The sequence below is a fragment of the Nostoc sp. genome, assembly GCF_036917675.1.
In the GTDB taxonomy this organism is placed as follows: Bacteria; Cyanobacteriota; Cyanobacteriia; order Cyanobacteriales; family Nostocaceae; genus Nostoc.
The window spans coordinates 1-57,671 of record NZ_JBALCT010000064.1; the positions used below are offsets into that span (position 1 = coordinate 1).

46 protein-coding genes and 3 pseudogenes (1 of these 49 running past the window's edge) are annotated in these 57,671 nt (G+C 41.6%); 22 read left to right on the plus strand and 27 right to left on the minus strand.

Features of this window, described 5'->3' with window-relative positions:
- A pseudogene (locus V7K31_RS23915) lies at window positions 1-341 on the minus strand (RNA-guided endonuclease TnpB family protein); the annotation flags it as partial.
- Window positions 342-1,450: 1,109 nt separating this feature from the next.
- Between V7K31_RS23915 and V7K31_RS23920 the strand changes: the two are divergent.
- Complete coding sequence (locus V7K31_RS23920; RefSeq protein WP_335097319.1) at window positions 1,451-2,692, plus strand: aminoglycoside phosphotransferase family protein; 1,242 nt, start codon at window positions 1,451-1,453, stop codon at window positions 2,690-2,692.
- Window positions 2,693-2,735: 43 nt separating this feature from the next.
- Window positions 2,736-3,839 (plus strand): T3SS effector HopA1 family protein, encoded by a 1,104-nt coding sequence (locus V7K31_RS23925; protein ID WP_335097758.1) that lies wholly within the window; start codon window positions 2,736-2,738, stop codon window positions 3,837-3,839.
- Here V7K31_RS23925 and V7K31_RS23930 read toward each other — a convergent pair.
- The 5 genes and pseudogenes from V7K31_RS23930 to V7K31_RS23950 all read right to left on the minus strand — a co-directional run bounded on the left by V7K31_RS23930 (window position 3,827) and on the right by V7K31_RS23950 (window position 10,080).
- A pseudogene (locus V7K31_RS23930) lies at window positions 3,827-5,061 on the minus strand (RNA-guided endonuclease InsQ/TnpB family protein). The gene V7K31_RS23925 and the pseudogene V7K31_RS23930 overlap by 13 nt on opposite strands.
- 589 nt (window positions 5,062-5,650) lie before the next feature.
- Window positions 5,651-6,466 (minus strand): DUF1838 domain-containing protein, encoded by an 816-nt coding sequence (locus V7K31_RS23935; RefSeq protein ID WP_335097321.1) that lies wholly within the window; start codon window positions 6,464-6,466, stop codon window positions 5,651-5,653.
- 175 nt (window positions 6,467-6,641) lie between these two features.
- The gene (locus V7K31_RS23940; RefSeq protein ID WP_335097322.1) at window positions 6,642-7,826 is read right to left on the minus strand and encodes an AbrB family transcriptional regulator; all 1,185 of its coding nucleotides are present in this window, start codon (window positions 7,824-7,826) and stop codon (window positions 6,642-6,644) included.
- Window positions 7,827-8,188: 362 nt separating this feature from the next.
- A complete protein-coding gene (locus tag V7K31_RS23945; protein ID WP_335097323.1) occupies window positions 8,189-8,527 on the minus strand; it encodes a hypothetical protein in 339 nt (112 codons plus the stop codon).
- Window positions 8,528-8,721: 194 nt separating this feature from the next.
- The gene (locus V7K31_RS23950) at window positions 8,722-10,080 is read right to left on the minus strand and encodes an aromatic ring-hydroxylating dioxygenase subunit alpha (RefSeq protein ID WP_335097324.1); all 1,359 of its coding nucleotides are present in this window, start codon (window positions 10,078-10,080) and stop codon (window positions 8,722-8,724) included.
- Window positions 10,081-10,732: 652 nt separating this feature from the next.
- On the opposite strand from V7K31_RS23950, the gene V7K31_RS23955 reads away from it, so the two are divergent.
- Entirely contained in the window at window positions 10,733-11,398 is a 666-nt protein-coding gene (locus tag V7K31_RS23955; RefSeq protein ID WP_335097325.1) for a GUN4 domain-containing protein, read from the plus strand.
- Here V7K31_RS23955 and V7K31_RS23960 read toward each other — a convergent pair.
- Entirely contained in the window at window positions 11,395-12,198 is an 804-nt protein-coding gene (locus tag V7K31_RS23960; protein ID WP_335097326.1) for an SAM hydrolase/SAM-dependent halogenase family protein, read from the minus strand. The two genes, V7K31_RS23955 and V7K31_RS23960, sit on opposite strands and share 4 nt — an antisense overlap.
- 115 nt (window positions 12,199-12,313) lie before the next feature.
- Between V7K31_RS23960 and pirA the strand changes: the two genes are divergently transcribed.
- Window positions 12,314-12,469, plus strand: a complete 156-nt coding sequence (gene pirA, locus V7K31_RS23965; protein ID WP_334830263.1) for an arginine synthesis PII-interacting regulator PirA — start codon at window positions 12,314-12,316, stop codon at window positions 12,467-12,469.
- Window positions 12,470-12,612: 143 nt separating this feature from the next.
- Here the strand turns inward: pirA and V7K31_RS23970 are convergent, their stop codons facing one another.
- Both V7K31_RS23970 and V7K31_RS23975 read right to left on the minus strand, forming a co-directional pair.
- Entirely contained in the window at window positions 12,613-13,341 is a 729-nt protein-coding gene (locus V7K31_RS23970; protein WP_335097327.1) for a Uma2 family endonuclease, read from the minus strand.
- 362 nt (window positions 13,342-13,703) lie between these two features.
- Entirely contained in the window at window positions 13,704-14,159 is a 456-nt protein-coding gene (locus tag V7K31_RS23975) for a pentapeptide repeat-containing protein (protein ID WP_335097328.1), read from the minus strand.
- Between the two features lie 702 nt (window positions 14,160-14,861).
- On the opposite strand from V7K31_RS23975, the gene V7K31_RS23980 reads away from it, so the two are divergent.
- Window positions 14,862-16,511 (plus strand): metallophosphoesterase family protein, encoded by a 1,650-nt coding sequence (locus tag V7K31_RS23980; RefSeq protein ID WP_335097330.1) that lies wholly within the window; start codon window positions 14,862-14,864, stop codon window positions 16,509-16,511.
- 127 nt (window positions 16,512-16,638) lie between these two features.
- A complete protein-coding gene (locus V7K31_RS23985; RefSeq protein ID WP_335097761.1) occupies window positions 16,639-17,580 on the plus strand; it encodes a glycosyltransferase family 2 protein in 942 nt (313 codons plus the stop codon).
- Window positions 17,581-17,912: 332 nt separating this feature from the next.
- On the opposite strand, the gene V7K31_RS23990 is transcribed toward V7K31_RS23985, so the two are convergent.
- The 6 genes from V7K31_RS23990 to rpsB form a co-directional block, all read right to left on the minus strand.
- Window positions 17,913-18,278 carry a beta/gamma crystallin-related protein gene (locus V7K31_RS23990; RefSeq protein WP_335097331.1) on the minus strand — a complete coding sequence of 122 codons (366 nt, stop codon included), beginning with the start codon at window positions 18,276-18,278 and terminating at the stop codon, window positions 17,913-17,915.
- Between the two features lie 506 nt (window positions 18,279-18,784).
- The gene (locus V7K31_RS23995) at window positions 18,785-18,919 is read right to left on the minus strand and encodes a hypothetical protein (RefSeq protein ID WP_335097332.1); all 135 of its coding nucleotides are present in this window, start codon (window positions 18,917-18,919) and stop codon (window positions 18,785-18,787) included.
- Between the two features lie 112 nt (window positions 18,920-19,031).
- The gene (gene recG / locus V7K31_RS24000) at window positions 19,032-21,497 is read right to left on the minus strand and encodes an ATP-dependent DNA helicase RecG (RefSeq protein ID WP_335097333.1); all 2,466 of its coding nucleotides are present in this window, start codon (window positions 21,495-21,497) and stop codon (window positions 19,032-19,034) included.
- Window positions 21,498-21,556: 59 nt separating this feature from the next.
- Window positions 21,557-22,393, minus strand: a complete 837-nt coding sequence (locus tag V7K31_RS24005; protein WP_335097334.1) for a hypothetical protein — start codon at window positions 22,391-22,393, stop codon at window positions 21,557-21,559.
- 274 nt (window positions 22,394-22,667) lie between these two features.
- Window positions 22,668-23,612 (minus strand): translation elongation factor Ts, encoded by a 945-nt coding sequence (gene tsf, locus V7K31_RS24010; RefSeq protein ID WP_335097335.1) that lies wholly within the window; start codon window positions 23,610-23,612, stop codon window positions 22,668-22,670.
- Between the two features lie 217 nt (window positions 23,613-23,829).
- Window positions 23,830-24,624 (minus strand): 30S ribosomal protein S2, encoded by a 795-nt coding sequence (rpsB, locus tag V7K31_RS24015; RefSeq protein ID WP_335097336.1) that lies wholly within the window; start codon window positions 24,622-24,624, stop codon window positions 23,830-23,832.
- 564 nt (window positions 24,625-25,188) lie between these two features.
- Between rpsB and V7K31_RS24020 the strand changes: the two genes are divergently transcribed.
- The 3 genes from V7K31_RS24020 (at window position 25,189) to V7K31_RS24030 (ending at window position 28,357) form a co-directional block, all read left to right on the plus strand.
- The gene (locus tag V7K31_RS24020) at window positions 25,189-26,676 is read left to right on the plus strand and encodes a sensor histidine kinase (protein WP_335097337.1); all 1,488 of its coding nucleotides are present in this window, start codon (window positions 25,189-25,191) and stop codon (window positions 26,674-26,676) included.
- Window positions 26,677-26,885: 209 nt separating this feature from the next.
- Complete coding sequence (locus V7K31_RS24025) at window positions 26,886-27,374, plus strand: DUF2267 domain-containing protein (protein ID WP_335097338.1); 489 nt, start codon at window positions 26,886-26,888, stop codon at window positions 27,372-27,374.
- A 299-nt stretch (window positions 27,375-27,673) separates the two neighbouring features.
- Window positions 27,674-28,357, plus strand: coding sequence for a hypothetical protein (locus tag V7K31_RS24030; protein WP_335097339.1), 684 nt, complete (start codon window positions 27,674-27,676; stop codon window positions 28,355-28,357).
- A gap of 148 nt (window positions 28,358-28,505) precedes the next feature.
- Here the strand turns inward: V7K31_RS24030 and V7K31_RS24035 are convergent, their stop codons facing one another.
- Entirely contained in the window at window positions 28,506-32,042 is a 3,537-nt protein-coding gene (locus V7K31_RS24035) for a non-ribosomal peptide synthetase (RefSeq protein WP_335097340.1), read from the minus strand.
- 447 nt (window positions 32,043-32,489) lie between these two features.
- Between V7K31_RS24035 and V7K31_RS24040 the strand changes: the two genes are divergently transcribed.
- Window positions 32,490-32,669 (plus strand): hypothetical protein, encoded by a 180-nt coding sequence (locus V7K31_RS24040; protein ID WP_335097342.1) that lies wholly within the window; start codon window positions 32,490-32,492, stop codon window positions 32,667-32,669.
- A 259-nt stretch (window positions 32,670-32,928) separates the two neighbouring features.
- On the opposite strand, the gene V7K31_RS24050 is transcribed toward V7K31_RS24040, so the two are convergent.
- Window positions 32,929-34,056, minus strand: coding sequence for a tetratricopeptide repeat protein (locus V7K31_RS24050; RefSeq protein ID WP_335097343.1), 1,128 nt, complete (start codon window positions 34,054-34,056; stop codon window positions 32,929-32,931).
- 98 nt (window positions 34,057-34,154) lie between these two features.
- Window positions 34,155-34,784 (minus strand): sigma-70 family RNA polymerase sigma factor, encoded by a 630-nt coding sequence (locus V7K31_RS24055; protein WP_335097345.1) that lies wholly within the window; start codon window positions 34,782-34,784, stop codon window positions 34,155-34,157.
- Window positions 34,785-34,980: 196 nt separating this feature from the next.
- Here V7K31_RS24055 and V7K31_RS24060 point away from each other — a divergent pair, with 196 nt between their 5' ends.
- Window positions 34,981-35,577, plus strand: coding sequence for a glyoxalase-like domain protein (locus tag V7K31_RS24060; protein WP_335097346.1), 597 nt, complete (start codon window positions 34,981-34,983; stop codon window positions 35,575-35,577).
- Window positions 35,578-36,261: 684 nt separating this feature from the next.
- On the opposite strand, the gene V7K31_RS24065 is transcribed toward V7K31_RS24060, so the two are convergent.
- The 5 genes from V7K31_RS24065 to V7K31_RS24085 form a co-directional block, all read right to left on the minus strand.
- Entirely contained in the window at window positions 36,262-37,890 is a 1,629-nt protein-coding gene (locus V7K31_RS24065) for an iron uptake porin (protein ID WP_335097348.1), read from the minus strand.
- Window positions 37,891-38,022: 132 nt separating this feature from the next.
- Complete coding sequence (locus tag V7K31_RS24070; protein ID WP_335097350.1) at window positions 38,023-38,646, minus strand: Crp/Fnr family transcriptional regulator; 624 nt, start codon at window positions 38,644-38,646, stop codon at window positions 38,023-38,025.
- Window positions 38,647-39,235: 589 nt separating this feature from the next.
- The gene (gene phoU / locus V7K31_RS24075; protein WP_335097352.1) at window positions 39,236-39,904 is read right to left on the minus strand and encodes a phosphate signaling complex protein PhoU; all 669 of its coding nucleotides are present in this window, start codon (window positions 39,902-39,904) and stop codon (window positions 39,236-39,238) included.
- A 28-nt stretch (window positions 39,905-39,932) separates the two neighbouring features.
- Window positions 39,933-41,252, minus strand: a complete 1,320-nt coding sequence (locus V7K31_RS24080) for a sensor histidine kinase (RefSeq protein WP_335097354.1) — start codon at window positions 41,250-41,252, stop codon at window positions 39,933-39,935.
- Window positions 41,253-41,305: 53 nt separating this feature from the next.
- Complete coding sequence (locus V7K31_RS24085; RefSeq protein WP_335097355.1) at window positions 41,306-42,058, minus strand: response regulator transcription factor; 753 nt, start codon at window positions 42,056-42,058, stop codon at window positions 41,306-41,308.
- 307 nt (window positions 42,059-42,365) lie between these two features.
- Between V7K31_RS24085 and V7K31_RS24090 the strand changes: the two genes are divergently transcribed.
- Together V7K31_RS24090 and V7K31_RS24095 are read left to right on the plus strand one after the other, a co-directional pair.
- The gene (locus V7K31_RS24090) at window positions 42,366-43,349 is read left to right on the plus strand and encodes a hypothetical protein (RefSeq protein ID WP_335097356.1); all 984 of its coding nucleotides are present in this window, start codon (window positions 42,366-42,368) and stop codon (window positions 43,347-43,349) included.
- 53 nt (window positions 43,350-43,402) lie between these two features.
- Window positions 43,403-44,508 (plus strand): annotated as a pseudogene (locus V7K31_RS24095) (hypothetical protein).
- A gap of 84 nt (window positions 44,509-44,592) precedes the next feature.
- Here V7K31_RS24095 and V7K31_RS24100 read toward each other — a convergent pair.
- Window positions 44,593-45,105: a hypothetical protein gene (locus tag V7K31_RS24100; protein WP_335097358.1), complete on the minus strand. Its 513-nt coding sequence runs from the start codon at window positions 45,103-45,105 to the stop codon at window positions 44,593-44,595.
- A 369-nt stretch (window positions 45,106-45,474) separates the two neighbouring features.
- Between V7K31_RS24100 and V7K31_RS24105 the strand changes: the two genes are divergently transcribed.
- On the plus strand, window positions 45,475-46,398 hold the full coding sequence (locus V7K31_RS24105) for an ion channel (protein WP_335097360.1): 924 nt from the start codon (window positions 45,475-45,477) through the stop codon (window positions 46,396-46,398).
- Between the two features lie 12 nt (window positions 46,399-46,410).
- On the opposite strand, the gene V7K31_RS24110 is transcribed toward V7K31_RS24105, so the two are convergent.
- The gene (locus V7K31_RS24110; protein WP_335097362.1) at window positions 46,411-46,611 is read right to left on the minus strand and encodes a hypothetical protein; all 201 of its coding nucleotides are present in this window, start codon (window positions 46,609-46,611) and stop codon (window positions 46,411-46,413) included.
- A 442-nt stretch (window positions 46,612-47,053) separates the two neighbouring features.
- On the opposite strand from V7K31_RS24110, the gene V7K31_RS24115 reads away from it, so the two are divergent.
- Window positions 47,054-48,748, plus strand: a complete 1,695-nt coding sequence (locus V7K31_RS24115) for an alpha/beta hydrolase (protein WP_335097363.1) — start codon at window positions 47,054-47,056, stop codon at window positions 48,746-48,748.
- 24 nt (window positions 48,749-48,772) lie between these two features.
- On the opposite strand, the gene V7K31_RS24120 is transcribed toward V7K31_RS24115, so the two are convergent.
- Complete coding sequence (locus V7K31_RS24120; protein WP_335097365.1) at window positions 48,773-49,222, minus strand: hypothetical protein; 450 nt, start codon at window positions 49,220-49,222, stop codon at window positions 48,773-48,775.
- A gap of 172 nt (window positions 49,223-49,394) precedes the next feature.
- Between V7K31_RS24120 and V7K31_RS24125 the strand changes: the two genes are divergently transcribed.
- Entirely contained in the window at window positions 49,395-50,228 is an 834-nt protein-coding gene (locus V7K31_RS24125) for a hypothetical protein (RefSeq protein WP_335097367.1), read from the plus strand.
- Here V7K31_RS24125 and V7K31_RS24130 read toward each other — a convergent pair.
- Window positions 50,225-51,559 (minus strand): HlyD family efflux transporter periplasmic adaptor subunit, encoded by a 1,335-nt coding sequence (locus V7K31_RS24130; protein WP_335097369.1) that lies wholly within the window; start codon window positions 51,557-51,559, stop codon window positions 50,225-50,227. The genes V7K31_RS24125 and V7K31_RS24130 overlap by 4 nt on opposite strands.
- A gap of 958 nt (window positions 51,560-52,517) precedes the next feature.
- Here V7K31_RS24130 and V7K31_RS24135 point away from each other — a divergent pair.
- The 6 genes from V7K31_RS24135 to V7K31_RS24160 form a co-directional block, all read left to right on the plus strand.
- Complete coding sequence (locus V7K31_RS24135) at window positions 52,518-52,799, plus strand: hypothetical protein (protein WP_335097371.1); 282 nt, start codon at window positions 52,518-52,520, stop codon at window positions 52,797-52,799.
- An 84-nt stretch (window positions 52,800-52,883) separates the two neighbouring features.
- The gene (locus V7K31_RS24140) at window positions 52,884-53,168 is read left to right on the plus strand and encodes a hypothetical protein (protein ID WP_335097373.1); all 285 of its coding nucleotides are present in this window, start codon (window positions 52,884-52,886) and stop codon (window positions 53,166-53,168) included.
- A 71-nt stretch (window positions 53,169-53,239) separates the two neighbouring features.
- A complete protein-coding gene (locus tag V7K31_RS24145; protein ID WP_335097375.1) occupies window positions 53,240-53,521 on the plus strand; it encodes a hypothetical protein in 282 nt (93 codons plus the stop codon).
- Window positions 53,522-53,983: 462 nt separating this feature from the next.
- Complete coding sequence (locus V7K31_RS24150; RefSeq protein ID WP_335097377.1) at window positions 53,984-54,250, plus strand: hypothetical protein; 267 nt, start codon at window positions 53,984-53,986, stop codon at window positions 54,248-54,250.
- Window positions 54,251-54,361: 111 nt separating this feature from the next.
- Entirely contained in the window at window positions 54,362-56,506 is a 2,145-nt protein-coding gene (locus V7K31_RS24155) for a peptidase domain-containing ABC transporter (RefSeq protein WP_335097379.1), read from the plus strand.
- A 1,049-nt stretch (window positions 56,507-57,555) separates the two neighbouring features.
- Window positions 57,556-57,671: the beginning of an SDR family NAD(P)-dependent oxidoreductase gene (locus V7K31_RS24160; protein ID WP_335097381.1), read on the plus strand. It continues 757 nt past the right edge of the window; the window shows 116 of its 873 coding nt (coding positions 1-116); the start codon lies at window positions 57,556-57,558; the stop codon falls past the right edge of the window.

Sequence of the window (57,671 nt, forward strand, 5' to 3'; positions counted from 1 at the left end):
TTATACTCTACCGAGGCGCGAGTCTGATGCTTTTTAAACTTGGGATATCCCTTTTTACCTGGGACTTGTTTTTTGCAGTTGTCGAAAAACCTAGCAATCGCAGACCAAGCCCGTTCAGCATGAGCTTGTCGCGCTTGAGAGTTGAGCTTTTTAGCCCAAGGGAAATCAGGGTTATCCGCTAATGTCTTGCAGTATTTGTACAAGTCGTTACGGCTGACTCCAATGTTATCCATCCAGTAGCGGAGGCAAGAATTGCGGATAAACTGAGCCGTTCGCAAAGCTTCATCCAAAGCCTTGAACTGCACATCCTTTCCTTTCAATTTTGCCTCAAGAACGATCATAATTACTCTAAACTTTCTGGCGTAACTTCTCTATTCTACAGATTGCTGCCGAAATTAAGAATCTTTCAATGCCGAATAAATTCGGCTATTCGCTTATATCCCCCAGTTGAAACACGGGGGCTTTACGCATCACGACTCGTAAGTCGGCGAGAAAAATTCAATGTATATGAATAAATATAAATTTGAAGTAGGGGAGCCACTGCGTTCATACGTGTCAACTTAAGCGCAAACCCTTTTAAAACCTCGTTTCCAGCCTCTAGCTGGAAATGCAAATCAATTGCGGCTCTGCCGCAAGTCTTGAGGCAGCAGCCCTCACATTAGGCATTCCCAGTCTCCGACTGGGAACGAGATAATCTATAAAAGCTGCTTCTAGACTGGCTTTCACGTTAAGTTGACACTAATGCACTGCGTTGCGCGGGTTTCTGGCGTTGAAGAACGATGTCAAAGTCTTTCTGTATATAGATTTGAGTCTATTTTTTTAGTGTTTTTTGTCTAAGTCCCAATATCTGAGTATCAGACAAACGTACTTGACAAAAGTGTAGTTCCATAAGATGCACTCATGTAGCCGTTGTCTACGATCGCCTTTAGTCATCTACAATTTTTAGGCGGCACAAATAACGTAATCACAAGGTTTCCAGACATCAATTCTGAAAATTAAAGAAAAAAATCATGACTAATTGCCTAAAAAGTCCGGTTTTTTTGGCCTTGTGATGATAAATAAAAATAATAGCGTTGAATATCATGCTTCCTGCCGCGAAGGATTACTGAAATTCTTCACTGCTTTCAGGATGATTACTGAACATTAAATTTTTGCTGGGGATGCTTCTCCACCACAAAAAAAGGAGATGGAGCTACATTAAAAGGCTCAACTACAAAACTTACTCTAGATGTATTTGTAAAGATGTCACGGTATCTGGGAGCAAATTTTAAAGCAATTGTAAAAGACTTGGTGCCATTTTGGCAGGTTTCTACCCAAAGTATGGGATATTAGTAGATTGTACAAATCTTTATTGTTATTTACACATCAGTTACTATCTACCGAAAGCTGCTAAGACCAAGCAAATTTGACACAGATAAGTTTAAGTAATTTATGAAGTAGGAAATAATACATGGTATTATCACTGTCTTCTCATAACGTTATCCAGTATCTGCAAGACGCGGGTCTGTGTAGCTCAGAAGATGGCGCATCAGATAAATCTGAGTTGCCAGGAAGTAGTAAGAATAATTTCGATTTACTTGTGACTCTAGCAGATAATCGAAAACTGCTCCTTAAACAAGAACGTAACGTTAACAATGATGACGCGCCGCCTCATGAATTGTTTCAGGAGTGGCTATTTCATCAGTTGCTCCAGCAGTTTCCAGTTCTCGGCAATATTTCAGCGATCGCACCATTGGTAGTGCATTTTGACGAAGAAAATTTTATCCTCGTTCGCAATTACCTGAGTGAATATCAAGAGCTTGGAATATTTTACCATAACAATGATATTTTTCCACAAGAAATTGCTTCTGCGATCGGCACTACTTTGGCACAACTGCATCGTGCAACCTACAACCGCCGAGAATATAAGGATTTTATGGCAACTGCTCCTCAAGGAGAGTTTCGCTATGGCTTTTACAATCCGGCGCAAGGAGTAGGCTCAATTGAGCCGGAGATTTTTGGGACTGTTCCCACGGATGCACTGAAATTCTATGTTCTCTATCAACAGTACGAGAGTTTGGAATCAGCGATCGCTGATTTGGCATCTAACTGGAATCCTTGCTGCTTGACTCACAATGATCTGAAATTGAACAATATTTTGCTTCATTCCAGGTGGGAAAAACTAGACAATTGCCTAATACGACTAATTGATTGGGAAGCTTGCTCATGGGGAGATCCAGCTTTTGATTTAGGAACTTTGTTAGCAAGCTATTTAGGAATTTGGCTCAAGAGTCTGGTTGTAGACCCCACCATTGAGTTAGAAGAATCTCTACATCTAGCGTTGACACCGTTAGAGATTTTACAACCTTCAATTATTGCCCTAATTAGGGCTTATATAAATGCTTTCCCCATGATTTTGGAATACAGCAATGACTTTATTTCGCGTGTTATCCAGTTTGCGGGACTAGCACTGATTCATGAAATACAGGAGATGATTACGTGCCACAAATACTTTAGTAATGCTGACATCTGTATGCTCCAAGTAGCTAAAAGGTTACTCACAATGCCGGAGCAAGCTGTACTGACTATTTTCGGGATATCAGAGTCAGAAATCCTGAATCCTGTAGCAAAAATCCATCAACTTCCTCAACCTCTAAAGGAGCCGCAGTTACTTCGTATTTATTACGAAAAAACTCGGCTTCGCGGTTGTTAATGGCAGGGAGCAGAACAATTTGAAGAAGAACACAGAATCCAAAATCCAGAATCCAGAATACACAATCAATCAACCGCTAACTTCTCTATTGGACATTGCTAAGAATATCCAGATTGAGTCAAATTTTTGTATTTACCACCCTAATTATCAACCCTTTGCTCTGCCGACTAAAATAGCCGACAGATTTCAGCACAATTCTGTAGATATACAACATAAGTATCTCACTCTATTGCTGCGAAACTTTCTCTATGGAATTTATTACAATGGCTCTCTGCAAAGTACTTTGGTAGTGAATACTGATAGTACTAATCGCCCGCCAAAGCATAATTTAGCAGATAATTCCATTTTGGAGATTGATTGGAACTTTTACGAGCAATTGCACGCCAGTAATCACGGTATAGGTTATTTTGACCCGCGATGGCAGGTGTTGCGGAAAGAACCTGATGGGACTATGGCGGTGACTAAAGGCGGTTTAACACTTTATGTTGAGCCAAACTGCCATCTAGAATCTAGTAAGAAATCTACGAAAGTGGGTGACATGGTAGCAATCTGGATGCCCAAAAATCGACTGCAAAATGGTTGTTACTTGGCAGTTAGTAATGTCGGACAGGAACGCCAGAGCAACCCTGATGCTGATTTGGGAGCAGGGCGAATTTACTTTAACTTTACGGCATCTGGTGCGATCGCTCTCATGGAAAGCCTGACACTGCAATTGAATGCAGCCTCGATTCCCTTTAGCTTTCAGGTTCTTCACAATCCTTCTGCATACGGACGCTATGATTCGGGGCTACTCTACTTTGAACTCCCCGACTATCCAGCAATCCGCACAATCCTTCAGGTTATTTATCCAGAAAATCAATCCCATTTCCAGCCTGAAATTCCCTTGTTTACCAAATTTTTAGCACCAGGGTTAGGTTTAGCCGAAGAACCAACCCAAAAATTTGCAGCACAAGAAAGTTTTGGGATGAACCGTTGCCAAATTGTCGCTAATGCTTTATTGGAAGCTTGGCAAAAAGGTAAGAATGGGATGGAGGAACGGATGAAAGTTATTGAGCAACATTTTACGCGACACCTGATAGATTTACAGCGTCCTTATCTTAATCCCAGTTCTGAGGATATATATAAGCCGGTGAACTACCCACACTGACTTGGAGCTTGCCTTGTACAGTGTCGGCTTCTGTAATCACCAGGGAGTGCCGCAACTTGGACTTTCGCCCTAGTTTTGGTCTTACCTCCCCTCCTACAGCAGAGACGGCCGAACCTTCCGCCTTTAGCATTCTGATACCTTCTGCTCTAATATTTATCGCTGCGTTTCCATCACGATCATGATGAGTATTACAATGAGGACAAGTCCACTCACGGACATCCAACGGCAACTCACTAATTTGATAAAAACAATTAGAGCAAAGTTTGGAACTGGGGAACCACCTATCAATCTCAACTAACTTTCCGCCTTTTCGGTCTAGCTTATAGGCTAAAAAGTTGGTGAATGTTCCCCAGCCACAATCAGATATTGATTTCGCCAATTTGTGATTACGAACCATGCCTAATACATGAAGATTCTCTACTATGACAGCTTGGCTATCGCTGACTAACTTATAACTAAGTTTATGTAGAAAATCCTGCCTTGAGTTACTAACTCGTTCGTACACTTTGGCAACAACTTTTCTATACCTATTCCTTGAATTACTCCCCTTTTGTTTACGAGCTAATTTCTTTTGCTTCCGTTTCAAGTTTTTCTCATGCCTGTCTTGGTGCTTAGGGTTATCGTATTTAGAAATCTTTTTGCCATCAGTTATAACGGCGAAATGTTTCAACCCTAAATCAATCCCATATATTTTACCTTCTGAAATAACTAGATTTTCGCCCTCCACCTCAGTCAAGATAGAGGCAAGGTATTTACCAGAAGGCGTTTTACTCACAGTAACAGTCTTTATTTTCCCCTCAATGGGTCTGTGTATTTTGGCTTTAACTGTCCCAACATTGCCTGGAAGTTTGATATCACGATTTACAATTTTGACATTCTGAGGATACTGGGCGGACTGTTTACCATGTTTCGATTTGAACTTAGGAAAACCAGCACGCTTATCAAAAAAGTTTTTGTAAGCTGTGGTCAGATTCAGTGTTGTCGCTTGTAAAACTTGGCTATAACAATCAGCTAGCCATACTGTATCAACAGATTTTTTGAGTGCGGGAAGAAGTGCGTTGAGCGCTGCACGAGTAAGTCCAAACCCTGTTTCTTTGTAAGTCTCAATTGACTTATTTAGGGCATAATTCCACCACCACCGAGCGCAACCAAAAGTTTGAGCTAATTGGATTTGCTGCTCAAGTGACGGATATAAACGAACTTGTACAACCTTGTGTAACACCGAATATCACCTCATTGATATATTCATCTTAGCATGATATGTATTTTCTGGTAACGCCGTAAAACAAAATAAAATAATTGTTGATTCGTCATACATCTAATCTTTGTCTTTGCTGTGCAAAAAATTAATATTAGATGCAATCCTTATCAACCACCTTATATCCCGCCACTGATTCCGGCTACAGAATTCAGTGGGGGACTTACGGCGTAATAGTTAAATTGATGGGGAGTGGAAGGACTTTTGCAAGACGTCTAATCTAAAATTTATTAGCGATCGCAAAACAACACTATATATCAATACCGTTCAGTTAAGCTCCAAATCCTTGGTAGAGACGCGTTAGCATAGCGGTACGAAGTCCAATTTCGCGTCTGTACAGTTCAAAAATCAGTACTAAAATCCTTAACCCAAGCGTATTCCCTGAAAAATATTTAAGTCCCGTTAAAATACAGCAGATTGCAACAAGCGCCTCTGTACAGATTATTCTCAGGGCACAACAATGTTCATAAGTGTCAACTTAAGTATAAAACCCCTCTAAATAGGAGAGGAAAAAATAACTAATGACTCTTGACAAATGACCAATGACTCGTTCTCATAATTCTTCTGCTTGGGGAAGTGGGAAGATTTCACCAGCCAAGTAAGCCTTAAAATGCTTTTGAAAGTACAACCAGGAAGTCATATCTTCCCCATCTATCAATGCTTTTGGGGCTTGCTTATATAAAGGAATACGGTTATTAATTTCGTCTTGCAGCAGTGGCGGCAGTTCTGTTAAACCATTGATTTTGCTGCCAATAGCACTGTAGATCAGTTGACCGGGGCGATCGCCCATTTTCATCCAGGGAAGCCATTGACCAATTCTATCCCAACTCAATTGGAGTTGAGAAACTGATTTAAGTGCTGTGTTGAATAAATCTGCGGTTGGCACTGTTAATTTAAACAATTCTGCTGCCTGATAAATTGGATTTGGGCTGTATTCGGCAAATTTGGGATCGTCTGCTAAAGGATTGGGGTAATAGGGAAATATATCAAAAACAAAGGTTGTGCTGTCACCATCTACTTGGGCGGGGAAATTTCCCTCAAACTTACCCTGCACAGGATTATTGGCAACGTGAATTACCGGAACTGTCTCGCCTGTCCAAGGATTCTCCCATTTAGACAAAACCTCATCTGTTTTTGGGTTGAGATAGTAAGTCAGTTCCCTAGAAGTAAAATCCCAAGTACCTTCTCCTGTGGGAATACATCGGCTAAGGCTCAATCCCAGAATCTTAAATAAGAGTTGTTTTTTCTCACCTGGGATAAAAGCGTAAATTTTACCTTTCCAAATCAGGAAAGTGGATTCGCTAGGGTCGAGGGAAGAACGAGTTTTAATCCAGTGCTGCGCTTCAAGTTCTTGGATTTGAGCAACCATTTAAAGCATCCTTAGTATTTGAAAGGGAGTTAGGAGTTTTATCTCAGCTTATCTAAAAGTCCTTAAAAGCTCAAAAAGTCCTGATTGACATCCCTCTCCTTACTAAGGAGAGGGACAGGTTTTGCACAAGCAAAACCAGGGTGAGGTATCTCAAGGGCTATTCGATAAACCATAATTAAACTGGTTCTGAAAGTTTCTCATCCAGACGGCGAAACAAAAATACCCAAAGTGGTAGGGAACTATTAATCGCAATTAGTCGCACTAAATGACCAGTTGTGACAATTTCAACATTATGATTCAATGCCAGGGAAACCAGGATCATTTCTGCTGATCCTCCTGGTGCTGTGACTAAGAGACAGGTTAACCAGTCCCAAGAGGTTAATTGCATCGCAAGTATAGCAGCGATCGCTCCGGCTACGAGAGTCATCGCCACAGACATTAAGGCATGGCCGATAGTCCACTTCCTAAAGTTGGGTTTGTCTCCCCAATACTCACCAATAGTAATTCCCAGGAGCATTTGACCCAATAAGTTAATTAAAGGCGGCGGACTAAAGCTAATATCACCCATAAAAGGCAGCCAATGTAGCAAAGGATTAAACCCGATACCAATCAACAATGCACCAAAGAAATCACCAGCCGGAATTTTAAATAATATCGCTGGATAAACTACTAAACCAGTGATTAGCAGTACTAACAAAAGTAATCCTAGTTGAGATGGATCGAGATTCAGCCAAGCAGCGTTGATTGGCAGGGTTTGGGGATAGTAATTACCAGCTGATGTCCTAGCAATCAGGGGAATTAGAAAAACTACTGAGGTGACGCGAATCGCCTGAACTAGGGCAACTAAGCTGACATTTTTATTGTAATCGGCGGCGATCGCTGCCATAATTCCGACACCACCAGGAACTGTAGCCAGCATTGCTGTCAATAGGTTGGTTTTGCTGACGCGGGAGTAAATGTAACCGATACAACTACCACTCAGCAGCATAAACAAAGTCAGAAAAATAAATATCGGAATACTAGAAGCAACACTAGCTAGATTAGCGTGGGCATTGGAAGCCCCGATAGTTAAGCCTACAAGTGCCATTCCCACTTTTCTAGCAGTGCGGTTAGGTTGAGGGGAATATTTATAAAAAATTCCACATCCTTGAAGAACCATTGTACCAGCAGCAATCCCGCCAAAGATCCAAGCAATCCTACCAATTTGAAACTTTGCCAGGACTAAACCCAGAGGAAATGCTAGAAGTATTTCCAAGACAAGGACAATTAGTTGTTTTACAAATAGCTGTTGTTTGGTGACAACCGGATTTTCATGAGTGTGTTCTTCCAGGTTGGCAGCAACACTTACACTTTGATTCATCGATACAAGCTTTTTTATTAATTTAACTTATGTACTCAAGCTAATGCGATCGCACAACATACAGCATTTTTCAGGTAAATGAGGTACACAGGTAGGGGCACAACATTGTTGTGCCCTGACAATAATCTGTACAGAGGCGCTTGTTGCAATCTGCTGTAACTAGTACAGCACGGCGTAAACCCAGCGATCATCTCAATTAACCAAACAACTTGTTAAAGATAGGCAAACTTCCATCACAGTGTACTAAGTCTAAATTTACCGCGTGTTGTATTCAAAGAAAAATGCCTATAGAGAGAGGATAGGGGCACAATGATCACTGTGCCCCGACAAACAATTGGTATTTCTTTGAATGATTCAGCCGTTTAATCTTCGTCAAGGGCTGGGAAAACTTCCTCAAGCTCCCACAACCTATCTTTATTTTCAACAAACCAAATACGAGTTTCTGGAGTTAATTTACTCCAAATGTCTTCAACAGGGATGTGAGGAGATGCATATTGGTACTGTTTACCAAGTGATTTGAGATTATCCGCCACATCATGGGGAATCCCGAATTGTTCCCAGTCAACTTTGATATTTCTTCCCGAAACTCCGGCTGTGGGGTCAAAAATCAATTGTGCTGATCTGACTAAATCGGCAAAGTGTTTCGGTTTGAGTTTGGTAATTTCCTGAATTTGGAGTGATTCATTATGCTCTTGAGACATGATCGCCGCAGTGGTAAAGATTAGTGATGTATTGAACTTACTGCCAGAGATTTTTATCCCAATATATTTTAGTTTAGCGCAGAGCCGCTAACTTGATCATGATTAAGATTATGAATTAGAGATTAGAGATTTTCAGTTAAAAAAAACATCTCATCGTAGGGATGCAAGACCTTGCACCCCTACAAATGTACAATTTAGTGACGAGTGTAGGATCGCTCAAAGTGAGTTTTGAGTGTATGAGCGATCGCGGACATTACAATTGCTACTATAGAAAGCGATATTGCTGCTATTCGGATTCTAGAATCATCTGCAAGTATTGCGACAAAAGTTAGAGCGATCGCTACCCCTATACAACTTTGTTTGACCGTATTTGTCACTTGATAAGCTCGATTGCAAGAACTACAAATAAGTGTGTGTCGTGAGAATCTGTCTAGCAAAATTGGCTTTAGATTCGACTCGCTATTCTCAACATTTTTCCATGTGGAATAGCCCTGATAAAAAGGCAAAGAAGACCCAAACTTATCTAACCACTTGCGGTACTCGATCACTAATGTGTCAGATGTTTTCAGAGGCAAATATAGTTCTTTGATACTTGTTCGCAAGCGTTCAATTTCTGACTGTTGTCCTACAATCAGGGGCAAATCCTGCTCTAATATTTTGTTCGTATTTAAGTGATCGATCCATCGGGGTCTCAGCTTGACCCCCCAAGTCATAAAATTACGATAACCTCTAGCTAAAAGACGGCATCGCCCTTTGCCTAAAGGAATTGAATACAAAGCTAGTCCAAATGTCCAACCTCGTTCTTCAATATAAGTAGTGTTTAGAACAAGACTTGGAGCAACAAAATCAATATACTTCCAGGCTTCATTTGATTTGTTAGTTCCCCGCCATCTGCCTCGAATTCCCTGAACTGAACTCTGTAGTACTTCCATTTCTAGTGGTTGGGCATTTTTCCGATTACTACCACCCCTAGTGCCATGATGGCTAATAGCAACATGAGCCGGATCTATGACGTTCTCTACCAAGTATGTTTGATCATAAGGCAGATCCAATATAAAGTCTGCACACACGAATCCTGGCTTGTCTAAATCTGGCAGAATTGGAATAATTTCATCAACAGCAATTTCTTTTTCGCCAGCCCACACCCAAATCATGCCTTGGCGTTCCACAACTTTAAAGGATGGCACGCAAGCATTAACTGGAATTTTTGCATCTGCTGATAATTGGGGAATGTGCAGACATTGACCATCACTGCCAAACTGCCAACCGTGATATAAGCACTCAATTTTGCCGTCAATAATTTGTCCTTCGGAAAGTTTGGCTGTACGGTGAGGACAACGATCTGCTAAACAGACAAACTGTCCATCTTTGTTTTTGAACAAAACTAGGGGTTCATCGTACAAGGAAAAGCTATGAGGGCAGTTAGCAGACAAGTCTTGCACGAAGGCAACGGGATACCAGCATTGCCTCCAGTTAAATTCTTGCTTCTGTTCTGGTGTCTCAAAACTAGAAGTTGGTGTTGTCGCCTGTAGTGTCTTTGTTTCTAATGACATAGTTTTCTCCAGGTTTCTATGATCTTATACTTTTGTGTTAGAAAATGCTTAGTCCCAGAGACGAATGGCACTAAGTTAAAACACAGCCCTTACCCTGACTGCTTAAGAGCCTCTAGGCTCCGCCTCCAGTGGCAACATCCGAGGCAGCAACCCTCTCAGAATACATTCCCAGTCTTACAGCTATTTTCAGGTAAATAGACCACGCAATAAGGGCACAGCATTGCTCATGCGTGTCAACTTAAGCTAAAAGCCTTTTCAAATCTCGTTTCCAGCCTCTGCCTGGAAATGCAGATCAATGCCAGCAAGGGAGGCGGAGCCTCTAGAACGGCATTCCCAGTCTCTGACTGGGAACCAGACAACAAGACAATCTATAAAAGCTAGTTATAGACTGGCTTTCACGTTAAGTTGACACCAGTGAGCATTGCTGTGCCCCTACGAAAGATGTGGTTCAAATACTTGAATTCTGCTGTAAGACTCTTAACGAGGCGACACAAGGCTTTGGACTTTTCTTAGTGCCATTCATCCCAGAGACATAAGACTTATTTAGAAGTCCCTAATGCGATCGCTGACAAAAAGCTAAGATATACATCTATGTGGTAGCAGTTAGACTAAATTCGAGCTGGGGCGTTCAAAGTAATCAGAAGCATCCAAAATGGCAAAGAATAATCAGACTGTTCTGGCACTAACCTTACTAATCACAGCAAGTCTTATCGGTATATTTGCTGTTTTAAGCTGGATTGGCTATTCGTTAACGCGGTCTAAGTCTGAGATCAAAAGTCCAGGAAGCAGTGATTTAGTTAACAAAACTACTGATTCTAGCTCATTTAAGCAAGTAGAAATTACCACAGCCCGCAATGTCGATTACAGCCAGTTGCAGAAATATTTGCAAAGTAAAGATTGGCAAGAGGCTAACCGAGAAACTTACCTGAGAATGCTAGATGTTGCAGGGACTAAGGCACAAGCGGAGGGTTCTATTGGGAAAGATGAAATGAATACACTTTCGTGTGTTGATTTGAAAACCATTGACAGGCTTTGGAGTACAGCCAGTGATGGTAAGTTGGGCTTTAGCGCTCAAGAAAAGATTTTGAGGGAACAGAAAAACGACTATCGCAAGATGTATGACGCGGTTGGATGGCAAACGTTAACAGGTGAGTGGCTGATTCAGTGGAACTATAATCAGCAAACTAAAAGATATGAGTATAAACCTGGTAAGGAACCAAACTTTAAAACCTTCCCCCCAGGACATCTGCCAACTGTGGAAAGAGGATATAATTTTGATGTTTCTGTTGATGCGGCACTCACCAAGTGCGGTATTTAAGTTAGCATAACTTGAAGCATTTCTTGCGAATTTAACTGCAACTGTAAGTGAGCATTGCCGCTATTAATGGCAATTTCTACCCAGCCGTGACTGCCAACTAAAGCGATCGCCTCTCCAACCTTAACATCACTATAAGTTTCACAGCCTGGTATATTCAAAAGTGCGGCTTGCACATACCAAGTTTTGCCTTGTACATAACTCCCTGGAATGTTGCTCACTAAGTTACCAAAGTGATCAATATATTGAATGCAACCCACTACACCAGTGGTTGTCTGCTTGCACTCGCCTACATCCAGTTTTACCAAACTTGCTGGATCTATTTCTTGTCCTAGCTGTTTGAGAAGGACACCACTAGCAAGACTAGCTCCCACTGGTGCAAAGATATCCCTACCGTGAAAAGTCTTGCTTGGTTGAGGAGTTCGCCAATAGTTAAGATTTGTGAGTTCGACGGCTGCGATCGCTGGACTTTGACTGAGTACGCCACTGAATATACCATTATCTGGGCCGACCAGAAACCCTTGAGCAAATTCTACTGCGATCGCACGTCGCTTGCTTCCCACACCCGGATCTACTATTGCCAGATGCACTGTCCCAACTGGGAAATAGGGATAAGCATTCATCAGGCAAAACCGGGCTGCGGCAATGTCTTGCGGCGGAATTTGGTGTGTTAAGTCTACCACCGTCAGTCTAGGGTTAATTTCGGCTATGACTCCCTTCATTATGCCTACATAAACATTGCGATCGCTAAAATCGCTCAGTAAAGTCACGAGTGGTTGTTGATTTATCTGATTTTTGGACATAATTCTTAGTCAAATTAATTATATAAAAAAATACTTTTCTGTAACAACAGCTACAAAATATGTGCTATGTTAAGAATACAAGACATAAAGCGAAAAATTAAAAAAGGTAACTACTATGAGTCAAAATAGACTACAAAGTGTGAGCAAAGGACAAGAAACTCACAGAGCGAATATTCAAAAAAGCCTAGAGCATCGCTTGCAAGTAGCCAGAGCAAAGGGCGACGAGCAACTGATTCGTCAACTAGAAGCTGAGATGAGATATTCCAGCTAAATCAAGTTTTCAATGTTCATAGTTTTGTTGTTTAACCCGCTACGGCGGGTTTTTTCTTTTTAGGGGGTTTCCTCGCAATTTCGCTCTTACAGCGTTTTTCAATTAATTGAATTACCCCACTCCCCACTCCCTACTCCCCATCCTCATGCTTCCGGTTCAACACCCAATGCTCGTAACTGTGCTGCCAAGCGTTCAGCCCGTTGCAGGGCAGTTTCTTTAGCTTCTCGCTCTTGTTCGGCTCGTTCTGCACCAGTAGGAATCATATTTCCTGTGATGTCACACCACCTTAGCCAAACATCTCGCTTACCTTCATAGGCGCCTTCCCACAAACATAAACCTAGCTCAACTTCAGTCAGCCATTGCTCACTCATGGGTATGTATTGCCGCCCTTGCAACTCATACATCTGTAGAACTTCACCACCAAGTTGCCGAGTTGGGTCAAAGATAATGTAGTACATTACCCGCATCCTGGCATACTCTAAGATTTTCCGTCCTGTTTCATTGCCTTGTCGATTTGAAACAATTTCAATCACCACTTCTGGCGGTTTACCAAAGTCCCAGAAGAAATAAGAACGATGCCGTTTTTCCCACCAGTTTTCAGCTACTTGTACATCCAGGCTCAAGAATACATCAGGCACAATCGGCGGTTGCTTGCTACTGGGAAACAACCCCACATTGGCGGCTACGAGAAACCCTTGGGCATTACTTGCCCCGTTCCATGAACTGTAAAGGGTTTCTGTCAGTAATCTTTGTTGTTTTTCTGATGGTAGATTATCCAAGGGTTCATCGTCCTCTGTCACCAGATGACTAACATCTGGTAACAAATCTTCTGGTAATAAGCCAGCGTCTGTCAAGGTGATAGATTCACTCATAAGGAATTCTGGAGTAGCAGCTTAATTCTATTGTGGCAGCAACATCAATTTCCTTCACCTTAGCAGTAGATTTTCTACATTTACTGTTGTCGTAGTTGCTACCTGGATAATCCTACTGTATTGACATGTGTAACTCCATACAGATTAGGAAGAGGATCGTTTTTGCGTGAATATCGGCTGAATCCCCATAAGAAACCCCCTCTGCTTTCGTCATAGTAAAGTGATTACAAGCCAGAGAGGGTTCATTTTTTATTTTTGATAGGCAGATTTTAAGGATAATGCTGGCAAAAAACCAGTTTCTCTGATTTAAAACTTGCAAAAACCTATGTTGTGTTTATTTTAACCTGCCTACTCAGTTCAGCCTATTTCCAATCGGGAATCTCGGCATCTTCTCCACCAATACCGATTCCAGTGTTATATATTTTCGCATCAGTGAGATTGAGATCATTCATTGATGCTTGATAGACATTAGAATCGTTAATCGTAGCGCGAGTAAAATTTACCCCGTTGAGATTTGCTTGCTTTAAATTCACATTGGTTACATAAGCCGATGTTAGGTTAGCACCTGCCAAGTTTGCACCAGTTAAGTCAGCACCTTCGAGGTTAGCCCCTACAAGATTGGCTCCTTGGAGCTTCGAGCCTCTCAAGTCAGCACCAATTAAATGAGCGCCACTGAGGTTAGCTCCCGATAGCTCACACTTAATACATTCCCCAGTTGAAAGCAGCTTTTGTAAGTCCTGCGGATTTCCGGCTCTAACCGAGCTAGTGAACAATAGGGGAGTTGCTAAGGCCATGGCCGCTAATAGCTGGAGTTTCATAATTTTCCCCCTTAATAATCAAGTTGCGTCCGTTCTGTCCCTCACAACTCTATTATCTCACTAAACTTCGTGAGGTCAATCTATCTATGCCCCCAGAAGTTGGTTGTGATCTGAAACAGCTATGATAGCGAGGAAAAAAATGCTATTTATGCTCTTTTTGGGCGATTTTTACTTAATAAACCTTAAAAAACTGCCAGTGTTAAATCACTGTTAAATCTTTTTAAAAGTTTGCACTACTCGCCATAAATTGGCTATTTTAATAAGTATTTATACTTGATAAATCAAAGATGAGTCCGATAACTGGTACTGAAGAAGCTTAAACAAATTAATCTCTAATGAGAGAATTATATAAGTAGTATGTTTAAACAAAGATCCAAATTAATTTAAATTAAATTTACTCATGTAATATGTCGTTTAGTAATTACATTTAACTAGTAAAAATATAGTCTAAAACTTGATAAAAAGTCCAGAAGCCTACAGATGAAGCGTAATGTTGAAACTAGAGGCTTGATCGAGAAAAATTTTAACCCTGTCCGCAAAAAGGCTAATAATAAAATTGCGTTAAGTCACGGACACCTAAAAAAATTTAGTATGTTACTCATGCTCAGACGCAAAAGCAGCCGTAAAATATTCTTGGTGGCTATGCTTGTAATTGTTATATGCTTTACTCTGGTAAGCGTGCGTTCACTTGGGCAAACAATTATGACATCAGCACCCCAACTGCTCACCGACCCATTTTTGCAATTGCCAACTGAAACCTCAGTGCGAGTAGTTTGGTTTACTGAGTTTCCTGGTGTTAATCACACAGTAACCTACGGGGAAAATCTCAAACACACTACTAAGGCAAATACTACCAAACTCAGTCGCACGCGTGAAGACCAAGAGTCAAGAGTTGCAAACCAAACCAAAGACGGTGAAGTTTATCAAAAACCCGTCCAGCGTGATATTTGGCGACATGAGGCTGAGGTGACTGGATTAACTCCTGGTTTGAGGGTAAACTATCTTGTCACGAGTGTGCGAGAAGACCGCGAGAGTGCTAACAGTGATGTTTTTAGCCTCGCAGCTACTCCAAAACCGGATACACCATTAAAAATTTTACTCACCTCTGACCATCAGTTAAAGCCGATGACATCTGCAAATCTGCAAAAGGTGGTAGAAACGGTTGGACGAGTTGATGGGGTGTGGTTTGCTGGTGATTTGGTCAATGTTAGCGATCGCGCCTCAGAATGGTTTGATGATAATAGTGGTGGTGCGTTGTTTCCCGCTTTACAAGGTCGTGCCAAATACGAAATGACGCACGACGGTGTTAAGACAACCTACACTGGTGGACAAATAATTCAACACGCACCCATGTTTACTTGCATCGGCAATCATGAGGTGATGGGGCGCTTTGCCAGGACGGAAAGTTTAAATGCTGAATTTGATGATACAATTCCCCGTGTTGTTGCTCAAAAAATCTACCAAGACAAATCTTTAATAGATAATTCTTTTAATACTAACACCTACGAAGAGATTTTCTCTTTACCAAAAAGTAAAGAGGGTGGAAAAAGGTATTATGCAGTTACTTTTGGTGATGTGCGTTTGGTAGTACTGTACGCTACGAATATGTGGCGCACTCCTAACTTAGATGCAAAGCGTAAGGGTAGATATCGAGAAGCAGAAAACGATTTAAATAATCCTGAAAATTGGGGTTATGGACAGTTGATTTATGAGCCAATTGCTAAAGGCAGCAAGCAGTACAATTGGCTAGAGGCAGAACTGAACAGCCCTGAGTTTAAACAAGCAAAATACAAAGTTGTGATGTTTCATCATCCGCCCCATACTCTGGGTGATAATATAGTTCCTGCTTATACAGAACCAGTACAGATAATTGAACGGGATAACAGCAATATCAAAGCAGTGCGTTACGAGTACCCCAAAGACGGAGATTATATTATCCGCGATGTTGTCCCTTTACTAGAAGCAGCTAATGTGCAATTGGTATTCTATGGGCATTCCCATTTGTGGAACCGCTTTGTTAGTTCCAGTGGAATGCACTTTCTGGAAACATCTAATGTGGGCAATACTTACGGTGCTGCTTGGGGTGACAGAAAGCGAGAAGTGCCAATCGGATATCAAGAGGATTATGTTAAGGTTGGTGATCCCAATGGTTTAGAACCGATAGTGCCAACAATTTCCCCCTTGCTGGATGAAGATGGGAAGCCAATGCCTTATATTACTAGTAATGATATTACGGTTTTCAGTATCTTTGATACGGGTACAGGTACGATAAGTAGTTATCGCTTTGATACCCGCAAGCCTGATTCGGAAGTATTGAAGTTTGATGAATTTAAGTTGAATCCCCAAAAGTAACGCGATCGCTTTTGATTTGCATCATCGGCAGATTCACCATTTTTGTAACCAGAATCAAGTAAGGAACAGTGTCAGTGTCGTATCTGTCCTATCCTAGAGATGGGTAAATAGTGTTGTGGGTGATAGTGTGTTTTTCAGCATTGTGATACCGACTTATAATCGCCAACCAATTTTAGAAAAGTGCCTCCGCGCCTTGGAGATGCAGCAGTTAAGTCAGCCAAGTTCGGTTACTAATTACGAGATTGTTTTGGTGGATGATGGTTCTACTGATGGCACATTGGATTGGTTGACAGAACACAAAGAGGAGTTTCCCCATGTACGCTGGTTTCAGCAAGATCATGCTGGGCCAGCTGCGGCTCGAAATTTGGGGGTAGAACAGGCACTGGGAGATACAATTATCTTTATTGATAGCGATTTAGTGGTGCTGGGAAATTTCCTGCAAGCTCATGCTAATGCACTAATGCAGGGACAGGAGAAATTGAGGAGCGATCGCCTTTTCACTTACGGAGCAGTTATTAATACTTGTAACTTCGACAACCCAACTGCTGAACCCTACAAAGTCACAGATTTTTCAGCAGCTTTTTTTGCTACCGGAAATGTCGCAATTCCCAAACATTGGCTAGAGAAAGCGGGACTTTTTGACACCAGTTTTCAACTCTATGGTTGGGAAGATTTAGAATTAGGTGTGCGGCTGAAAAAATTAGGTTTGACACTAATTAAATGTCCAGAAGCTGTCGGATATCATTGGCATCCAGCATTTAAATTAGAGCAAATCCCCCGATTAATTGACCAAGAAATTCAACGCGGACGTATGGGAGTTTTATTTTATCAAAAGCATCCTATATGGGAAGTGCGAATGATGATTCAAATGACTTGGCTACATCGCTTACTTTGGGGAATTTTGTCACTAAACGGCGCACTTAATGAACGGACAATGGCTCCATTTTTGCAATGGCTAATTAACTTAGGTAAACCGCAATTAGCTTTAGAAATTGCCAGAATTTTTCTTAACTGGTACAACGTCAAGGGTGTTTATCAAGCCTATGCCGAAATGCAGCAAGTATCGTGAGTTTGGGCTTCATTTGGGCATAATTTTTGTTTAAGTCCCACTAATTAAACCTTGGCTAAAAGTCTACATAATTCCTCAGTTATCTGAGGGATTATGTAGACTTTAAATAATTGTCAATAATCTTACAAGTTCAATTTTTGAGAACTTCAGTAACCCTTCTTTATATTTTTCCTCTGCCTAGAGTGAGAAAATAGGATTAAGCTACCGGGAACCCGGGAACCCCACCCATAATTTGGATTGGGTGGGGATATTCTAGGTTGAGCTAATAGCTGACGACTGAATGCTTACATCAGTTATTATGTGCTGAACATCGTGTTAGTGTCATTTCGTCATTATGCAATCTTAGCTATTGCTAAGGAAGTGACATCATTAAAACCAAAGTTTCTAAAATCGCTATACTCGCCCGGGTCAAGTGTTACACCAAAACCGCCACCGTCAGGCTCTGACCTTAAATCCCATGTACCAGAAATAACTTTAGCTGATGATATTGAATTATTGAAGTTGTCGGTAAATTGATACTGCTGACCGGCACTGTCAGCAGTAACGGTGAAAGCCTGTCCCCCAAAATTTATATCCGTAAATACTGTAATTTCAGCACCACCCTGAATGGCAGCAGCCTGTTCACAAGTAAGCTCTTGAAAATTTCCAGCCAAGTTAATCTTGTTCATACCTACTTCGTGGTTGTTGATGTTGGACATTGTTTTTCTCGTTGAGATCAGATTTGTGTTGGAACTGAAGGTTAAGCTTATTTGCCCTCCTTCTGATTCTTAATTGGTGCAAGTGATATCTACTTATTCACTTTTTAAAGATTGCTGCACGCCGTTTCTCGCAAAGAGAAACGGCGAATCCCCCACTGGGTACTATATTAAGTAGGTGGGCAGAAAAATTTACAACTATTGTAACGAAAAGTTAAGCACTATCACCCCGCACGAGAATCTCAACATTACTCCAACTGCTTATCTTGCTAGGGGTCGGTCGGTCATGTATTGAAACTGCTGAGGTGCTTATCCTATATAGGGTTTGCTCAACGGCGCGATCGCACCAAATTTGATATGATCGCCTCTACAAAAACTCCTCTAATTTACGTTCGTTATGTCGACTACCCTAGAATTTTGCGTTTTTGGAGTCAGGGTAATAGCGATGAGGTGTTTTATAATCCCTTTACTCAAGACGGGAAGACAGAGTTGAAAGAATTCTTCACACGCTACTGTCTGTGAATTTGGAGCGATCGCTGAAGTTCGGGCTTAACGCTTTCCTCTCCAGTTCTAGCAATGTGCTTACGTTGGCCAGTAGTTGGATTGTGCTTATCTTTTTCCCAACTTCGTTGCACCGATTGCAAATTGTATTCCTGCTCCAACTTGCGAATTATCGCTTCACTTCTGCGATCGTCCCAGCTATCAGAAACTGTAGTGCCATCTATATCTAGTAGCTGTTCATCAAGACAAGATATATTAAGTCAAAATCGCTCCACCCATCAAGCGCTCATACCGATACTTCAACTCTTCTTTCATCAAATACCAACGCTCTAAAGTTGCATCCATCTCTATAATTTTCTCAGCTGATTGCCGCGCTAAAAGTAAAACTTCTTCATCTTCAACCAAACTCGCTAAGGTAAAATCTGGCACTCCTGATTGCCGAGTTCCCAGTACTTGCCCTGGCCCACGAAAACGCATATCCATCTCGGAGATGAAAAAACCATCCTGAGATTGTTCCAACACCTTCAGCCGTTGTTGAGCATCAGGACTCCTAGAACTGCTCATCAACAGACAGTAGGACTGAGCCGCGCCACGACCGACACGCCCCCGCAGTTGATGCAGTTGTGATAAGCCAAATCGCTCCGCATTTTCAACTAGCATCACCGTAGCATTAGGTACGTCTACACCAACCTCAACAACGGTAGTAGAAACCAAAATTTGCGTTTGGTTATCACGAAATTTGGTAATCGCTTCATCCTTATCGGCTGAACTCATGCGACCATGCAGCAGCCCCACTTGAAAGTCGGGAAAAACACTTTCTTGTAGCTTTTGATGCTCGTCCACAGCCGATCGCAGATCCAGTTTTTCTGATTCTTCTACTAACGGTAAAACCACATAAACTTGTCTACCTTGAGCAATTTCTCGGCGGATCAGGTCGTAAGCATGGTTGCGTTGCTGACCTGGCAATACTGTTGTTTGAATCTTTTGCCGTCCTGGTGGTAACTCATCAATTTGGCTCACATCCAAATCTCCGTGTATCGTCAGTGCTAAGGTTCTGGGAATCGGGGTAGCTGTCATAGTTAACACATGGGGTTGTTCACCTTTTTGCTGTAAACGCGCCCGTTGTTCTACCCCAAAGCGATGCTGCTCATCAATGACCACTAACCCCAGTTGCTGGAAGTTTACAGAGTCTTGAATTAAGGCATGAGTTCCCACTAACAGAGGTAATTCACCAGTTCCTAGCTGAGAATGTATTTGTCTTCGTTTGGCAGTTTTAGTGGAACCTGTCAGTAATTCCACTGGTAAATGCAAGAGGTTAAACCAGCTAACTAACTTGCGATAATGTTGTTCTGCCAAAACTTCTGTAGGAGCCATCAGCGCCGCTTGGTAGCCGGATTGAATTGCTGCGAGGATAGCCAGCACGGCGACAACTGTTTTACCAGAACCGACATCGCCTTGCACCAAACGATTCATTGGTACAGGTTTCTGCAAGTCGTTGAGAATATCGTTGAGAACTCGTTGCTGTGCGCCAGTCAGTTGAAAAGGCAATATTTCGTGAAACTTCTCTACAAGTTGACCGCGTGGTACAAGGATGGCGCTGGTTTGAATCGCCCTTGCTTGCTGCTGACGTTGCAATAACCCTAGTTGCAGATAGAAAAATTCATCAAAGACTAGGCGACGACGGGCAACTTGTAGGGCGGCGCTATCACTGGGAAAATGGATATTAGCGATCGCATCTTTCAATTCCATCAAACCATACTTCTCTCGCAAACCACTTGGGAGAGGGTCTTTCATCTGAGCCGCAGCTGGTAAAACAGCAATTACCGCCTGTCGCACTGTATTCGCCACCACGCCCTCAGTCAGTCCATAAATTGGTACCACCCGCCCAATATTCAGCGACTCAATCGAATCTCCTGGATTTGCCAAAACCTCTAGTTCTGGATTATCCAGTGTCAAGCCGTATTTACTTTCTTTCACCAACCCACACGCCGCCAGAATACTACCTACTGGATAACGGCGTTTTAAACTTTCTTGCCAAGCCCGACTGCTAAAGCGCGTACCTGCGTAAAAACGACCAATTTTGATTTGACCACTGTTATCTTTGACAACCAGTTCTAAAATTGATAATTTCTGATTTTTAGGGCTACTAAAGCAGTTGCAACGCTTCACAGTTGCCACTATTGTCACTGTCTCACCCGCCTGTAACTCACGGATATTCACCTGACGCGCATAATCAATGTGGTCACGAGGATAGTAAAAAAGCAAGTCGCGGACGGTGTGTAAACCAAGCCGTGCCAAATTATCAGCTTTTTTGAAGCCTATTTCTGGTAAATCGCTGAGTTTTTGCTCAATTTTCGGTGCAAGCCTCCGACTCACCTCAGCAACGATTGGGGATTTTGGATTTTGGATTTTTTTCCCCTGCTCCCCTGCTCCCTTGCTCCCCTCCTCACCCTGCTCTAGTTGGGAGAGATACCTACGAGTCTCTGCTACTAAGTGTTGTCTTTCTTCTAGTACAAGATGTGGATAACTAGCAAATTGCACCGCTAGTCCTTGCCAACGGCGGCGTTCAGTTTGGGGTAAGCCTGTTGGGAATTTGCCCAAAGTTAGGCTCAGAAATTCACTGAAGCGGTATTGTTTGCCCACCAAGTCTGTAAAGCCACGTTCGGCTTCTATTGCCAAGGCTTTGTGCAATCGTATCCAATCTGGTTTTTCATTAGTCATTGGTTATTGGGCATGGGGCATGGGGCATTAGTTATTCACAAATGACAAATGACAAATGACTAATCTTCAAACCAACTAGCACGCCATGCAGCTTCAGCTTCCGCGATCGCTCTTTCTCGATGTTTCTTTTGATACTCTCGTCCTAGTTTGTTTAGCTGAACTAAAATACTGCGGATTTGCCTGCGCTCAGACGAGAGTGTTACATCAGCAAATTCAATTTCCCCTAGCCGCAGGTTAATAGCCATGATTTGCGTCAGTCCCGAATCTTCTGACTGCTGCTCATTTTCAATTTCAATTACTAAGTTTAATAAGTTGGGTGGTCCTGGCATTACCTCAGCAGATGCTTCTGATGCAGCCGCAGCCGCAGCTGCTAAAATCGGTTCTGGCAATTTTTTGGGCAATATCCCAGCTTTTTGTAGTAAAAGATTAGCATCATGCGAAAGTTTTTTCAGTATCTCTTGCGTGACCTCTTCTAAGTTCTGTTGCCATTTTGCCAGTTCTATAGGATTAGAGGTGTCGGCGGTAAGAGGCTCAGGAGTAGATGTGCCCAGAATCACAGGAGTTACTCCCTCATCTCCCTCATCTTCCTCATCTTCCTCATCTTCCTCATCTTCCTCACTTTTAATACAAGTGAGCAATTCCTCAGATGCCAGTTGACCCAACTTGCGGATTGCTTGTTGCAATTGTTGGCGCTGATTCAATGATAAATGCAGGAAGTTTTCGGGATACCCCTGAGTACAAAGGTGGTAACTCGCCAGAATCAACTGTTTTCGTACAGCTAGCCCCAAGATGTTTAGATAACTAGCATAAGCGGTTTGTAGTTCTGTTGCGATCGCCCGAATCGCTTCTTTGAGTGCTGCAATATCCCGTTCAATTCGCTCGATTGCTCTTGCCATATCTTTTCGTTCTTGCCCATGTGAACTATTACATAGTACAAATGTACGAATTTATTTTAGTATAACTTTCCAGAGGATTTTAGATTTTAGATTAAATGCGATATTTCGCGTCTCTACTAAAAAAAACACAGGTCAGGCTATTTGCTTGACCTGTCCTTTAAGCAGTTAGGAGTTAAGAATTATGAGTTATGAATTATCAAGCTAACTTCCTATTAACTCCTAACTCCTGTACAGACGCGATTAATCGCGTCTCTACTTCTAACTCCTAACAATATTACATGCTCCCAATTTGGGCAGCGACTTCATCAGCAAAGTTACTTTCTTGCTTTTCAATGCCTTCGCCCAGTATATAGCGGACAAAGCGAGTCACTTGAATCTCTTCGCCTAATTGCGCCTTCACTTGCTTCACCAAGTCTTCCACGGAAATACTTTGATCGCGAATGTAAGGCTGATCGAGCAAAGCCAATTCTTTCAAGCGTTTTTCAATCCGTCCCTGAACAATCTTTTCTTTGATGTTATCTGGCTTGTTCGCCAAATCATCCTTGCCCATTTCAATGTCTTTTTCCTTTTGGGCAATTTCGCTAGGGATTTGGTTTACACTCACATACTCGACGTTTGGGCAAGCTGCAACTTGCATTGCAGTGTTCCGTGCCAAGGTTTGGAACTCTTGATTAGCAGCCACCCCCTCAGTTTGGGAACCCAGTTCTACCAATACCCCAACTCGACCGCCAGTGTGAATGTAGCTGTCTACTATACCTTGCGTGCCTTCTGATATTGCAAAATTGACAAAGCGACGCACTTGGATATTTTCACCAAGCGTGGCAATGGTTTGCTTGATAAATTCTTCTACAGTCACGCTTTCATGATCAATATAGTGTTGAGCCAACAAAGACTCAACACTATCAGCTGTCGCTGCTTGCTTTGCTAGGTTCTTAACTAAAGCTTTAAAAGCCTCGTTACGAGCAACAAAGTCGGTTTGGCAGTTGACTTCTATGAGTACACCCACCCGACCTCCGGGCTGAATGTAAGTGTCTACTAGACCTTCTGCCGCAATGCGATCGCTTTTTTTCCCCGCCGTAGAGATGCCCTTTTTCCGTAGCCAGTCTACGGCTTCTTCTATGTTGCCGTCAGTCTCTTTCAGCGCATTTTTGCAGTCCATCATGCCGGCACCAGTTTTTTGGCGTAGCTCTTGGACGAGTTTTGCAGATATTTCCGCCATGTTGCCTCAATTCCTAACTTGACCTCGAGTTGTAATCGCTCACGGGTGTTGAGTATTTCTATCTTACTCAGGGCTGGGGGAGAAAAAATAATGAAGTTATAAGGTATGAGTTTTTTGACCTCTACCTTAGCCTACGAGTTGCCGCAGGTTAGGGCGGCTTGCTGCTATTCTGCCAGCCACCGCCCTCCCTGGGACACTTACTTCACCCCTACTTTACTTATTCCTCTACTTGCTCGTCGGGAATTACGGCGTCAGTATATTCGCTTTCTTCGTAGTCTTCGTCATACTCACCGCCTTCATAATCTTCGTCATACTCTTCAGCATCCAGCTGACCGTGACGACCTTCATAAATGGCATCCGCCAATTTTCCGACTATCAGCTTAATTGACCTGATAGCATCGTCGTTTGCTGGGATGGGGATATCTACTACATCTGGGTCACAGTTTGTATCCAGCATAGACACAATCGGAATATTCAGCTTTTGGCATTCTTGAACTGCGTTATATTCCCGCCGTTGGTCTACAATTACCACGATATCGGGCACTTTCCGCATTGTTTTAATGCCGCCCAAGTATTTCTGAAGCTTCGTCATTTCCCGACGTAGCATTGATGCTTCTTTTTTCGGTAATAAATCTAGTGCGCCAGTTTCTTCACGGCGTTCTAAATCTTTCAGACGGTCTACCCGTGTTTTGATGGTTGCCCAGTTGGTCAACATTCCGCCCAACCAGCGTTGGTTAATGTAGTGGGAACCACAACGGGTAGCTTCTTGGGCAATAATTCCAGCTGCTTGCCGCTTAGTGCCGACGAAAAGAAATTTCTTCCCTTGTTCAGCGTGCGATCGCATATAGTTATAGGCATTATCCATCAACTGGGCAGTTTGCACCAAGTCGATAATATGTACACCATTGCGGGAAGTGTAAATGTAAGGAGACATTTTTGGGTTCCAACGCCGGGTCTGATGCCCAAAGTGAACCCCTGACTCCATCATTTGAGCCAATGAAACGACTGGCATATAAATTCTTAACTCCGATTCGGGTTAAACCTCCATCCAAGTGCATTTCCCAACTGGGAAACACCCGAATTCTTAGATGTGCGAGATTAGTTAACCATACTAGGTTAGCACATTGGTCAGAGTTGTTGTTGGTTGACAGAGTGAGGGCGAGAAAATAGCGCTGCCCACTCAACAATTGAGCAGGGCTATGGTTATAGTGATGAAAATCTTGCTGTTTTAAACGCCTTCAGCAGCGATCGCCACGCTCATTTATAGTAAAAAATACTCAGTATAAAAAGCTTTCCCCTTTCCCCGTCTTTTTCATACCCTGGAATTACTGAATATTCTCGGGGTCTACATTGAGCGATCGTAATCTGCACAATTGTCCAGTATGTCAGTTAACTTTGTGTAGGGATTTTAACGCAAGTTTAAATGTTTTGGCGCGTGGGACACACGCCCTTAAAGCTCAATTAATGTCTTCATAGAAGAGTCTTTGAGAAGCCCACACTCAGCCTGAAAGGGGAGTGTGTGGAGGATGTCACAAAAGTGAGTTACTTGTAATGTAGGGATATTCAGTCAAAAAATATGTTTCAGGCTACTCGCCGCCGTCTGGCAATTTGGTATACTGCCGTCACTGCCGTATTACTACTACTGTTTGCCAGTGGCGTTTATTTATATGTCCGTAATACATTGATTGAGCGGATTGATGATACCCTTAACCATGTAGTGGAAATAGTCGAGCGATCTTTGGTGATTGAGCCAATCAACAACCATGCTGATCGATTCCGCATTAATGTAGAAGCTAGTTTTCGTGACAATACCGGCACTGTAGAAGATGACCACATTGACCTAGAGTGGTTTAGTCCGACTGGTAAGTTACTTTGGTCAACTTTATCCGAACCTTTAAATATTCCCATTCATGCCAACCTAACTGGTGAAACTGTCCGCGTAGTCAAGGCAGAGAGTAAAAATTCCCCACTCCGCATTACCCCTTATCCCCAGAGGGGACCCCACCTTCCCCATTACCCTTTATCCCCAGAGGTAGTCCCACCTTCCCTACTGTTATTACGCCAAGTCACACAACGGGTAGAAGTGAGACGGCAAGTATTAGGATATCTGCGTGTTAGTCATCCCTGGTTTGAAGTCACTAAACCCAGTCGCCAGTTAATTTTTGATTTGGCGCTAGGTATTGGGTTAATGGTGCTTTCTGTCGGCGCAAGTGGCTGGTTTCTTTCGGGTAAAGCGATGGAACCTGTAGATGAGTCTTATCAACGCCTTAAACAATTTACTGCTGATGCTTCTCACGAACTTAGAAGTCCCATTACTTTGATTCAAACAAATGTGCAAGTTGCCCTTGCTGACTTGGATTTAGCAGAGGCAGAAGCGACTACTTCTTTGCAGTATCGGCAACAATTAAAGATGGTGGAACGGTTAACGCAGCGTTTGGGTAAGTTAGTCAATGACTTACTGTTCCTAGCACGGCAGGATAGTGGTATTAGCAAAGATACTTTTTCAGCTTGTCCGATGGACGCTTTGCTAATGGAGGTGGTTGAAGAACAACAATTGTTAGTCCCTGAAAAAGCAATCGCCCTTTCTTTAGACTTAGTTGATCCTCCCGCCTCCGAAACTAGTCCCGAATTATTAGAAAATTGGTTTACCCTTGTGGGCAATTGGGATCAACTGGTGCGGCTGTTCACAAATTTAATTGCTAATGCCTTGCATTACAGTCCAGCAGGTGGGCGGGTGAAAGTTGAGTTGGCGCGGATAGAGGGAATAAATCGCGTTTCTAGATTACGTTACACCAGCGCCCAATTGCAAGTTAAAGTGAGTGATACCGGAGTTGGAATTCCAGCGTCAGCACTACCACGCTTGTTTGACCGCTTTTATCGGGTAGATCCGGCACGTACTCATACAACTGGGAATACAGCTACAGCCAGCGCTACTGGTTCAGGATTGGGATTAGCGATCGCTCAAGCTATTGTCGAACATCACCAAGGCCATATTCAAGTTGAAAGTACCCAAGGCATTGGTACGACGTTTACTGTCACTTTACCAATAACTCTTGAGTCTTAATTCGGTGAGAAATTTTTGTTTCTTGTGATAGATGTAGAAAAGTAAATAAATTTATTACTTTATATAACAACAGTTGCAATGTTTAGCCATTTATTGAATTGCTACAGTTTGATATTTCTACTCTTCCTTATTTGCTGGGGTAGTTATAAATGCTGATATTTTATTTTGGCAAATTTGCATCGATCAAGAATAATATTTTGGAGGGTTAAATGCCAACTTCTTCCAGTGAAATAAAGGAAAAAGATATACCATTTTTGGAAAAAGTCAAGGCTAAAAGTGGTTTGCCTGATCTTTACGATGCTAGGGATATGACCGAAGTAGTATTCCGGGTAATGCGCGATCTGATGACTACAGAAGCTGCTGACCGAGTTGAGGAAGAACTGCAAAAACCAGCTGAAATCACCGATGATAAATCTCTGCAAATGGATATTGCAGACCTGTGGCACGATACAAATCCAATTGTCGGATTTTTAAGTCGAGTGCGTCCACCTTGGCAAGGCCCTGGCATCTTTAAAATTAATAGCGATCGCTTTTTATTTCGGGTGGCAAATGAAGGGGGAATGCCACCAAATGTAGAACGCGAACAGGTTGTTAAAGCGGTATTTTCTGCGACTAAAGACGAATTATCGCCAGAACGAATTCAGGAAATTGCTAGCTGGCTACCTGACCAAGTTCGCCAGCTTTGGGAAGAAGCTTAAAGCCATTGAGCTATTGAAATATTGTAGCTAAAATTCTTGAGTTATGAATTATTTTAGATTCATAACTCATTACATTTTTTGGTTAATTTTGAGATTTATCACTAATGATTCAGCTTTTTCTGCCTTGGGCATAAAAAAGTTCTGTCTAACTTTAGAGTATTTTCAAGTCTCTGGTTAGATACAAAAAATAGAGTTACTTGCTAGGGTTGGATGTGTGATCTGGCGGGTTAAGCCTAATTTAATTTACTGCTTTAAAAAACATTTAAGAGAGAAAAATCAAGTTTTTCTAGGAATCAATTATGAAGTCTCAAAAATTTCGCAAGTCCTCTGAGTTATTTGGCGCTATTTGTGGGGGCTTACTGATTAGTCTGTCAGCAATTCCTCAAGCATTAGCACAACAATCTACTCCCAAAGTTAACCCTTGTCCGAAGATTTTTTACGAAGAACCACATAATAATCAGGTTGTAGTACCACAGGGATGTCCTCCCAATGCGCTAACACAAAGACTAGCTGCTCAAGGACTTCTTCCCGTCCCTGCTACCCCATCACAAAGCCAAAGTCAAGTTCCAGCAGAACCAGGCGTCAGCTTACCAGTCCCAGCCCCTGGAGATCAAACTCAACAGCCCATACCAGAGGGGGGTTCCACTAACCAACCACCACAAACACCGATCGCGACGATCGCACTGAATAATGGTAAAGTTAATATCAGGTTTGTCAATGATACTGCGGCTAATATAACTTATCAAGTGATTGGCGATACGGCACCGCGATCGCTACAAGGTAAGTCAGATGTAATATTGCAAGGTTTAAAGGCACCAATAACGGTGACATTTCAACGAGAAGATGGCGGACAGTTGCTAGTGACTCCACAAACCTCTTCAGAGCCAGGAAGCTTGGAAGTTAGATTTAACGAAGCCACCGATGCAGCACAGGGTAGAAGTGCTATGAGAATTGAACGAAATGGTTCAGTCTTCTTGAATTAATCAAATAGTGCGAAAATTATAGTAAGGCTATTTCGTTCTAGAGATAAACCGCCCAGAACTAAAGTTCCTTTTTTTATAGCTAAAGTACGTTTTAACGCACTGTAACCTTTTCTAGTCATCTTGAGAGGAATGAGTGCTATGGGTTTTTTCACGCCGACTTACTTATGCAAGCTTTCATTTTTTCGGACACAGATCGTACATGCGGTTCTTTAAAAATGGAATTATGAGTTCCAGAAATATCATAGATATCCACTCCCCCTAATGCCAATTCACCCCAACCCATTTTGGGATCAGCTTCCCGTTGTCCAACTACAAGATTATCTTCTGTTCGGAATACGGTTGCTCGACCTGAGTAAACTTGTAGAACATATTTTATTAGCGCTTGTCTGGTGGCCTCTTCCACCATGAATTTCCGGTAGGAGTAAGCTAAAGGGCGTCCGAGGCTCAGGTGAAGCTGAAAGACAAACCGCCAGATGAGCTCTTTGAGCTTATACTTAAGCAGCTCTCTATTTCCTTCTACCTGCTCAATAACATAGTTAGATGCAATTGCTAAAAGACTCTTCCAATGGCGAGAGGCTGGCTTTTGCAATGGCACAGATTTGCTTTTTAGGGAACCGTAGGTATCAAATAAAACTAGCAAATCTACTTTCTTACCTTGCATAACCAATTGCCGAGCCATCTCATAGGCAATTATACCCCCAGAGGAGTATCCGCCGATCAAATAAGGCTCATGGGGCTGAATAGTCTGGATTTGTTGAATGTAGTGCGCTGCCATGTCTTCAATCCGGGTATAAGGAAGCTGTTTTCCATCTAACCCTTGTGGTTGTAGTCCATAAAATGGTTGATCTGATCCTAAATGCAATGCCAATTCACGGAAACGTAGAACTTCTCCACCCAAACCATGTACACAGAAGAAAGGAGGCTTAGAACCGTTAGGTTGAATAGCTACCAAAGATGACCAAGGAATTAATGTTTCAGACTTGACATCAGCTGTTGATGTTGCCGCAATCCCAAATTTGGAGCATCTTTCTCGCTCTACAATATTAGCTAATTGCTCAATAGTTGGGGCTTGCAAGAGGATAGATAGAGGTAGATTTTTGCCAACTATCTTTTCAATCTGAGAAAACAGACGGACTGCCAGCAGTGAGTGTCCACCCAAATCGAAAAAGTTGTCTGTTATTCCAATCGGATGAATTCCTAAAATATTTTCCCAGATTTCTGTTAACTGAAGTTGCAATGAATCTTCTGGTGTGGCAAAGGTTTTTTCTGTTTCAGTATTAGTTAAATTAGCTATAGGTAAAGCTTTCCGATTTACTTTGCCATTAGTGTTAAGTGGCAAAGTATCCAGTATGACAAAGGCCGAGGGAACCATGTAACTCGGTAGTTTCATCTGCAAGAAATTACGCAGTTCTGCGATCGCAATTATCTGCTCTGAATTAGGAACTACATAACCAACTAAGCGTTTTTCTCCTGGAAAAACTTCTAGCGCTATGACTACAGCTTGCTGTACCCCAGGATATTGGGCTAGGGCTAACTCCACTTCGCCCAGTTCGATGCGGAAACCGCGAATTTTCACCTGGTCATCAATCCGTTGCAGATACTCAAGGTTCCCATCGGCGCGATAGCGGGCTAAATCGCCTGTTCTGTAGAGTCGAGCATTCGGCTCTTGGCTAAATGGGTTGGAGATAAATCTTTCTTTAGTAAGTTCAGGTCGATTCAGATAACCCAGTGTTACACCAGCACCGCCGATATACATTTCACCAGGAACTCCCACAGGCACTGGCTGCAAAAAGCCATCCAACAGATAAATTTGAGTATTGGCAATGGGCTGACCAATTAGAGGAATTCCATCTTCTGGAATCGAATAGCAAGTAGACCAAACTGTTGTTTCGGTAGGGCCATACATATTCCAGACACTCTGGGCACGATTCACCAATTCCTTGGCTAAAGCTGGTGACAAAGCTTCCCCGCCACAAAGAATCTTTAGATGTTTTGAACCTTGCCATCCAGCAGCTAGCAGCAGTTGCCAGGTTGCAGGAGTAGCCTGCATAACTGTTGCTTTGGAATGGTTGAGAATTGTGAGCAGTTTCTCTCCATCTGTAGCGACTTCACGGCTGACTATAAAAGTAGTTGCCCCCACAATTAACGGCAAGAATATTTCCAGAACAGCAATATCAAAAGAGAGTGTGGTGACGGATAGCAGAATATCTTGCTGAATTAAGCCTGGTTGCTCACGCATACTTGCTAGGAGGTTAACAACGGTTCGGTGAGGAACTTTTACTCCTTTAGGTATTCCTGTAGAGCCGGAAGTATAAATTACATAGGCGAGGTTTTCAGGTGTTGTGTCTTTGCCACAGACTAGGTTTTCTTCATCCTCCTGAACAATAAACTGAGAATCAGTATCAAGTTCTACTAACTTAGCGATATGTTTGGGCAAAAACTCTACAAGCCGTTGTTGAGTTAATAATACCTTCGCTTGCGAGTCTTCCAGCATAAATGCCGTACGCGCTTGTGGATGGTTTGGATCTAGTGGCAGATAAGCTGCACCAGCTTTGAGAATGCCTAATACCCCCACTACCATTTCTAAAGAACGGTCTAGACAAATGCCTACTAGCTCGTTAGTTTGAATTCCCAATGAGCGCAGATAATGAGCTAATTGATTGGCACGACTATTGAGTTCACGGTAGGTAAGTTGTTCGTTTTGAAATACTACTGCTACCGCATCGGGTGTACTTTCTACCTGTGCCTCAAATAGTTGATGAATACACGCTTGCCGGGGATAGTCAGTTTGAGTATTGTTCAACTCTATAAGTAACTGCTGCCGTTCCCCTGGCGTTAATAGCGGTAATTCCGAGATGCGTTGCTCTGGATTAGCAAGAATACCTGCAAGCATTGTTTGGAAATGTCCAAGCATCCGCGTGATCGCGGCTTCATCGAATAGGTCAGTATTGTATTCTAAAGAAGCTCTCAATCCTTTGCCTGTATCCCGCATCACCAGGGTTAAATCCGTTTTTGCCGTGCTGCTATGGGTGTATCCAAAGGTGGGGGCAATTTTCAAACTTGGTAGTTCTCGCTCTACTCCCTTTCTCAAAGGGGGGTTCATAGCGAACATCACCTGAAACAGTGGTGAATGAGTGCGATCGCGTTCTGGCTTGAGTTCTTCCACCAGTTTTTCAAAAGGTAAATCCTGATGCTCATAAGCACCTAAGGCAACCTGACGCACTTGATTGAGTATTTCCCGAAAACTGGGATTGCCGGAAAGGTCAGTCCGCATTACCAAGGTATTGACAAATAAACCCATTAATCCTTCGGTTTCTACCTGGTTGCGACCGGCAATTGGGGAGCCAACAAGAATATCCTCTTGTCCTGTATAGCGGTGGAGCAATACCTTGAAGGCTGCTAATAAAGTCATGAACAGTGTTACCCCTGATTGCTGACTCAAAGCCTTGAGGTCATCAGTCAACGCCTGGGGTAGCATCTGGCGACAGATTTTGCCTGAGTAAGTTTGAACACGTGTCCGTGGGCGATCGCTGGGCAGTTGTAGTACAGGTATGTTGCCACTTAACTGCTGCTTCCAATAATCAAGCTGAGATTCGAGGACTGCACCTTGCAGCCACGGACCCTGCCAATCATTTGCCAGTAATGTGTTTTTATTTTGAACTAATGAATCAGTTATGGATTTCATATTTAATTCCGTAAAAAATATATTTTTTTTGCAAAACTTGTGGTTTTTAAGTAGTGCTGCATTTTTAACTCAACCAATTTAGGATTAGAGATGCAGTTAATATCACTAATTAAATATACAAAATAAGAATAATCACTGAGGGATAAACATTAAAGGTTATTCCAAAATTCACATGATAGATACTTTTGTATATTAACGATATAGATTTTTGGATAAACCAGTGAAACCCTTGAACCACAACCAGGGCAGGGTTGTACATGCCCCTACGACGGTACGATAAATAATAGTCTCTGTGGAGGGAGGTCAGCATACGCTAAACCAGGTGGGCAGGAGCCAATCTGCTACGTTGGCGAAAATTCATCTAGGGACAAATGGTACTAGTCGCCTCAAACGAGTCACGTAGATCCACGTCCCGGAAGATAAGCTCAAAGCTGGCAGCAGGGCAAGATGGGTGTCTGGATTTTAATGGCACTTTTTGAGATGCCAACAGATGGCGATCGCTTAAAAAATTCCTGTGAACGGGAAAACCAATACAGCATTGTTACGCGTGAAATAGGCAGGCGCACAGAAACTCATCCAAAACTGTGGCAGGGTAAGAGGGTGTTTGAAAAGTCGGGTATGTTGTAAAAAAGCCCTCTCAGTATACGCTGTGAATAGATAATAAACAGCACTGAGAGAGTGACATGAGTAAAGCTTGCCCCAGTAACCTAATATGAATTTCTTAGGGACTTGATTCTAGAAGCGAAACCAGGTGGTCGCAAGCGCTCTGTCGATATGTGGGAAGTTATGAATGCGATTTTCTATATTCTTGTGGAAGGAGTCAGATCGGGCTAGATGAGAATGAAATAGCCCTGAAATTATCGTCGGGGCAATTCATGAATTGCCCCTACTTTCGCCGCAGCATTTTACCTAGCCGATCCAGCAATTGCACTTCTTGTTTGCTGTCTTCCAATGTCCGCGCCAGTACAATCGCCCTTTCGTAAAAATTGCGGGCAGTTAAGTAATTACCTTGCTGCTCGTATAATTGAGCGTAAGACTTAAAAGATTTTAATTCTTCTGGCAAACTTTGCAACTCTTGGGCGAGTGTTAAACGTTGCTCTAGTAAATCAAAAGCCCGTTCGTAGCGTCCTACAGCACTGTGAGCGATAACTAAACCGTCAATTGCCCGTAATTCATTAGGGCGATCGCGGTTAGTTTTAGCTGTCTGCATTGCTAAACCATAAGTGGCAATGGTATTCTGATAATTTCTAGATGCTAAATAAGCATCACCTAAATTATTTAGGGTATTTGCTTCACCGATGGCATCGCCAGTCTGACGGCGGAAAATTAAAGCATTTTCATCCAATTTAATTGCTCTGTCATAATCTCCCAACCTAGCTGCTACTAGACCCAAATTACTCAAAGATAATCCTTCACCTTCAATGTTTTTGACATTGTGAGCAATTGTGAGTGCATCTTCAACTGTTTTACCAGCAGCAGCCGATTCGCCTTGTTGCAGCAGAAATGTAGCGATATTATTCAGCACAAAAATCTGAGATTGGAAGTCTTGAGTATCACGAGCGATCGCTAATCCTCGCCGTAAAGAATCTTCCACCTCTTTAAAACTACCTAGCTGGACATAAGCCTTAGCAAGCAAATTGTAAGTCTGACCTTGTGCTTTCAGGTCGCCAATTGAGTGATATAGTTTTAGTGCCCGTAAGCAAGACGTAATTGTTTTATCGGCATATCCTGAAGCGTATTGTTGTTGACCGATACCCAGCAAGGTGTCTGCTTCATCTCTTGATTGTCGTCCAACGGAACTATTTAAAGGGCGATGGAGTTGTTGGGTAATATCAACCGCACCCGCCGCGATCGGACTCAGCAAAAAAATAAACAGTAAAATACTCTGTAAAACTACCTGGGGACGAGAAATCGCCCGCCAGTTACTACAACTCTCTTGACTAGAGCAACCCACTGGCTTACGTACACAAATTAAGCCTAGCTTTTGCCTGGGAAATACAAGCCGTTGTTTCATAAAAATTACCCGTAAAGTTGCGGGTTTAAGCAGAAGGTCTAAGAAGAAGTTTTAATTTTTTAAATTTAACACAATCAATATACGCGTTTATACTTAAGTTATGATTGACTTAAATATTCCCCAAAGTATATGGCGCGAATATCTGTGGGTAATTTCTCTTCTAACATACGATAGCCTTCCTGGAGAGAATTGGCTACAACACTAGGAGCGATCGCTTCTCCTTCGGCTTGCAGATAGGCAGCGATTCTAGTTTCGCTCCAGTGGAAAGTTTGAGCCATTAACACCATTAATCGCAAAACTGGCGGTAATTGGTCTAACGCCTGTTCTACATAGCACCATAGTGGGGGTGAAGTCGCTTGGAGAGAATAATGAATTGCTTCTGTGGGTGGTAGTTTAATCTCGTTAATACAGAAAGCTGTCATATTAATTAACCAATTTTGCATGGTTAAGGCTTGCTCATCTGATTCAGAGTCGGTTAAATGTAGTCCACCGAGTTCGTAGTAAATATGTCGCCAGGTGAGGGCAAACAGATAATCTGCCTGCACAGGCGATCGCGCCGAATGCCGAATTAAGGTATAGACTATGGGACTATAGCGGCAAAAAATCACCGTAAAATACTTCCCTGCATCTGGATAACGCTGAAATAGAGTCAATAGTTCATCGTCACTGTGATGAAACAGCGACTTCACTAGGGGGTGATTAGCTTCAGGAAAATGAGGAATTTGCACAAGTCTTTGAGTTGATAGTTGTTAAAATAGTTTTGGGAATTGAACTCCGGTAGTTAATCGCATAATATCTTGGTGTTGCCCAGTTTGTAGCCCAGACTCAGACTACTTGAGTATTGATAAACTAGAAACAAGGACTTAATTTTAGTCTTAATCGACAATCATAAAATCGGCTCACTTATAGAATCCTTATTTGTTCATGGTTATAGCGGTTAGTGTGATATCGTTCCTGCTCAGTCCCCTTACTTTAGGCTCCTTTCTGCCTTCCCTGCCTTTAGATAGTCTGTTCTCCACCCAAGGCATTATGGTAATGCTGCTAGCAGCTTACGCTGGTGCGATGTGGATGTTCCTCACCAGTGCCCCAAAAGTACACACTGTAATGGTGTCAGATTTGGAGATTGCCCGACAGTTGTATGAAGGGCTGCTAGATTTGCCAGCAGCTGAGGTGCCATTGCACTACTACTACAACTACGAACAAACTATCGGCGCAACTGCCATTGATCCACTATATATGTCTACAGGTCCCAGCTTGTCTAATAAAATGCTGAATAATGCCAATGATGGGCTGTGGTATCAATTGAAGAAAAATACCCAGCTACACATCATTACTGGCGCGAGTTTAGGTAGCAAAAATCAGCAGCGCCACGTTTGTTTTGACCACGACTGCCTAGAAATGATTTTAATGCGAGTCGAAACGCGCGGTTTGAAATTCAAAATTCGTAACCAGAAGCCCCTAAATTTTTTGGTCAAGGACTATGAAGGGCGCGTTATTGAACTAGCTGAAGTAGCGAATTAGTCGTTAGATTTGAAATAATTTTAGGTTGGGTGGTACGTAGCTTGCCGTCGTAGGCATCGCGCCACCCAATATTTATTTATCGAAAAATTGGGTTTAAAACCCCGTGCTTCACGCAATGCTTTATATTTACGAGTATTGCATTTGCCACTAATATATTAAGATACTAATTAGTACCGATGGACAGTCGGGAATGCAAAACGCCTATGCAGACGGTTTGCCAGGGATTGAGATATCTGATACCTCAGTCTAGGTCAAAGTCGAAATCCCGTAAGGGACTAACTAGGAAGTCTTTGAAGTGATTCTTTAATTGCTCCGTACCAACAGGAAAGGAGTCATGTAACACGCCTAACTCATGACTATAAGTCACGAGTGTGCGGCTTGCAGAAATCAAACAGATTTCTATACTTTGACTCAATCCAGAAGCGCTATGTAGATTGAAAAATCTAAACAAAACCCCATCTTTACAGTTATTTTCAGGTAAATAGACCACACGCTAGGGGCACAGCGATGCTGTGCCCTGACGACAGATGTGGTTCAAATAGATGAATTCTGCTGTAAGTGGGGTTTTGTTTATCTAATTCTGAGTTTTACAGCAGATTTCAAGGAAAGTGAAGTCCGAAAGCGAAGTATAAACCCTGTTCTACTTGTGAATTCCGAATTATGCTGTATATTTCATCACCCCTTTTAGAAGGTGAAGGTAGTACGTAGAGTGCCTACATATTCAGTGTCGTTATTATTGTTGTTCTCTGGATTGAAGATTACCAAGACACCAGGAGTGACTTGAATATTATCGGAAACCTTGTACTTGTAAAGACCCTCTAAGTGATAAGATGTACCAGAGTCTAAAGTACTACCGTTTTTTATGCTACCACCAGTAACTTGGGGTGGTTGACCAAAGATCAGACCCAAGACGTTGCCTTCTCCGCCAAAGTCTTTCAAAGCAAGTGTTGCACCGTAGTACCAAATTTCTGCATATCTACCTGCATTAGCACCAGTCTGAGCATCGGCAGTTGTATAACCTCCCCAACCACTAAGAGCCAACTTAGAGCCAAGGTGGAAGGTAGCCTCTGCACCGTAGTTGTCGGATTCGGTACGAGTGTTATTTCCAAAAGGATTGTTGGAAAAAGTACTACCTGTACCTTGCAAAAGGTTATTGTTAGCACCATTTGTTTGATAAGTATGGGCGTAGGTTAGACCAATATTAAGAGCTTTGCTGGGTTGGAAAGATAACTGACCAAAGATAGCGTCATCACCATCCAACAGCCCATTATTAAGGCTAGGGTCGTTAGCAGTCCTAGCTAAATAAGCACCGCTCAAGCTGATCGGGCCTTTAGGATTGAAGGTAACAGTTAAACCAGCGCCACCGGCACCTTGACGATAAATAGGGCTGAAACGTCCATACCGAGAAAGGGCACCTTTACCAGAGCTAGCAAAGTCAGGGTTGAAGTTATTGACATTCTCCCATAACTCTCCACCAGTGGCATCAACTTTCACACGTACTGCGTCACTAAAGTTGAAAGCATAGTTGATTTTGTCGATGACAACAGAGTTGCCAGTGCCAGTAACACCGTCATAGGCCAAGCGGGTCATGTTAGTACCGCTTACACCAGCATTAGAAACGATGTTGCCTGCATTCAGACGAATTTGCAACTGGTCTTTACCAGTGAAACTGCTGTACAAGTTCAAACGAACCCGGTCAGAAAAAGTGGTATTAGAATCCAAGTTTTGATTTGAATTACCAGCACCAACTGCCCTATTTCCACCAAAAACATCAGACACACTGAAAACTGCTTCCCCAACCAACTTGGTGGTAGTAGAGAACTGATTAGCTTCCAACTCGGAAGTGCGGGCTTCTAATCCATCGACACGACCACGCAGGGTTGCTAGTTCCGCAGAAAATTCTTCTTGTAAGCGCTGTAAAGTAGCCAGGTCTTGTTTACTGACCAAATCGGCTGTAGCTGTAGCAATCAGTTCGTTAACCCGGTCTAAACAGGCATTCAAACCTGCGGCAAATTCATAACGGGTCAAAGCACGGTTCCCGCGATAGGTACCGTTGGGATAACCTGCAATACAGCCGTAGCGCTCAACCAAGGATTGTAAAGCTTGGAATGCCCAATCTGTGGGCTGGACATCAGAAAATTGCGAAACTGATGTTACCTGACTCATATTATTAGAATCTTGAGAATCAGATAACTGAGCAACATTTGTTACTGGTTCGTTTACTTCCGCAGCTAAGGCGCTATTCGCCACGAAAAATGCAGAAGCTACAACAACCGGACTAACCTTAATCAGATTCCAGAATCGTTTTGTCATGTTTTTACTCTCACTCACACCTAGATAATCCAGTCTTGATAAAAGTCTTATAGCACTTTACTTTCGGGGATTCTACACACAATCACAGCGATGATTATACATTATATTTTGTGATTATTACAAGCAAGTTAGTTAGCATACTGCTGAACTATAATTCTTAATATTTGCTAAGGGCAAAATAATGCGGCGTTTGTGGCGTAAAACCGTTCCTTCTTCCTCCAACTGTTGTAGGAGCCGGGTAACTGTTACTCGTGTGGTATTTAACACTTCAGCAATATCTTGATGGGTAACATTTAGATCAATTAGCTTGCCCTTATCTACATCACGTCCAAATTTTTCACTTAACCAGACTAAAAACTGCCATAAGCGTAGCGAAATTGGTTTTCGATGCACAATGCTTAGTAGATCCTCTGCCTGTTGAATATGAGACAACAAAGCATTAATATTTTGATGCCACAAATGAGGTGGCACAATGCTTACTTCCACGCCTGTGAGACATTCAATCTGGTAGGGCTTGACCCTAGACAAAGGATAGCCAATCAGATCGCCCAGTCCCCAATAACCGAGAGTGATGAATGTTCCGTCTTCACTCCACGTTAAGGTACGAACTGCACCGTGATCAATCCGCCAAAGCACGTCATTTTGAAGTGGAATTACTTCCCTACGGGTAAATATCTGCTGGGGTAATTGTCCGCTTAAAGCAGAGCTATTTGACACGGCAGAAGAGTTTGAAGTCGGACTTGTGGAATACATCATTAACCGTAACTACATAATTATCAGGGAATCTCGCTATTTACAATGATTAAGAAACTCTAATAATTTGTATCAAGTTTTACCTATAAGTAGGTAGGCGTAATTAAATATAAGATCAAACCTCACCCACAATCCCTCTCCAAAGTATCCCAGAGGGAAGCCGGAGGCAGGGTGAGGTTTTATATTTAATTTGACCCACTTACTTATGTCTGAAAGTGTATTGTTCTCAATCAGAGCTAGAGACTAACTCAAAATCTTTTCATAGAGACAACTTCTGGTTTGAGGTTTCTATCAGTGAGATAGAGTGTAATTTTTCAGTTGTTTATCCGTTACTTTAATTGTGCAAGTTTAAGAAGAGGTAAGCTTTTAGTAAAATATATAGTTAACTTATTTTTAATTATTTAGTATTTTCTGAAGACTAAGTACAGGATTTGATCAAATCGTAGCGAATCAATTTTAAAAAGTCTGCGCTCTTGGAGCGTTTAACTTTCAACCCTCAATTTGCCACGGTTTTACGCAAAGCTGTACTAAGTCGCTTGAGTCGTCAGCATTTGTTGTAGTGGCTTTAGGCTGTGGACTAATGAACCGTCAATTAAGAGCGTTGACCGGTGACAATATATGCTACCCTTTGACCGATATTAGTGGCGTGATCTGCCATGCGTTCCAGGCAACGAATTGCCAGTGCTAGCAGTATAATTGGCTCGACGACACCAGGCACATCCCGTTGTTGGGCTAAAGTCTGATAAACATGATCGTAAGCATCGTCTACAGTATCATCTAGGTGCTTTAAACGACGCCCACCGGCTTCATCGAAATCTCCCAAAGCCTTCAAGCTAGTTGCTAGCATCGCCTGGGCATGAAGGGACATAGCTTCAATGTCTGGCAAACACGTATGAGGCGGATAAGGAAAAATTTTAACCGCAATCTCAGCTAAATCTTCAGCATAATCGCCAATGCGCTCTAAGTCTCGCACCAACTGCATAAAGGCACTTAAACAGCGCAAATCTTGAGCTGTAGGCGCTTGCAGCGTCATAATCGCCGTACAGTCTGATTCGATTTGACGATAAAAGCGATCAATCCTTTTATCTAATCCGGGAAGTTCCTCAGCTGCTGTTAAGTTACGAGTAAATAACGCTTGGTGACTGAGGCGAAATGATTGTTCTACCAAAGCACCCATGCGTAATACATCACGTTCTAAGCGCCTAATGGCGCGTGCGAGTTGTGGTCTTTGAGGATTGGGACTATAATCGACAGCTTTCACACTTGTTGTCTCAAAGGTGAAGATATTACTAACTATAGTCTTGGCTTAGGGAGTTTGCCATAACTTCATGAAATTGGAGTTGCATCCACGCACCACCAGTTTCTGGATGGTTCATAGCTTTGATTGAACCACCGTGGGCGATCAGAATTTGCTCAACGATCGCTAATCCTAACCCATTACCAACGATCGCCCCTATAGAGTTACCATCTTGGGGGGAATGCGATCGCGCTTTATCTCCTCGATAAAATCGCTCAAAAATGTGGGGTAAATCTGCCTCAGAAAACCCAACTCCAGAATCAATAAGATTTATTTCCAGAATTGGGGAAGCCCCATCATTATCCTTCGTTGATAAGATTTTCGCTTGAATCTGAATATTTGTATAAGGAGGACTGTACTTAATGCTATTGTCTAGCAAGTTGAGAAAAACCTGGTAAATCCGGGCTTGATCTGCCTTAATCCAAAGATTTTCTGGGCCCGAATAAGAAAAAGATAGATGTTGACGCTGTGCTAAGGGTTCTAGTGTTTCCCAAACAGATGCAATCAGCGATCGCAATTCTACAGCTTTGGCTTGCAATTGCATATTTGGGTTTGCTTCCATTTGGGTAAGTTCTAACCAGCTTTGCACCAAGTTAATCAGTCGGTCAACTTCTTGCATTAGGCGGTTAACCCAGCGATTTAAAGGTGGTTCCAAGCGGTTTTGTAACGTTTCCACAACTAAACGAATCGAAGTCAAGGGCGTTCTGAGTTCGTGTGCTAGATCAGAAAAAGAGCGATCGCGTACTTCATTTATATCTAACAGGGGTTGACGATTTTCTAAAAACACTCCCACTTGTCCATTGGGTAAAGGCAAGCTAGACGCCCGCAAAGCCAGAGATTTTATTGTTGGCATCTGTGCGGCATCCTCACAAGATCGATGAAATACCCATTCTCCCGTCTGTGGTTTTTGCGAATCACGAGTTTGCTCAATTAAATGGTCAAGTTCGTAAGACCGTACCAACTCTAGTAACAAACGTACCTGTTCTGGTTGCCAACTTTGCAGATACAAAATTTCCTGCGCCTGTCGATTACACCATAGCAGTTGATTTTCCTCATCCACCTGCAAATATCCTACTGGTGCAAAATTTAGCAGGTCTTGGTAAGTTTGCAACAACTGCTGCAAATCTTGCTCGTGCTGTTTCACCATCGCTATTTCCTGCCGCAATCTAGGAATCAGCAGCAGTCGCATCTTATAAAAATGCGAGGTTAACGGTCGGAGTAAACGCCCCAGGTAGCGGTGAAGTTGAACCTGTTGCCAAACCCAAAACCCAATGCCTACCGCTAAACCCAGAAAAAATCCCAATAAGTGCATTTGAGTTGTTAGTTTCTTGGTAACTACTAAAAACTAACAACTATCCAAACTAATTATCCAAACCTATAGCCAAAACCTCGTACAGTCACAATATATTCGGGATGACTAGGGTCTTGCTCTAATTTTTCGCGCAACCACCGAATGTGAACGTCTACGGTTTTACTATCGCCGACGAAATCTGGACCCCAAACCTGATCTAGCAATTGTTCCCGTGACCATACCCTACGGGCATAACTCATAAAGAGTTCCAGCAGGCGGAACTCTTTGGGGGAAAGACTCACCTCTTGACCACGAACCAGCACGCGACATTCCTGGGGATTCAAGGTGACATCCTTGAATTTTAATACTGGTACTTGTGGTAAATTACTTAGGCGTTGGCGGCGCAGTAAAGCGCGACAACGAGCTACTAACTCCCGCATACTAAAGGGTTTGGTCAGGTAGTCATCTGCTCCCACTTCTAAACCGAGAACGCGGTCAGTTTCACTACCCTTAGCACTGAGCATTAAAATCGGTATTGGGTTTCCTTGATGACGCAACAAACGGCAAATATCTAGCCCATTGATTTGAGGCAGCATCAAATCAAGAATGATCAGATCAAAAGAAAGTTCCCCTGAATTGGTTTCAAAACTTTTGAGATACTCTAGAGCAGACCGCCCATCGGGTGCAGTTATCACCCCATAACCTTCTTCTTCCAAGGCTACAACTAGCATTTCCTGGATTAATTCTTCATCTTCTACTACTAAAATACGGCTGGTTTGTCCAATATCCGTTCTGGCAGAATATTTGGTCGATTCACTGGTATACATTGATATCACAAAAGTCGGGGACTGTGCTTGTATCAATTAGCATGATTGAATCTATTATCTAGCTTTACTGCAACCGCGCTTCTACTAAAGTTAATTCTTTTAGATTTTATTTACAAAAAGTAATATATGCCCTGAAAGACACTTGTGTAGAAAAATAGTACCCCAACTAAGTGTCAGAGGTGGAATATTTCAGTATTTCCACTGGGCTAAAAATGTTGATTTAAAGGCTACCCTGATATCTGCATAGGGTAGTTCTTGGTATGGCTTGCTACCCAATAAATGATTGCCTATTGAAGGGAGTTAGAAGATGAGTATAGTTGGAGCCAAGGACAGCAAACAACAACTAATGCAAGCATTTCAACAAATTATTATCCAAAGAAAAAAGCTGGAATCTAAAATAGCAATCAAACAAGAGGAAGCAGAAAAGGCAAAAAGTGAAGAAATTCTGCAAGCAGCTTCTACATATACAGTGGATAGTATTGTCAAAGGTTTAGCTGATTTACAATTGGAGTTTGGCAATATTTTTAACGCCTTCTCTGAAAAACTAGCTGAGGAAAATTCAAAGTTAGATGAATTGAACCGAGCTATAGAAATTGAAACTCAACGCCTACAAGAGTTTGAACAAATCAGAGATGTAGCAGATACTTTAGACCTTTTAAGTCAAGAACACCAAGAAAAATTAAAAACCCTTGAACAAGATACTGTCAACAAAAGGGAAGCACTAGAGAAAGAAATTACAATCAGGCGGAAAGAATGGCAAAAAGAGCAAGCAGAATATGAGGAAGAACTCCAAGCATATAACGATTTATTAGCTAAAGATCGCCAACAAGAACAAGAAGAATCTCAGTATAAGTTAGAAACTAATCGTAAAGTTAATACAGATAGCTACGAAGCGATAAAACGCCAACAACAAAGGGAAATACCAGAAAATTCTCAAAATAAAGAGAAAGATTGGACAGAACGAGAAAAGATATTCGCTGAATGTCAACCACTCTTTGCGGACTATCTACAAAAAGTAGCTACCTTTCCTAACGAACTGGAAGAAGCCGTTAAGAAAGCTAGGGAAGAGGCAATTAAAGAAACAAGCCAAAAAGCTAAAATTGAGGCTGATTTATTTGATAAAGAGTGGGAAGCTAATAAACAGAGTTATGAACTAAAAATTCAATCTCTGGAAGAAACAATTAAGAAACAATCTGAGCAAATAGAAGGTATTTCGGCTCAATTGCAAACTGCATTAAAACAATCACAAGATTTAGCGATGAGAGCTTTTGGTAGTTCTAATCCTAAATAGTTATGAATTTGTAGGATATTAACCATTTTTAATTCCTGAAGAGGAGATTTATTGTGGTGGGAAAAAAACCGACTGATAAGAATACTAAGGTAGAAATTCTTCAGGCGTATGAGGAGTTAGCTCAGGAAAAAGCAAGGCTGAAATTGCAACTCGATGAAATTGGCAAAGAAAACCAGTCTGGAACTAAAGAACAGCTTAAAATAGAACAAAAAATAGCTATAAATCAGCTTTATAGTGTTCAAGAAAAGATGAGCAATACAATTGAAAGCTTGGAGAAAATTCAATTATATTTTGGCAGTTATACTAATGAATTATCGGAACAGCTAACCACAAAAGCTTCTAAATTAGAAGAAATTAGGCGAACTTTAGAAGAAGAAATCCAACAATTAACACAATTGCACAATTTGGAAATTTCTGATCATGTCTTGGATACTGTCATCCAAGCCTATGAAGATAATACTAAAGCTTATCAGGAAGAATATAGCCAGCGTTCTGAAGTTTTATTCCAAGAAATACTAGAGCAAAGGAATACTTGGGGAAAAGAACAGGAGGAACAGCAACGAGCGATCAAAAAACGGAATGAAAACTTAAATAAAACTCGGCAACGTAATGCTTCAGAGTATAAATATAATTTAGAACTCCAGCGAAAACTAGAAACTGACGAATATGAACAAGAGCAGAAAGCACTATATAAGCAACTAGAAGAATTATTACAAGAAACAGAAAAACAGTGGGCTGAACGAGAGAAAGCAATTTCTGAGAGAGAGAAACAATTTGAAGAATTAAAAGCCAAGGTAGAGGCTTTTCCGAAAGACGAGGAAGCAGTTATAAAAAAAGCTACAGAAGGAGGCAAAGGCATCGCCGCCTACCAAGCTAAAGTAAAATCAGATTTATATTCTAAGGAAGTGGAAGGGCAAAAGCGTTTCTATGAACAAAGACTGCAATCTCTAGAACAAACTATTACTAATCAAGAGATGCGGATTCAAAATCTTTCTAAGCAACTTGAATCTGCTCTCAAACAAGTTCAGGATTTAGCAGTTAAAGCTATTGAAGGTAATATTCATGTCAGGTAATCAAAGAAATAGCTTTAGAACAGGCAAAAACTCAAGTGAAAAATAAATCAGCTGATTTATTTTTGATGATAATTGTAGAGACTTAATTTAATTTAAGTCTCTACAAGGAACTAAGGTGTTCCACATTTAAATTGCATATTATGGGTGCTCATGTTGCCATTGGTGTCAAGTTAAGGGATTAGCTCCGATGTCAAGAGAGCGAGCAGCCGTTCGTCGGTGACGTTCTCAATGGGCCAACGTCGTCGGTATAAATCACAAATGTCTTGTGCCGAAAGTTGTTGTGGGTCAAGAAGATTAGTCAAATGTCTTTGAGACAACGCAAGTTTACTGACTTTCGTTGCTTCCACCCAGATTAATCCTTCTATTTCTAGCGATCGCAATACATCCGTGAGATGTTGTACTTGTCGATACACTAGACTCAACACTATTGCTGCCATGACTGGTAAGGTCAGTACTCGTGAACGCAAGCTCCGTTCTCTGTCTTTTACCCCTTTGAGGTTAGTAAATGTACCTGGGCTGATTAGTTCAAACAGGCGTGATTCTATCTCTTTACTGGCTGGGGACGATACGCTGACTCGATGGCGAAAATCTGGATTACCTTGTTTTTTCCGTGGTTTACTCATGGCTTTTTCAACACCCTTGTGTTGACTTTTACCATTGATTTGTCCACTCTTGACAGCCATCCATTTTTCTTAACTTGACACCAATGGCATTGCACACCCTATTTTTTTGTCGATTTACAGCAGGTTTCATTTATACCAAATCTGTCGTAGGGACACAGCATTGCTGTGCTTTCCAGCGTCGTCTATTTACCTGAAAATAGTTAAGTAAGTGGGTCAAATTAAATATAAAACCTCACCCTGCCTCCGGCTTCCCTCTCCGATGCTTTGGAGAGGGATTGAGGGTGAGGTTTGATATAAACATTTAATTACGCCTACCTACTTATAAGAAAACAAAGGTGAAATTTCCCGTTTCTTAGCAGGTAAGTGGAATGTCTCCAAAGCAACTTAATTTACAATACTAAGGAGTTGCCGTTCTTTTGGCTACTTGCAATGAAATTTCGACTGAAGAGACTTTCACGGAATAAACAACAACGTCTGATTCCACTGATTCAGATTCAAGTTCGAGATGGGAAATTTGAGATTATGGGCATGGCTACATGGTATTCCTACTGGCGCGATCCCTACCATCTGCTGCTAACGATTTCCTGGACTGGCTTTCTGCTGCTGATTTGTACTTTCTATCTAACTATTAATGCTCTATTTGCCCTAGCTTACTTGATAGGAGGAGATTGTATAGCCAACGCCCGACCTGGCTCTTTTTTAGATGTCTTTTTCTTTAGCGTCCAAACCCTAGCATCCATCGGCTATGGGGCAATGTATCCTAAAACAACTTACGCCAACATTATTGTCACCATTGAAGCAATGATCGGTTTGATGGGAATTGCTGTGATGACAGGACTAGCGTTTGCTCGATTCTCCCGACCCACAGCCCGTGTGGTTTTTAGCCGTGTTGCAGTGATTACACCTCATAATGCGATGCCGACTCTCATATTTCGTAGCGCTAATAAGCGTCGCAATATAATTCTGGAGGCGCAGATGCGAGTCTACTTAATGCGCGACGAAATAACCCTAGAAGGGCAGTTCATCCGTCGGTTCCACGATCTCAAACTGCTAACGAACCAAACACCTAGCTTCACGTTAAGCTGGTCAGTGATGCATGTCATTGATGAGTTTAGTCCTCTATATGGGATGACACCAGAATCCTTAACCCAGACAAATACTATTTTGATCGTCTCTTTGAGTGGCCTTGATGAGACGGTTGCACAGGTCGTCCATGCCCGTCATACTTATGGTGCTAATGATATTTTGTGGAATAATCAATTTGTCGATATCTTCCACCACACACCCGATGGACATCGCTACATTGATTACAACCGCTTTCACGATGTTTTCCCTTTAGATGAAAAGAGTTGAAATGCCTGAAAGTTACTCGGAAGTTTGATTGAGTGGTGATTGTAAAGGTTTAACCACAACCCGACCATTTTCAACTACAGTGCAACTTTTAACCATGCTCTTGCTGTGGTTAACTGGCACATCCTGGCACTGGTTTTGGAGGCAGATATTTTGATTTTGCTCTTGTTGTTGGTTGAGGATGACAACACAACAGGCACCAGAGGAGATGGACATATAACATATTTTGATCTCTATATCTATTATCGCTCTACTGATGCTGTTTGGCTCAAAAATTTGCTAACCATGTATTTTGATAATTCAGAAGAATAAGTAGGGGATACCTCGTTCACACTCTCCGACTGGGAATACCTATTTTGAGGCTCCGCCTCCCTGACTCACGGCAGCAGCCCAATCAATGAGGAGCATTTTCAGCCAGAGGCTAGAAACGAGGTTTTAAAGGGATTTAAGCTGAGGTTGACATAAAACCACAGATGTGATTTGTGTCAATCCAGAAATTTAATTCAGTGCCGTTTATTGCGTATGTGCGAGACTATGGATGTAAGTACTTGCTTTCTTGTGCTTAGAGCCAGTGTAAACAGGAAAGTGGTTATAGATCCCGCCCCGCTTTCCTCCTCGCCCAAACTTTTTTGGCAGGGTTAGACAGTGGGTTTTTCTAATGAAAAAATTTTTGAGATATCTGGGTTTAGGTTTGCTATCTACGTTTTTCACTGCTACTCCCGGATTGGGAGCTGAACGTATTAGCTTTTTTTACCCTCCCTTCGGCGAATTCTACTTATCCGTGGACTCGCTAGAAACTTTTGCGAAAGTTGGTAAAATCGATCAAGACTTTTCATTTTATGCTAGTCGTGCTACTCCTCAACAACTCGCTCAACTGCGGGATCTACTCCAGCAACGCTTCAATGTCACTCCTACACTAGTATCTCAAGTTACCTACTCACCTGTAGGCGAGCAAGTGATGGAACAGCTGGGAGAATTACTCCTCACTGAGTCTCGAAAGAACGGCTTCTATGCCATACGTGCCTCTTTGATTTTGGCTGCTGCTGATCAAAACGGCTTAACAGTTATAAATTTGCTGCGGAAATTTCCTAGCAATACTATACGGGTGAATTTTACACAGGGTTTAAGCATAGTTGATGACTTGTCACAATTGCTGAAAAAAAAGGATGAAGTTTTTGCCTCTCTTCAAAAAGAAGCGATCGCACAAGCGGCAAATTCAACAATTGACTTCTCCAAAGAACGAGATTTGCGATCGCCAGGAAAATTCCACTGGCAGAAAAAAACCTTCGAGCTAAATGACGTTTCTCGCGATCGCCGTCTCCCGGTAGATATCTATTTACCTGAAGGAGCTTCACAAAGCCAAGGACAAGCGCCATTTCCCCTGGTTGTCATTTCTCACGGTCTTGCTTCAGACCGCTCTAGCTTTGTCTACCTGGCTGAACATTTAGCATCTTATGGTTTTGCTGTTGCTGTACTGGAACACCCTGGTAGTAATGCCAAACGCTTTCAGCAATACTTTGCGGGTTTAGCAGGTCCACCAGAACCAGAGGAATTTATCAACCGACCTTTGGATATCAAGTATCTACTCGATCAACTCCAGCGTCTAGAAAAATCTGATCCTACCCTCCAAGGAAAACTCAATTTTCAGCAAGTTGGGGCGATTGGTCAGTCCTTTGGCGGTTATACTGTTTTGACTCTAGCAGGAGCAAATATTGACTTTAACCAACTCCGCCGAGACTGTAATGCCAATTATTCATCCTTTAATTTGTCGCTCTTATTGCAGTGTGAAGCAAGTAAGTTACCCATAAAAAATTACGAACTTAAAGACGATCGCATCAAGGCAATCATTGCAATTAATCCGATTGACAGCTTAATTTTGGGTCAGAGCGAAGTCAGTCAAATTAAAATTCCCATAATGTTGGTAGCAGGTAGTCAAGATATTTTCGCTCCACCCGTATTTGAGCAAATTCGCCCCTTCACCTGGCTTTCTGATCCCAATAAATATCTAGCTTTGATCGAAAACGCCACCCATTTTTCAGCGATCGCTGAACCTACTTCTCAAAACGGTGTCTTACCTGTGCCACGCGCTTTGCTGGGTCCCGATTCTGCTGCTGTTTATTCCTATCTCAACGCCCTCAGCGTTGCTTTTTTAGAAACCCATCTCCTCAAGCGCCCTGAATACCGTATCTATTTGCAGCCATCCTACGCCATATTTATCAGTAAAGAGCCGCTTAATCTCAGTCTTTTACAATCGTTGTCAGCAGAGCAATTCAATCAAATTTGGAATGGGTCAATTCCCCAGTCAGTCAAACCATCAAATCTTCAACCTACCCCTAACCCTACCCATCTGTAAGATTTTAAGGTAAAGGGCTTTTTGTCAATCAGTTAAAATACCCAAAAGATTTTTAATAGAAATGATAATCGTGCGGAGGCAGAGGGCTTTTATGTTTCGTACCCTGCGGGAAGCTAACGCAACAAATGTGGATTCTAACCCTACCAGAACCAGAGCCACAAAACAAGAAAATTTGGTGGGGGTTTTAAACCCTTGTTCCCTTCCGGTTATGGCATCAGCGCTGTCTTGCTGTATTCCTCTTGCCTCCTGCCTTTCTTGATAAATACTCAATACTTCTGTATTTAGTAAGAGCAAGACCCCTTGTGGGCGGTCTTTCAACTCAGCACTCTTCATCACCATTCCCAAGTAACCAAAACAAAACTCTGACCACGCACAAGGGGAAAACGTTGACTGTAACGCAGTTGGTGAAATTTTGTAAAGAATTGGCTGACTCTGCATAAAACTTATGAGCGGAACTGATAACTCAATAGACACTGCGCTGTGCAACTTATCAGACAGGAAGACAGGAACACAGGACTTTTTTATGAAGTTTTGTAAAGAATTAGCTCGCTCTGCATAAAACTTGTACGCCCACCGTAAAGTAAGCAGGTACTACCTTGAGCAACTTCAATAGTAAACAAGTAATGATTGTAGGTGAAAGTTCAACATGAAAAAATTGTTTGCATTAATTGAAAAAGAATCAGCCAAATTTGCTCAGTTACCCTTCTTTGAGTTTTTAGGAAATAAGAGCATTGATCTTATACAAAGATTATGTTTTGCACTTTTTATAATGGGATATGGAGGTTTAAACAAGTTGGTTTGCTTAGAACAACCAATAGTTAACCCAATTCCAGATGTTGTTAACAACCAAATCCGTAAAGAAGAGAATCATTGGATATGGGTTTTAAAAAATTTAGAAGACTTGAATTTTAATCGATTTTTAAATTTTACTGACTATTTAAAAATTAATTTTAGTGATCAGACAGTGATTTTTAGACAAATAATTTATGAACTATATCGGCGAACTTTTCAAGTTAATCCCATTTATAAGCTAGTAGCTATTGAGTCGATAGAATCGATCTCAAATATTTTTTTATCAATAACTGCACCAATCACTCAAAAATTAAAATTTTTTACTAATCGAGAGTATCCGTATTTTAAAAATCCTCATTTAGTCGCTGAAAATGACCACAATGTTCATTCTCATCAAATAAAAAAATTTATTGCAAGTATGCATTTAGCAGAAGATATTCGCAAGCAGTCCGGTGAATTAGTTAATAAAATTTTTGACCTGTTTACAGCCTTAGTAGATGTGCATATAGCGTTTCCTAATCACATGAGGTACATCATAGCCCCCTTTAAAAGAGCGGGGAGGGGGGTGGGGTTCTTGTATCTCACAAGGGCCGAGAACCGCTATATTAATTTTGCTGAAGAATATAAGATTAAACAATTATTAAATCGGAGGCGGAGTAGCTCTGACTCCGCTTCCGCAGTTGCCTAGAAATCTGTTAGCAACCTTGCTTTTCTCAGAATAAATATTAATAGGGTTTCTTTTTTGGAAATGATTTCAGCTGTAACTTCCATCCCTGCTTTAAGAGGATAGGATTTATCGCCCTTTTTTAAGTAAAGTTTCTCTGCCTCAATTGTCACCTCATAGTAAGGCGCAATTGGAATATTACCATTACCTTGAGATGTAATTACATCGGCACTAATATCTCTAACAGCACCTTCGAGGATGCCATAATCTGGGTACGGATAGGCAGAAATCCGCATTTTTACTTCCCCATCTGGACACTTTCTTACTTGTACGAGTTTACACACCTTCACTTTAGTAATATCCGAAGCTGCAACACGGGCTTTGATCACCAGAGGGGCTTTGTTGGGAGCAATTTGAGCGATCGCATCCCCAGGACGCACAACTTGTCCAGCATTTCTTAATTCTAGTTTGAGGATAGTACCTGCTTCTGAGGTACGAATTACAGTTTTTTGCAGTTCCGTAAAAGTTTGTTTAAGTTCTTGTTGAGAGCTGCTAATTTGGTTTTGGATTTCAACTTGACGCCTGATGATTTCCTCTTCCTCTTTGTTCAATTGAGCGAGGGTAGACTGACCCTTTGTCAATTCTTGAGCAATGCGTTCTTGGGCGATCGCCACATTAGCATTACTAGGATTCAGTCCAGCTTTAGCATTTTCGAGTCTAGCAGTAGCAGCTTTAAAAGCTTGTTCTTTTTCTTTAATTTCGAGAGTAGCGATCGCCCCTGTATTTCCCAGCTGCTCATATCCCTTGAGTTGCTGTCTAGCTAATTCAAGAGAGGCTTCTAATTCTTGTACTTCCGTCTGAGTAGTAATTTGCTTATCTTTATAGTCTCTTTTGTTGCGACTGAAGTCTGCTTTTGCGGATGCGATCGCCTGTTGCATTGCATTGGACTCAGCAACCATTTGAGCTTTTAGCGCTTTGAGTTGTGCATCGATTTGCGATCGTTGTAACTGATTCTGCTGAATACTTCCGAGTATTTGGTTTTTTTTAGTTTGCAATTGGGAGTTGTCGATCAGTGCGATCGTATCTCCCTTTTTCACAACTTGATTTTCTTTTACCTTAATACTTGTGATTGTTCCCTCGGCTGCTGCTTGCACTAACCGTATTTCTCCGGTTGGGCGGACGGTAGCATCAGTTTTCACTATTATGTTGTATTGAATGACACTAGCAAGTCCGAAGGCAGTGCCAACACTTCCAATTAAAAATATCCCTCCTAACCTTGTCCATATGCTGACTGGCGGAAGATATTCGTCGTTTTCGACTAGGCGAAGAAAGTCTGCTTGGGGGTCAATGAGCATGAACTTTAAAAAACATTTTGTTTGTGTAAATAATCTAGCAAAAAAATCTACCTAGCGTTAGCGTGAAGATCAAGATTTAGAGATATCCAAAAAATAAAAGCTCTCTTCTGTTTCAATTATTTTTTTGGTAAAACTCCCATAATTTTGGCGTTTTCGCCCTCCACGGCGAAAGCGAAGGCTTCTGCTTTGATTACTGATAAGTGCCTTGCCTGGATGTATTTAGTATGTAAATACAAGGTTTATATACTGTTAAGTTTAAATAACAATTAGCGGATTTTAGTACGAACACCAAATCTTTATAATTTTTGTCTAAAATTTTATCTATTCTTTATTTATTTACAAAAGTTTTGTATGATGAATCAAGCCTTTTTTCCCATTAATCAATAATTAAGCAAACTTAAGCATTTTTATATTAAAAGAAATTATATAAGATCAAATTAGCGCTGTATATAATAACCTATTAAAAAACATTCTTACATAAAGATACTTAGCTAAAAATGCAGAATCCAACTTTTGAGTTTGATCAAATTATTTAAGTAGCATTGGTATAAAAATGTTATCCACTTACTTTACTATATCTTTAAATAATCTTTAAATATGGGCATTATCGTTATTTCATAAGCATTAATACGCAATAAGCTTAAATTATACATTTTGGAGCAAAATTCAGTTTTTTGATCGCCATATTTATATCAATGTATATTTACGCCTGCGATTTTTTGAGAAATAAAAACTTCTTTTTAATCAAAAATTTGTATAAACAATAACTATGTAATATCCTGAGTAAAGAGGTGTAATACATATTTCTTAAAAAAATAGTTACTTGACCTTTAGAACAAGAGTCGTATAATACATTTAGAGACACGAAAAAAGTAACTAAATATACGATTTATATTTGATATTTATTACTTTTTAGTGACGTGACTTTAATCCCAACAATCAAGCGAGAACTAAAATTATGCAAAGCACATTGTTCACGACATTAACCGCCAACGAAGAAGCCAATCTGTCTGGTGGTAACGACAAGAAGTACTATCTGTCATACCTCAACGCTGCCCTTGCTTCAAGCACAATTAATCAAGTAGGTGTTGCTGGCGACGGCGGCAAGGCTGGTAATATCACTATAGGCGGCGGCAAAGCACCGGTTGTGATCGTTAAGTCTCCTATTAGCGCAAATGCAAACGGTGGAAGCGTAACTAACAACGCTACTGCAAACCCAGTTGCAGTTAATGCACCGTAGTGCGCCTGCTTAGGTAAAAGTATTACGTGGCGCTAATGTAGCGCCGCTTCTTTTCAAGTATAAAACTAAGTGAGAACTAAGATTATGCAAAGCACATTGTTCACAACATTAACTGCCAACGAAGAAGCCAATCTGTCTGGTGGTAACGACAAGAAGTACTATCTGTCATACCTCAACGCTGCCGTTGCTTCAAGCACAATTAATCAAGTCGGTGTTGCTGGCGACGGTGGCAAGGCTGGTAATATCACTATAGGCGGCGGCAAAGCACCAGTAGTGCTAGTTAAGTCTCCTGTTAGCGCAAATGCAAATGGTGGAAGCGTAACTAACAACGCAACTTCCAACCCAGTTGCAGTTAATGCACCTAATTAGGTTAAAGTATTACCTGGGGCTGATGTAGCACCGCTTCTTTTCAAGTATCAAACTAAGTGAGAACTAAGATTATGCAAAGCACATTGTTCACGACATTAACCGCTAACGAAGAAGCCAATCTGTCTGGTGGTACCAAGAAGAAGGACTATAAGTCATACCTCAACCTTGCCTTAGCTTTGAGCAAAATTAATCAAGTAGGTGTTGGCGGTGACGGCGGCACGGCTGGTAAAATCACCATAACCGGCGGCAGTGCACCGATTGTGATCGTTAAGTCTCCTATTAGCGCCGATGCAAACGGTGGAAGCGTAACTAACAACGCTACTTCCAACCCAACCGCAGTTAATGCGCCTTAATGCGCCTGATTTAGGTAAGATATGCAGTTTAGTAGAGCGGCAATAGTAAACGTAAAGACACGTTAACCGCGCCTTTACCCAAATGAACTACCGGACGTTAAACAATTTACTCTGTTTACCCAGATTAAGCTGTTTTTGTACGGCAATAAATTGCTAATTGACTTAATCCTATCAAGTGATTAGCTCTTTCTTTAATTTGACTAATGCTAACATAGGTTTACTGCTAGCCGCCGACTTTTCTTCAATAAACTTAACGAAATCATATTGATGGTTGCCCAATAGCAACCGTCAATATCATCATAGATATCAATGGCGCTTTTCCCTAAAGTTACTATTGACCCTTGAGCAATCAAATAGCGAAACAAGCGCTAACTGAGAAATCCACCATATGGATCTTTAATCCCAGTCAGATTTGTATAAAGTTCAAAACTTAATAATTAGCAACTTGGGTTAACTAAAATCATGAAAAGCACTCAAATCTCTTCAATGTTTATGTTCATGACTGAAGCTGAAGAAGCAAGCCTGTGTGGTGGTAGCACCGTGGCATTTTCTAATGGGACTATTACTAAAGTCAAGTCATCACTTGCGAAAGCAGCAGTAAAGAAACAACCTGCGAAAAAAGCTTTTAAATCAACATCAACTACAAAAGTTGTGAAAAATATCAAAGGAGGAGCAATTCCACAGGGAGTAATATCACCAGACTTGCTATCACTTTTTGGTTTGTCTTGATTGGTATGATAGTTAAACTAAACTGGTTGGTCAAATTTTTAACCACGCAGGGATTAAACCCTGCTATTTTTTTGGGTTTAGTCACCATGTTATTGGGTACTGGAGTGTGAAATGAAATACCAAGTTGTTACACAACATAGTGAAGAGGATTGTGGAGCTGCTTGTCTTGCTTCCGTTGCCAAACATTATCGGCGTAACTTTACATTAAATCGCATCCGGGAAGCGGTAGGTACTGGGCAATTAGGAACAACATTGTTGGGATTGAGGCGGGGAGCTGAGGCACTTGGTTTTAATGCGCGTTCGGTCAGGGCATCAAAAGAAATATTAGATCGAATGAACCAAGCACCACTGCCAGCAATCATTCACTGGAAAGGCTACCACTGGGTTGTTTTGTATGGTCAGAAAGGCAAGAAATATATAGTTGCCGACCCAGCAGCTAATATCCGTTATATCTCTAGAAAAGAATTAACGGAGGCTTGGTCAGATCAAGTGATGCTTTTACTAGAGCCAGATTCGGTTCGCTTTTATGCTCAACCGGATGATAAAGTTAACGGTCTTTGGCGCTTTGCGCGGCGTGCATTGCCTTATGGAGGCATAATATTCGAGGCTTTTCTCTGCGCTGTAGTTATTGGTCTGCTTTCCTTAACGTCTCCTTTCCTGCTTCAAATTCTAACGGATGATGTATTAGTTCGAGGTGATACCAAGCTTCTTGGTGGTGTGATTATTGCGGTTGTGGTGATGAATTTGGTGTCAAGTAGTCTGCAACTAGTTCAATCTAACCTGATTGCCAATTTTGCCCAACGGCTTGAGTTAGGGCTAGTTCTAGAATTTGCCAGAACAATTCTACGGTTGCCTCTGACTTACTATGAATCACGTCGCAGTGGCGAGATTGTTAGTAGATTGCAAGATATTCAACAAATTAATCAGCTAGTTTCTCATGCAGTTATCAGTCTGCCTAGCAGCTTTTTTATCGGACTGATTTCTTTGGGTTTCATGGTGTTCTATAGCTGGAAACTCACCTTTGTTGCCGTCGTTGTTGCTATTGTCATGAGTTTATCTACGGTGGTTTTCCTGCCTACACTTCAACAAAAAATCAGAAGTATATTGGTCTTAGACGCGGAAAACCAGGGCGTTCTCGTTGAAAGCTTTAAAGGAGCGCTGACACTCAAAACTACTACTGCTGGTCCTCAATTTTGGGAAGAATTTCAGAACAGATTTGGTCGGCTATCAAACCAAACATTTCGCACAATTCAGATTGGAATTATTAACAGCATCTTTTCTGGGCTAGTTTATGCTGTTGGCAGCGTTAGTTTGATTGGTTTTGGCAGCACCCTAGTTATTAGTAAGGAACTCAGCATCGGTCAACTGCTAGCATTTAACGGGATGAATGGGAATTTTTTGGCATTCATCGGTGCTGTGATCGGATTTATAGATGAATTCATGCGTGCGAAAACTGCCACCGAACGCTTAACAGAAGTTATAGATTCCACACCTGAAACTAAAGACGATGCTAACAAACCCTTTGCTGAAATTCCTAGTAATGCAGATATTATTTGCACAAACCTAAATTTTCACTACGCCGGCAGGCTAGAGCTACTGGAAGATTTTTCCCTCAGGATTCCTGGCGGTAAAGTTATTTCCCTAATTGGTACATCTGGCTGTGGAAAAAGTTCTTTTGCTAAATTGATAGCCGGATTATATACACCTCTTTCTGGCAATATTCGCATTGGTATTTATAATCTGCAAGACCTAGCCCTCGATTGTTTGCGGCAACAAGTTGCTCTCGTTCCTCAAGATGCTCATTTTTGGAGTCGCTCAATTGTTGAAAATTTTCGGTTAGGTTCTCCTCACGTCACCTTTGAGCAAATTGTCAATGCTTGCCAAATTGCTGAGGCAGACGATTTTATTAGTAAATTACCTGAAAAATATCAAACTGTATTAGGTGAATTTGGGTCAAATATTTCTGGTGGACAACGCCAAAGGCTGGCTATAGCAAGAGCGATCGTTAACGATCCACCAGTGCTGATTTTAGATGAATCAACTGCTGGACTCGATCCAGTTAGTGAAGCTCAAGTTTTAGATCAACTGTTGTTGCACCGCAAAGGTAAAACCACGATCTTGATTAGCCACCGTCCTAGAGTAATTACCCGTGCTGATTGGATTGTGTTGCTTAATCAAGGCAAATTACAAATTCAGGGGACTGTGGAAGATTTGCGTGCCCAACCGGGAAACCATTTAGACTTTTTAACTCCTTAATTAAAGGGCTAATTTTTTACGGTATCTGGAAAACGAGACTTTGAATTTTCCCCTTGCCGATACGGGAAGGGAGTTAGGGTGTTAGCTTTTCGTGGGCTTTTCCATACAACGTGAAAAGTCATAATTAAACCGTAAGGCTATTTCGTTCTACGCATAAACACATAGTTTAATTTATTCTTACCCACTTACTTACTCGTAGTTTTAGCTAGAGCAATCTTATTTGATTTATGAAGATTGAAAGCTTTAGATCCTTGACTTCTTAGAGAAGTCGGGGATCTTTTTGTTCATGAATGATTTAAGTTTGGTATACACTAGGGAAGTCTCAACCATTTCCTTGATGAACTCAAAGTTAAAGGCAAACAAGTTACCATTTTTACTAAAGTTTTAGCAGATAAAAATGCCGTCCTAATTTGAATTAAAGAGAATAATTTAAAAGTAGAAATCAGAAACCTTGATTTAAAATAAATCACTAAATATACTGATGCCAATCTGCGAAATAGCTGAAAAACCTCAGTGTTGCAACAGTAAACCAAAAACTATATGTCTTTTTTGTTTCTCAGCTATGACTTAAGTATCACAATTTCCTAAAATAGAGCTTAATTGTCAGGAAAGTGAGATATTTGTACTGAGGTATTCATAAAAACTTATTTAATAAAATCTTTTGCATATATATACTTGTCGTTAAGAAGTATTAAGAAATCCTGATTAAAGAATATTGCAATACCTTGATTTAATTGCTAACGTGTGTATGACAACGATGCTGATGAGCGCTCGGATCTAGGAGAAATAAAATCTATGAGCTACATGCATTCAGCCAAGTGTATTAGGCTTTGACCGGTTAAAAAGGATAAATTTCTGCCTCGTATAGACAACTATGAGAGATGGCAGATTAACCAAGAAATATCTCGTTGCTAAAGGCTTAGTTTCAGTTTGATTTCAATTGCAATTGATTATTTGTCTTACTTGTGCCGATAAGGGAGTAGCTGTGATTGTGTCGGTCGGCAATAACGAAGAGTTTGGTAAGACTTAGATTTTGGAGGATATAACCAATGGAGATTCAAGGCAAAGTAGCCCTCATTACAGGGGCTTCCCGTGGTATTGGACGAGCGATCGCCCTCGAACTAGCACAATTAGGCATCAAGCGGCTGATATTGGTAGCACGCGA

What these genes read in the sequence shown, in the direction of transcription:
- V7K31_RS23920 (WP_335097319.1), top strand. Translation starts at nt 1,451, where the DNA reads ATGGTATTATCACTGTCTTCTCATAACGTTATCCAGTATCTGCAAGAC.
- V7K31_RS23935 (WP_335097321.1), bottom strand. Translation starts at nt 6,466, where the DNA reads ATGGTTGCTCAAATCCAAGAACTTGAAGCGCAGCACTGGATTAAAACT.
- V7K31_RS23940 (WP_335097322.1), bottom strand. Translation starts at nt 7,826, where the DNA reads ATGAATCAAAGTGTAAGTGTTGCTGCCAACCTGGAAGAACACACTCAT.
- V7K31_RS23945 (WP_335097323.1), bottom strand. Translation starts at nt 8,527, where the DNA reads ATGTCTCAAGAGCATAATGAATCACTCCAAATTCAGGAAATTACCAAA.
- V7K31_RS23950 (WP_335097324.1), bottom strand. Translation starts at nt 10,080, where the DNA reads ATGTCATTAGAAACAAAGACACTACAGGCGACAACACCAACTTCTAGT.
- V7K31_RS23955 (WP_335097325.1), top strand. Translation starts at nt 10,733, where the DNA reads ATGGCAAAGAATAATCAGACTGTTCTGGCACTAACCTTACTAATCACA.
- V7K31_RS23960 (WP_335097326.1), bottom strand. Translation starts at nt 12,198, where the DNA reads ATGTCCAAAAATCAGATAAATCAACAACCACTCGTGACTTTACTGAGC.
- pirA (WP_334830263.1), top strand. Translation starts at nt 12,314, where the DNA reads ATGAGTCAAAATAGACTACAAAGTGTGAGCAAAGGACAAGAAACTCAC.
- V7K31_RS23970 (WP_335097327.1), bottom strand. Translation starts at nt 13,341, where the DNA reads ATGAGTGAATCTATCACCTTGACAGACGCTGGCTTATTACCAGAAGAT.
- V7K31_RS23975 (WP_335097328.1), bottom strand. Translation starts at nt 14,159, where the DNA reads ATGAAACTCCAGCTATTAGCGGCCATGGCCTTAGCAACTCCCCTATTG.
- V7K31_RS23980 (WP_335097330.1), top strand. Translation starts at nt 14,862, where the DNA reads ATGACATCAGCACCCCAACTGCTCACCGACCCATTTTTGCAATTGCCA.
- V7K31_RS23990 (WP_335097331.1), bottom strand. Translation starts at nt 18,278, where the DNA reads ATGTCCAACATCAACAACCACGAAGTAGGTATGAACAAGATTAACTTG.
- recG (WP_335097333.1), bottom strand. Translation starts at nt 21,497, where the DNA reads ATGACTAATGAAAAACCAGATTGGATACGATTGCACAAAGCCTTGGCA.
- V7K31_RS24005 (WP_335097334.1), bottom strand. Translation starts at nt 22,393, where the DNA reads ATGGCAAGAGCAATCGAGCGAATTGAACGGGATATTGCAGCACTCAAA.
- tsf (WP_335097335.1), bottom strand. Translation starts at nt 23,612, where the DNA reads ATGGCGGAAATATCTGCAAAACTCGTCCAAGAGCTACGCCAAAAAACT.
- rpsB (WP_335097336.1), bottom strand. Translation starts at nt 24,624, where the DNA reads ATGCCAGTCGTTTCATTGGCTCAAATGATGGAGTCAGGGGTTCACTTT.
- V7K31_RS24020 (WP_335097337.1), top strand. Translation starts at nt 25,189, where the DNA reads ATGTTTCAGGCTACTCGCCGCCGTCTGGCAATTTGGTATACTGCCGTC.
- V7K31_RS24025 (WP_335097338.1), top strand. Translation starts at nt 26,886, where the DNA reads ATGCCAACTTCTTCCAGTGAAATAAAGGAAAAAGATATACCATTTTTG.
- V7K31_RS24030 (WP_335097339.1), top strand. Translation starts at nt 27,674, where the DNA reads ATGAAGTCTCAAAAATTTCGCAAGTCCTCTGAGTTATTTGGCGCTATT.
- V7K31_RS24035 (WP_335097340.1), bottom strand. Translation starts at nt 32,042, where the DNA reads ATGAAATCCATAACTGATTCATTAGTTCAAAATAAAAACACATTACTG.
- V7K31_RS24040 (WP_335097342.1), top strand. Translation starts at nt 32,490, where the DNA reads ATGGGTGTCTGGATTTTAATGGCACTTTTTGAGATGCCAACAGATGGC.
- V7K31_RS24050 (WP_335097343.1), bottom strand. Translation starts at nt 34,056, where the DNA reads ATGAAACAACGGCTTGTATTTCCCAGGCAAAAGCTAGGCTTAATTTGT.
- V7K31_RS24060 (WP_335097346.1), top strand. Translation starts at nt 34,981, where the DNA reads ATGGTTATAGCGGTTAGTGTGATATCGTTCCTGCTCAGTCCCCTTACT.
- V7K31_RS24065 (WP_335097348.1), bottom strand. Translation starts at nt 37,890, where the DNA reads ATGACAAAACGATTCTGGAATCTGATTAAGGTTAGTCCGGTTGTTGTA.
- V7K31_RS24070 (WP_335097350.1), bottom strand. Translation starts at nt 38,646, where the DNA reads ATGATGTATTCCACAAGTCCGACTTCAAACTCTTCTGCCGTGTCAAAT.
- V7K31_RS24080 (WP_335097354.1), bottom strand. Translation starts at nt 41,252, where the DNA reads ATGCACTTATTGGGATTTTTTCTGGGTTTAGCGGTAGGCATTGGGTTT.
- V7K31_RS24085 (WP_335097355.1), bottom strand. Translation starts at nt 42,058, where the DNA reads ATGTATACCAGTGAATCGACCAAATATTCTGCCAGAACGGATATTGGA.
- V7K31_RS24090 (WP_335097356.1), top strand. Translation starts at nt 42,366, where the DNA reads ATGAGTATAGTTGGAGCCAAGGACAGCAAACAACAACTAATGCAAGCA.
- V7K31_RS24100 (WP_335097358.1), bottom strand. Translation starts at nt 45,105, where the DNA reads ATGGCTGTCAAGAGTGGACAAATCAATGGTAAAAGTCAACACAAGGGT.
- V7K31_RS24105 (WP_335097360.1), top strand. Translation starts at nt 45,475, where the DNA reads ATGAAATTTCGACTGAAGAGACTTTCACGGAATAAACAACAACGTCTG.
- V7K31_RS24110 (WP_335097362.1), bottom strand. Translation starts at nt 46,611, where the DNA reads ATGTCCATCTCCTCTGGTGCCTGTTGTGTTGTCATCCTCAACCAACAA.
- V7K31_RS24115 (WP_335097363.1), top strand. Translation starts at nt 47,054, where the DNA reads ATGAAAAAATTTTTGAGATATCTGGGTTTAGGTTTGCTATCTACGTTT.
- V7K31_RS24125 (WP_335097367.1), top strand. Translation starts at nt 49,395, where the DNA reads ATGAAAAAATTGTTTGCATTAATTGAAAAAGAATCAGCCAAATTTGCT.
- V7K31_RS24130 (WP_335097369.1), bottom strand. Translation starts at nt 51,559, where the DNA reads ATGCTCATTGACCCCCAAGCAGACTTTCTTCGCCTAGTCGAAAACGAC.
- V7K31_RS24135 (WP_335097371.1), top strand. Translation starts at nt 52,518, where the DNA reads ATGCAAAGCACATTGTTCACGACATTAACCGCCAACGAAGAAGCCAAT.
- V7K31_RS24140 (WP_335097373.1), top strand. Translation starts at nt 52,884, where the DNA reads ATGCAAAGCACATTGTTCACAACATTAACTGCCAACGAAGAAGCCAAT.
- V7K31_RS24145 (WP_335097375.1), top strand. Translation starts at nt 53,240, where the DNA reads ATGCAAAGCACATTGTTCACGACATTAACCGCTAACGAAGAAGCCAAT.
- V7K31_RS24150 (WP_335097377.1), top strand. Translation starts at nt 53,984, where the DNA reads ATGAAAAGCACTCAAATCTCTTCAATGTTTATGTTCATGACTGAAGCT.
- V7K31_RS24155 (WP_335097379.1), top strand. Translation starts at nt 54,362, where the DNA reads ATGAAATACCAAGTTGTTACACAACATAGTGAAGAGGATTGTGGAGCT.